Annotated in this window: 49 protein-coding genes and 2 pseudogenes; 31 read left to right on the forward strand and 20 right to left on the reverse strand. The window is 59.8% G+C overall.

Translation table 11 applies throughout. From position 1 onward, the window contains the following. Positions 1-122: pseudogene (locus E5J99_RS03775) on the forward strand (IS5/IS1182 family transposase); the annotation flags it as partial. 51 nt (positions 123-173) lie between these two features. Here the strand turns inward: E5J99_RS03775 and E5J99_RS21580 are convergent. Beyond that, positions 174-413 (reverse strand): hypothetical protein, encoded by a 240-nt coding sequence (locus E5J99_RS21580; RefSeq protein ID WP_210114401.1) that lies wholly within the window; start codon positions 411-413, stop codon positions 174-176. Positions 414-418: 5 nt separating this feature from the next. On the opposite strand from E5J99_RS21580, the gene E5J99_RS03780 reads away from it, so the two are divergent. The 6 genes from E5J99_RS03780 to E5J99_RS03805 all read left to right on the forward strand — a co-directional run bounded on the left by E5J99_RS03780 (position 419) and on the right by E5J99_RS03805 (position 7,091). Then, on the forward strand, positions 419-811 hold the full coding sequence (locus E5J99_RS03780; protein WP_262712966.1) for an STAS domain-containing protein: 393 nt from the start codon (positions 419-421) through the stop codon (positions 809-811). A 347-nt stretch (positions 812-1,158) separates the two neighbouring features. Next, positions 1,159-2,955, forward strand: a complete 1,797-nt coding sequence (locus E5J99_RS03785) for an ABC transporter ATP-binding protein (RefSeq protein WP_135496388.1) — start codon at positions 1,159-1,161, stop codon at positions 2,953-2,955. A 293-nt stretch (positions 2,956-3,248) separates the two neighbouring features. Then, on the forward strand, positions 3,249-4,130 hold the full coding sequence (locus tag E5J99_RS03790) for a M48 family metalloprotease (protein ID WP_135496389.1): 882 nt from the start codon (positions 3,249-3,251) through the stop codon (positions 4,128-4,130). 300 nt (positions 4,131-4,430) lie between these two features. After that, positions 4,431-5,330, forward strand: coding sequence for a PhzF family phenazine biosynthesis protein (locus tag E5J99_RS03795; protein WP_135496390.1), 900 nt, complete (start codon positions 4,431-4,433; stop codon positions 5,328-5,330). A gap of 130 nt (positions 5,331-5,460) precedes the next feature. Continuing rightward, complete coding sequence (gene mutM / locus E5J99_RS03800; protein WP_135496391.1) at positions 5,461-6,291, forward strand: DNA-formamidopyrimidine glycosylase; 831 nt, start codon at positions 5,461-5,463, stop codon at positions 6,289-6,291. Between the two features lie 299 nt (positions 6,292-6,590). Continuing rightward, positions 6,591-7,091, forward strand: coding sequence for a DUF5004 domain-containing protein (locus tag E5J99_RS03805; protein WP_135496392.1), 501 nt, complete (start codon positions 6,591-6,593; stop codon positions 7,089-7,091). An 88-nt stretch (positions 7,092-7,179) separates the two neighbouring features. Here the strand turns inward: E5J99_RS03805 and E5J99_RS03810 are convergent, their stop codons facing one another. After that, complete coding sequence (locus tag E5J99_RS03810; RefSeq protein ID WP_135496393.1) at positions 7,180-8,217, reverse strand: SDR family NAD(P)-dependent oxidoreductase; 1,038 nt, start codon at positions 8,215-8,217, stop codon at positions 7,180-7,182. 182 nt (positions 8,218-8,399) lie between these two features. On the opposite strand from E5J99_RS03810, the gene E5J99_RS03815 reads away from it, so the two are divergent. After that, positions 8,400-8,912 carry a hypothetical protein gene (locus tag E5J99_RS03815; protein WP_135496394.1) on the forward strand — a complete coding sequence of 171 codons (513 nt, stop codon included), beginning with the start codon at positions 8,400-8,402 and terminating at the stop codon, positions 8,910-8,912. Between the two features lie 168 nt (positions 8,913-9,080). Here E5J99_RS03815 and E5J99_RS03820 read toward each other — a convergent pair whose 3' ends face one another. Beyond that, a complete protein-coding gene (locus tag E5J99_RS03820) occupies positions 9,081-9,845 on the reverse strand; it encodes a sulfite exporter TauE/SafE family protein (protein ID WP_135496395.1) in 765 nt (254 codons plus the stop codon). A 153-nt stretch (positions 9,846-9,998) separates the two neighbouring features. Between E5J99_RS03820 and E5J99_RS03825 the strand changes: the two genes are divergently transcribed. The 5 genes from E5J99_RS03825 to E5J99_RS03845 all read left to right on the forward strand — a co-directional run bounded on the left by E5J99_RS03825 (position 9,999) and on the right by E5J99_RS03845 (position 14,978). Then, complete coding sequence (locus E5J99_RS03825) at positions 9,999-11,588, forward strand: MDR family MFS transporter (RefSeq protein ID WP_245318697.1); 1,590 nt, start codon at positions 9,999-10,001, stop codon at positions 11,586-11,588. A gap of 135 nt (positions 11,589-11,723) precedes the next feature. Next, positions 11,724-12,764, forward strand: coding sequence for an LLM class flavin-dependent oxidoreductase (locus E5J99_RS03830; protein ID WP_135496396.1), 1,041 nt, complete (start codon positions 11,724-11,726; stop codon positions 12,762-12,764). 107 nt (positions 12,765-12,871) lie between these two features. Beyond that, positions 12,872-13,324 (forward strand): ankyrin repeat domain-containing protein, encoded by a 453-nt coding sequence (locus tag E5J99_RS03835; protein WP_135496397.1) that lies wholly within the window; start codon positions 12,872-12,874, stop codon positions 13,322-13,324. A 152-nt stretch (positions 13,325-13,476) separates the two neighbouring features. Continuing rightward, entirely contained in the window at positions 13,477-14,535 is a 1,059-nt protein-coding gene (locus E5J99_RS03840) for a bile acid:sodium symporter family protein (protein ID WP_135496398.1), read from the forward strand. Positions 14,536-14,735: 200 nt separating this feature from the next. Next, positions 14,736-14,978 (forward strand): hypothetical protein, encoded by a 243-nt coding sequence (locus E5J99_RS03845; RefSeq protein ID WP_135496399.1) that lies wholly within the window; start codon positions 14,736-14,738, stop codon positions 14,976-14,978. A 474-nt stretch (positions 14,979-15,452) separates the two neighbouring features. Here E5J99_RS03845 and E5J99_RS03850 read toward each other — a convergent pair whose 3' ends face one another. The 3 genes from E5J99_RS03850 to E5J99_RS03860 all read right to left on the reverse strand — a co-directional run bounded on the left by E5J99_RS03850 (position 15,453) and on the right by E5J99_RS03860 (position 20,390). After that, complete coding sequence (locus E5J99_RS03850) at positions 15,453-16,157, reverse strand: dienelactone hydrolase family protein (RefSeq protein WP_135496400.1); 705 nt, start codon at positions 16,155-16,157, stop codon at positions 15,453-15,455. Positions 16,158-16,626: 469 nt separating this feature from the next. After that, on the reverse strand, positions 16,627-19,254 hold the full coding sequence (locus E5J99_RS03855; protein ID WP_135496401.1) for an MGH1-like glycoside hydrolase domain-containing protein: 2,628 nt from the start codon (positions 19,252-19,254) through the stop codon (positions 16,627-16,629). A 350-nt stretch (positions 19,255-19,604) separates the two neighbouring features. Next, complete coding sequence (locus E5J99_RS03860) at positions 19,605-20,390, reverse strand: S1/P1 nuclease (RefSeq protein ID WP_135496402.1); 786 nt, start codon at positions 20,388-20,390, stop codon at positions 19,605-19,607. Between the two features lie 297 nt (positions 20,391-20,687). On the opposite strand from E5J99_RS03860, the gene E5J99_RS03865 reads away from it, so the two are divergent. Continuing rightward, on the forward strand, positions 20,688-21,329 hold the full coding sequence (locus tag E5J99_RS03865; protein ID WP_135496403.1) for a CatB-related O-acetyltransferase: 642 nt from the start codon (positions 20,688-20,690) through the stop codon (positions 21,327-21,329). 74 nt (positions 21,330-21,403) lie between these two features. Here the strand turns inward: E5J99_RS03865 and E5J99_RS03870 are convergent, their stop codons facing one another. The 5 genes from E5J99_RS03870 to E5J99_RS21135 all read right to left on the reverse strand — a co-directional run bounded on the left by E5J99_RS03870 (position 21,404) and on the right by E5J99_RS21135 (position 25,648). Continuing rightward, positions 21,404-24,061, reverse strand: a complete 2,658-nt coding sequence (locus E5J99_RS03870) for a TonB-dependent receptor (RefSeq protein ID WP_210114402.1) — start codon at positions 24,059-24,061, stop codon at positions 21,404-21,406. A 66-nt stretch (positions 24,062-24,127) separates the two neighbouring features. Continuing rightward, positions 24,128-24,487, reverse strand: a complete 360-nt coding sequence (locus E5J99_RS03875; RefSeq protein WP_245318698.1) for a winged helix-turn-helix domain-containing protein — start codon at positions 24,485-24,487, stop codon at positions 24,128-24,130. A gap of 187 nt (positions 24,488-24,674) precedes the next feature. Next, positions 24,675-25,082: a dioxygenase family protein gene (locus tag E5J99_RS21990; protein WP_167851966.1), complete on the reverse strand. Its 408-nt coding sequence runs from the start codon at positions 25,080-25,082 to the stop codon at positions 24,675-24,677. Positions 25,083-25,095: 13 nt separating this feature from the next. Further along, the gene (locus E5J99_RS21995) at positions 25,096-25,422 is read right to left on the reverse strand and encodes a dioxygenase family protein (protein WP_135496405.1); all 327 of its coding nucleotides are present in this window, start codon (positions 25,420-25,422) and stop codon (positions 25,096-25,098) included. A 67-nt stretch (positions 25,423-25,489) separates the two neighbouring features. Next, complete coding sequence (locus E5J99_RS21135) at positions 25,490-25,648, reverse strand: hypothetical protein (protein WP_167851967.1); 159 nt, start codon at positions 25,646-25,648, stop codon at positions 25,490-25,492. Positions 25,649-25,877: 229 nt separating this feature from the next. Between E5J99_RS21135 and E5J99_RS03890 the strand changes: the two genes are divergently transcribed. The 4 genes from E5J99_RS03890 to E5J99_RS03905 all read left to right on the forward strand — a co-directional run bounded on the left by E5J99_RS03890 (position 25,878) and on the right by E5J99_RS03905 (position 31,873). Next, entirely contained in the window at positions 25,878-28,382 is a 2,505-nt protein-coding gene (locus E5J99_RS03890; protein ID WP_135496406.1) for a TonB-dependent receptor, read from the forward strand. A gap of 119 nt (positions 28,383-28,501) precedes the next feature. Then, complete coding sequence (locus E5J99_RS03895; RefSeq protein ID WP_135496407.1) at positions 28,502-29,731, forward strand: PepSY-associated TM helix domain-containing protein; 1,230 nt, start codon at positions 28,502-28,504, stop codon at positions 29,729-29,731. A gap of 200 nt (positions 29,732-29,931) precedes the next feature. Beyond that, positions 29,932-30,432 carry a hypothetical protein gene (locus E5J99_RS03900; protein ID WP_135496408.1) on the forward strand — a complete coding sequence of 167 codons (501 nt, stop codon included), beginning with the start codon at positions 29,932-29,934 and terminating at the stop codon, positions 30,430-30,432. Between the two features lie 184 nt (positions 30,433-30,616). After that, a complete protein-coding gene (locus E5J99_RS03905) occupies positions 30,617-31,873 on the forward strand; it encodes a pyridoxal phosphate-dependent aminotransferase (protein ID WP_135496409.1) in 1,257 nt (418 codons plus the stop codon). Positions 31,874-32,031: 158 nt separating this feature from the next. Here E5J99_RS03905 and dnaB read toward each other — a convergent pair whose 3' ends face one another. Next, positions 32,032-33,561: a replicative DNA helicase gene (dnaB, locus tag E5J99_RS03910; protein WP_245318707.1), complete on the reverse strand. Its 1,530-nt coding sequence runs from the start codon at positions 33,559-33,561 to the stop codon at positions 32,032-32,034. 290 nt (positions 33,562-33,851) lie between these two features. Here dnaB and E5J99_RS03915 point away from each other — a divergent pair, with 290 nt between their 5' ends. Then, positions 33,852-35,237, forward strand: coding sequence for a UDP-N-acetylmuramate--L-alanine ligase (locus tag E5J99_RS03915; RefSeq protein ID WP_135496410.1), 1,386 nt, complete (start codon positions 33,852-33,854; stop codon positions 35,235-35,237). A 258-nt stretch (positions 35,238-35,495) separates the two neighbouring features. Continuing rightward, the gene (locus tag E5J99_RS03920) at positions 35,496-36,194 is read left to right on the forward strand and encodes an alpha/beta fold hydrolase (RefSeq protein WP_135496411.1); all 699 of its coding nucleotides are present in this window, start codon (positions 35,496-35,498) and stop codon (positions 36,192-36,194) included. 104 nt (positions 36,195-36,298) lie between these two features. Here the strand turns inward: E5J99_RS03920 and E5J99_RS03925 are convergent, their stop codons facing one another. From E5J99_RS03925 to E5J99_RS03940, 5 genes are all read right to left on the reverse strand, one after another. Beyond that, positions 36,299-37,366 (reverse strand): M12 family metallopeptidase, encoded by a 1,068-nt coding sequence (locus E5J99_RS03925; protein WP_135496412.1) that lies wholly within the window; start codon positions 37,364-37,366, stop codon positions 36,299-36,301. A 195-nt stretch (positions 37,367-37,561) separates the two neighbouring features. After that, a complete protein-coding gene (locus E5J99_RS03930) occupies positions 37,562-39,454 on the reverse strand; it encodes a DNA/RNA non-specific endonuclease (protein ID WP_135496413.1) in 1,893 nt (630 codons plus the stop codon). Between the two features lie 565 nt (positions 39,455-40,019). Then, positions 40,020-40,163, reverse strand: a complete 144-nt coding sequence (locus E5J99_RS21140) for a hypothetical protein (RefSeq protein WP_167851970.1) — start codon at positions 40,161-40,163, stop codon at positions 40,020-40,022. After that, entirely contained in the window at positions 40,160-40,729 is a 570-nt protein-coding gene (locus E5J99_RS03935; RefSeq protein ID WP_135496414.1) for a hypothetical protein, read from the reverse strand. The genes E5J99_RS21140 and E5J99_RS03935 overlap by 4 nt, the downstream gene beginning before the upstream one ends. A 24-nt stretch (positions 40,730-40,753) precedes the next feature. After that, the gene (locus E5J99_RS03940) at positions 40,754-41,548 is read right to left on the reverse strand and encodes a M48 family metallopeptidase (RefSeq protein WP_135496415.1); all 795 of its coding nucleotides are present in this window, start codon (positions 41,546-41,548) and stop codon (positions 40,754-40,756) included. 218 nt (positions 41,549-41,766) lie between these two features. Between E5J99_RS03940 and E5J99_RS03945 the strand changes: the two genes are divergently transcribed. The 8 genes from E5J99_RS03945 (at position 41,767) to E5J99_RS03980 (ending at position 50,011) form a co-directional block, all read left to right on the forward strand. Further along, a complete protein-coding gene (locus E5J99_RS03945; RefSeq protein WP_135496416.1) occupies positions 41,767-42,381 on the forward strand; it encodes a fumarylacetoacetate hydrolase family protein in 615 nt (204 codons plus the stop codon). Positions 42,382-42,387: 6 nt separating this feature from the next. Then, positions 42,388-44,376, forward strand: a complete 1,989-nt coding sequence (locus E5J99_RS03950) for a M23 family metallopeptidase (protein ID WP_135496417.1) — start codon at positions 42,388-42,390, stop codon at positions 44,374-44,376. Positions 44,377-44,571: 195 nt separating this feature from the next. Next, entirely contained in the window at positions 44,572-45,147 is a 576-nt protein-coding gene (locus tag E5J99_RS03955) for a lipocalin family protein (RefSeq protein ID WP_135496418.1), read from the forward strand. Positions 45,148-45,154: 7 nt separating this feature from the next. Next, entirely contained in the window at positions 45,155-45,601 is a 447-nt protein-coding gene (gene bcp, locus E5J99_RS03960) for a thioredoxin-dependent thiol peroxidase (RefSeq protein ID WP_135496419.1), read from the forward strand. A 561-nt stretch (positions 45,602-46,162) separates the two neighbouring features. After that, positions 46,163-47,050: a transketolase gene (locus tag E5J99_RS03965; protein ID WP_135496420.1), complete on the forward strand. Its 888-nt coding sequence runs from the start codon at positions 46,163-46,165 to the stop codon at positions 47,048-47,050. Between the two features lie 102 nt (positions 47,051-47,152). After that, entirely contained in the window at positions 47,153-48,553 is a 1,401-nt protein-coding gene (locus tag E5J99_RS03970; RefSeq protein ID WP_135496421.1) for a vWA domain-containing protein, read from the forward strand. Positions 48,554-48,633: 80 nt separating this feature from the next. Further along, entirely contained in the window at positions 48,634-48,933 is a 300-nt protein-coding gene (locus tag E5J99_RS03975) for a GIY-YIG nuclease family protein (RefSeq protein ID WP_135496422.1), read from the forward strand. Between the two features lie 118 nt (positions 48,934-49,051). Beyond that, the gene (locus E5J99_RS03980) at positions 49,052-50,011 is read left to right on the forward strand and encodes a transketolase family protein (protein ID WP_135496423.1); all 960 of its coding nucleotides are present in this window, start codon (positions 49,052-49,054) and stop codon (positions 50,009-50,011) included. Positions 50,012-50,198: 187 nt separating this feature from the next. On the opposite strand, the gene E5J99_RS03985 is transcribed toward E5J99_RS03980, so the two are convergent. Next, positions 50,199-52,025, reverse strand: coding sequence for an eCIS core domain-containing protein (locus E5J99_RS03985; RefSeq protein WP_135496424.1), 1,827 nt, complete (start codon positions 52,023-52,025; stop codon positions 50,199-50,201). A gap of 94 nt (positions 52,026-52,119) precedes the next feature. On the opposite strand from E5J99_RS03985, the pseudogene E5J99_RS03990 reads away from it, so the two are divergent. Both E5J99_RS03990 and E5J99_RS03995 read left to right on the forward strand, forming a co-directional pair. Further along, positions 52,120-52,233, forward strand: a pseudogene (locus tag E5J99_RS03990) (transketolase family protein); the annotation flags it as partial. A gap of 405 nt (positions 52,234-52,638) precedes the next feature. Further along, a complete protein-coding gene (locus E5J99_RS03995) occupies positions 52,639-54,192 on the forward strand; it encodes a hypothetical protein (RefSeq protein WP_135496425.1) in 1,554 nt (517 codons plus the stop codon). Positions 54,193-54,370: 178 nt separating this feature from the next. Here E5J99_RS03995 and E5J99_RS04000 read toward each other — a convergent pair whose 3' ends face one another. Then, positions 54,371-54,958, reverse strand: a complete 588-nt coding sequence (locus tag E5J99_RS04000; RefSeq protein WP_135496426.1) for a hypothetical protein — start codon at positions 54,956-54,958, stop codon at positions 54,371-54,373. A 468-nt stretch (positions 54,959-55,426) separates the two neighbouring features. Next, entirely contained in the window at positions 55,427-55,693 is a 267-nt protein-coding gene (locus E5J99_RS04005) for an FUSC family protein (protein ID WP_135496427.1), read from the reverse strand. 1,306 nt (positions 55,694-56,999) lie between these two features. Between E5J99_RS04005 and E5J99_RS04010 the strand changes: the two genes are divergently transcribed. After that, positions 57,000-57,563 (forward strand): hypothetical protein, encoded by a 564-nt coding sequence (locus E5J99_RS04010; protein WP_135496428.1) that lies wholly within the window; start codon positions 57,000-57,002, stop codon positions 57,561-57,563. Positions 57,564-57,671: the final 108 nt, after the last annotated feature.

The raw sequence follows: 57,671 nt of genomic DNA on the forward strand, positions 1-57,671 counted from the left end.
ACTCCTGGCTCAACCGCTTCCGCCACCTGCTGATTCGTTGGGCCAAAAAACCCGAAAACTATCTGGCCATGCTCCATTTTGCTTGCGCTCGAATCACCTGGTATAACTGCCTATTTGGATAGGCTCTAAGCACGAAGGAATTGAATTGGCGCAAAGCCTCAAGTACATGCTACCTACTGGCCCTGGTACCACTTGCCAAGCCAATTGAAATAGCGATACTCTGTAAAAGCTCCGAACCTGGTTTCGGAGCTTTTTTTTTGCCCTGCAATCAGCCAGTATATTTCCGGTGCGGCTACTACCAAAAACGGCTGTATGTCCGCTGTTAAAAGTGTAGGCAATTGCTTAAATTCACTTCCCACGAGTTCCAGTCCTGTTTCAAGCCTCGGATAACCCGCTTGATTAGCTTCTGGCATTTTCGTTGGACTTCTGCTCGTCAGTCTTCACGCTCCGCTATATGTCCCCGCTGACCATTACCTCGCCTGAAGATTTTACCCCCTACCTGATTCGGGTAAACTTCGATGAAATCAAGCCCATTGAGCTGGCCCGCATGCTCCTGCGCCACAGTCATGTGCGCCACCCGCGCCTGCTCATCGACTGCCAGCACCTGCGCTGCCTGCGTACCCGGGGCGTGGCTTACTTCGTGTCGCAGCTTCTGACGCTACGCTCTTCTGGTGCTACTATTTTGCTCAGCAACGTAGATGCGCGCCTGCACCGCACCTTGCGGCTGCTCCGGCTCGATGTTCTGTTTCAGGTTGATGTGCCGGCAACTGGTTCCAGCGGCTGCTCCCAGTCCACTTCTGGCCTTATGTAGCGCGTCGCGGTTTTCGGTTTCAGCCTGTTGCTTACGCGCACCTTCAGCTCGCTCATCTGGCTGCTCTGGGCAGTACCCGCTTTTCCCGGAAATCCTACCTGGCGTCGTGCGGCGCCAGTGGGCGACGGGGTGCGCCTATACGGAGCTATTTATGCCTGTCACGACGCATGAATCTGCTGTTGTGGGTGCCCCGGCGTTAGCAGTGGTGGCGTTCCGGCGCGGCGTGCGGTGGCCGCGGCAGGCGCTGGGCCAAACTCATTACGCAGTCGTCCGTTATCTTGCTGAGGCGGCACCGGCCAAAACTTCTGCCTGCTTTCCCGCTTCTCCTCCGACCTTTCTCTCCACACATGAAACTATTGTACGGGTATCTGCGCCACTATTGGGGCCTCCTGGGGCTAGCCCTGCTGCTGGCTGCTATCAACCAGGTATTCTCCCTGCTCGACCCCTACATCTTCCGGCAAATCATTGACCGCCACGTGGTAAAGGCGGGCGAAACGGTATTTCACGACGGTTTCTGGGCTTTTCTGGCCGGGGGGGCGGGCATCCTCATTCTCAAGGCCATGGGCGTGGCCATGGTGTCGCGCATCGCCAAGAACTTCCAGGATTACTACGTCAACGTCATCACCCAGCGCCTCGGGGCCGAGCTATATTCCGACGGCCTGCGCCACTCGCTGGAGCTGCCCTACCAGGTGTTTGAAGACCAGCGCTCCGGCGAAACGCTGGGCAAGCTGCAGAAGGTGCGCACCGACGTCGAGCGCCTGATTCAGAGCTTCGTCAACGTGCTGTTTATCTCGTTGGTAGGCATCATCTTCGTAGTCTGGTACGCCATCAGCGTCTACTGGCCCATTGCGGCCGTCTACTTCCTCACCATCCCGATTCTGGGCTCGTTGAGCTTGTTTCTGAGCCGGCGCATCAAGGTGATTCAGAAAACCATTGTGGCCGAAACCACGGCGCTGGCCGGCTCTACCACGGAAAGCCTGCGCAACATTGAGCTGATTAAAAGCCTCGGCCTGGCCCAGCAGGAAACCAAGCGCCTGAACGCCACGACCGAAAAAATCCTGAAGCTGGAGCTGAAAAAAGTACGCTACCTGCGCTCCTTGTCCTTCATTCAGGGCACCTTCGTGAACCTGATGCGCAACGTGATTCTGCTTATGCTGCTGTTTCTGGTGGTGCAGCAGATTATCACCGTCGGCGAGTTTTTCTCCTTCTTCATCTACTCGTTCGCCATTTTCGGGCCGCTGCAGGAAATGGGCAGCATCATCAACGTGTACCGCGAAACCGAGGCGTCACTGGCCAATTTCCAACAAATTCTGGCGACGCCCAAGGAGGTGAAGCCCGAGCATCCGCAGGTTATCGAGCAGCTCCAGACCTTGGCCTTCGACGACGTGCGCTTCAAGCATCTATCGGCCAGCAACGCGGCTCTGGACGGTATTTCCTTCACCGCGAAACTCGGCGAAACCATAGCCTTCGTAGGCCCCTCGGGCTCGGGCAAAACGACGCTTGTGAAGCTCCTGGTGGGCCTCTACCCGCCCGCCAGCGGCCAGATTCGCTACAACGACATTCCCGGCGCCAAGCTCGATCTGGACCAGCTGCGCGAGCAAATCGGGTTCGTGACCCAGGACACCCAGCTTTTCGCCGGTACTATTCGCGAAAACCTGGTCTTCGTGGCACCCCAGGCCACCGACGAGGAATGCCTGCGCGCCCTGCGCCAGGCGGCGGCCGACACCCTCCTGGCCCGCGCCCCACTGGGCCTCGATACGGTGATTGGCGAAGGCGGCGTGAAGGTATCGGGCGGCGAAAAGCAGCGCCTGAGCATTGCCCGCGCCCTGCTCCGGCATCCTACCCTACTCGTGTTCGACGAAGCCACTTCCGCCCTCGACTCGCTTACGGAAGAGGAAATCAGCACCACGGTGCGGGAGCTGTCGGGCTCGCGCCGGCACATCACCATTCTCATTGCCCACCGCCTGAGCACCGTGCTACACGCCGACCGCATCTACGTGCTCGAAAAAGGCCATGTGGCCGAGCAAGGCCGCCACGACGAGCTACTGGAGCAAAAAGGATTGTACTACGCCATGTGGCGGCAGCAAATCGGGGAGCGGCCCACGGCTGCCGGGCCGGTTGCCAAGAAGCTGGAAAAAGTATAGCCGCAGTCAGGCCGTTATCCTTCTCAATAACAGGAGCCTGCACCGCAGTCAGCAAATTTGGCACTACCCGTAGCCAACCTGCTGGCCGTGGTGCAGGCTCTTTATTGGGTGTCAAGTTGCATCGGGCAAGCAACGGCTCCGTTCAGGCACGCGTCAGTTCTATGTTTTTGAGGAAGGAAAGCACGAAATCGGTCGAGCTACCGTTTTCAATGCAGCCGGCTACGCTACCAGGTAAGCCCCGTTTCCGGCAAGATTCTTGACTTAGCACTCGTATACGCCAAAAGGATTTTCCCATGACCGATTATCGCACCTTCCGCCGCTCCGCAGGCTTGTTGCTTGCCGGGTGGTTTCTATTCCTAACATCTGTTTCTGCCCAAAATACCGCCCGCCGCGACGTATTGCGCGAAATCACCGATGTGGTGGGCCTCAAGCCGCGCTTCGAGCTCCAGTCTACTTCCCAGGTTCAAAACGCCGCCGCTGTAGTATACAACGGCAAGCGGTTTTTGCTGTATAATCCGCAGTTCGTGGCCTCGGTAAACCGCGCCGGCCGCACCGACTGGGCCGGCATCAGCATTCTGGCCCACGAAATGGGCCACCACCTCAACGGCCACACCCTGCGCGCCGGTGGCAGTCAGCCCGCCGATGAGCTGGAAGCCGACGAGTTTTCGGGCTTCGTGCTCCGCAAGATGGGCGCCAGCCTAGCCGAAGCGCAAGCCGGCATGGCCGTTGTTTCGGACGAAGAGGCGTCGCCTACTCACCCCGGCCGCTCTACGCGCCTGGCGGCCATCGGCAAAGGCTGGCAGCAGGCCAGCACCCAGATTGCGGCCAGCACGCGCACCGTTGCTCCTTCGGCCGCGCCGGTCGTGGTAGCCCGCCACTCCGCGCCCGCCCGCACCGCCTCCGCCAGCGCTGCCGCACCGTTCAACGTAGTCGGCCAGCTCACCTTCCGCGACAACCCCGAGCAGCGCTACTACCTGACCAGCAAGCTGAACGTGGTTCGGATGCTGGACAACTCCCGCACCGGGGAAGTGGTGGGTCGCGTGGCCCGCTCCAACAGCACCAGCTTCCCCTATATCCTGGTCGATGGCCAGGACCGCCGCCTCTATATCAGCGCCTCCGGGGGTGTATTTAACACCCGGGGCCAGCAAGTTGGGCTGCTGTCAGATCCTTCGTAGAACTTCTCAGCATAAACGCACAGGCCGGTTTCCAGGTGGAAGCTGGCCTGTGTGTTTGTAGAAGCTGCTGTAGCGTGAAGAGCGGGTTTGAGAAGTGTTGGAACTCGTTTCTGTCATCTTGCATCTACTGTCAGATTGTCGGAGCAGCAGCTGAAGTATTAGCTTTTAGGTAGTTACACTGAAGCAAGCGTGTTTACTTCAGCGTCCTGCTTGATCTGGCGTCCGCTTGTCGAAGCAGGACGCACCACTCGAAATCCCAAACCCGCACGTAGCTTTGCGGCTCACCTACTGGTTGTACCTATGGCAACCTATCCTTTTCTGTTGGTTGATGCGTTTACGGACACCGCGCTGGGAGGCAATCCGTGTGCGGTGGTATTGGATGCCGATGACCTTTCGGCAGAAACCATGCAGCGCCTGGCCCGCGAGTTCAACCAATCGGAAACTGCCTTTGTGCGGCGCTCCGCCGTGGCCGAGTTTGGGGTGCGCTACTTCACACCGGCCGAGGAAATACCACTGGCCGGCCATCCTACCATTGCCACCGTTACGGCACTGCTGCATACCGGCCGGCTAGCGTTGGCGGGGGCCCGCACCGAGCTGTACTTGGAGCTGCTGCACGGCCCCATTGCCATTGCCGTAGTGCCTGCTGCTACCGTCGGAGCCCCCGCGCAGGTGCTCATGACGCAGCGCAAACCCGTGTTCGGTACTCGCCACGACCCCGCCGTGGTGCTGCCGCTGTTCGGGCTCACGCCCGACGACCTAGTGCCCGGCTCACCCGTAGAGACGGTCAGCACGGGCACCCCGCAGCTTATGCTGCTGCTGCGCGACCACGCGGCGCTACAGCGGGCCCACATCCCCGACACGGCAGCATTTGCGCGCTACCGGGCCGGCAGCGACTTTTTCAGTCCTCATCTGTTCTGCCTCGGCGGCGCAACGGCGGCGGGCCACACGTTCGCCCGCCATTTTGGCACCCCACCCGACATTGCCGAGGACCCCGTTACGGGCTCGGCTACTGGTGGCATGGCCGCTTATCTGTGGCGGCACGGCTACCTCCAGCACCCGGAATTTGTGGCGGAGCAGGGCCATTGGATGGGGCGTGCCGGCAGCGTGCAGGTTAGCATTGTCGGGCCGCGGGAGCACATCGAATCAGTCACGATTGGAGGGCAGGCCGTGGTAATGGTCGAGGGAAAGCTCACGCTGTAAGGAGCGATTTTCCGGAAATAGCGGAGCCGTAGCGCAACTCATCGTCGGTCTGAGATGTTAGTCAAAGCTGCTGTGGCAAGCGCTATGCTCGGCGTCTCTGCGCTGTTTTCACTCCTTCTATTCCATTCGCGTGCCTGAGTTACCCGAAGTTGAAACCTACCGTCGCTTCCTCGACGAAATCATTCTGGACCAACCCATTACGGCCTTCGAGGTGCACGATGCCCACGTGCTGGGCACCGATGAGGACACCCTGCGGCAACGCGTAGTTGGGCAGCAGGTAACTGCTACCCGGCGCATCGGCAAAAACTGCTTTCTGGAGCTCACCGACGGTACGGCGCTGGTCTTGCACTTTGGCATGACGGGCGACGTGGGGGCCTACCGCGACGACCACGATATGCCGCGCTTTACCCGCGTGGCGCTGCACCTGGCCAGCGGCCTGCGCATTGCCTTCATCGACCCGCGCAAGTTTGGCCGCATCCGGCACACGGAAAGTGTGAGCCACTACCAAAAAGCCAAGAAACTGGGTCCGGATGCGCTGGATGTCACGGCTGCGCATTTGCAGCACGTGCTGAGCGCGAAAAAGGGCCTGATAAAGCCGCTGCTGCTGGACCAGAGCATTACGGCCGGCCTCGGCAACTGGATAGTGGATGAAGTACTGTTTCAGGCTAAAATTCACCCCGAACGGCGGGGCAACACGCTTACGGCCAAGGAATTCAGGACCTTGCAGGTCGCTATTCAGCTTGTGCTTAGCACGGCCATCAGCCACGAGGCCACCTACCGCCATTTTCCGGCTTCCTTCCTGATTCATGCCCGCGAGTGGGATACGTCGGCGACGCCAGGCACGGAGCAGCACCGCTTTTGCCCGCGCCACCCGAAAGTCGAGATTGAAAAAAGCTACGTTGGCAGCAGGGCCACGTATGTGTGCCCACGCTGCCAGCCGGCTCCTGATTGTATAAAATAATGCTATTCGAGCCCAAGCAAAACCAGCATTAACCAGTATCAAGGGCACTTTCACGCAATCTACCATCCTGAAGCACAAAATCTTATACTTGTTTAGTGGAGTTGAATTTTCTCTATATAATATTTCAATAATTGTCTTTTTCCGCGAAAGTCTGAACTAAGTGTTTTACCTTTGAGTTAGGCCAACAACTTCAAGGCAAGGTGCGGAGGAGAGAGTGTAGTTGAAAAAAGATCATTGCCTATGCCTAACGGCTACTACGCATTTTTGCGTGTTGTTTCATTCACCAAATTGTCGTTTTCATGAAGAAACTGCCCATTTTCCTGAGCCTGGTGGCTGCCACCCTATCGTTGGCGGCTTGTGAGAAAGAGTTAGAGGAAGTAAGTGCACCTACTCAGGATGCTGCCGCCGCGAAAACTCAATCAGCAACCGATCTGCTGTCGCAGGGCAGCTGGCACCTCACCGACCTCACCACGCGTACTGTTGCGGCGGGCGCTACCACGGAGGCTCCGAGCGTGAGCTTACTGGCTCGCATGAAGCCTTGGCTGCGCGACAATTCTATTGCCTACAAGTCGGGCGGCGAATATAGTGTGAGTGAAGGGGCGCTGAAAGCATCGGCTGAAACGCCACAGCTCCAGAACGGCGCGTGGCAGCTCAACGCCACCGGCGATTCGCTGACCGTGCGTCAGGACAAAGGAATCCGCCGCTACTCTATTGCCGAGCTTACTGCCACTACGCTGCGGCTGAACTACTCGGAAGGCACGAACCCCGTGACCATCTACACCTCCGTTTTCTCCCGCTAGACCACGCCTTTTCCACCGTTCAAGCTCATAAGAAAGCCCCACTTCCAGCCGGAAGCGGGGCTTCTTTTTTACGCACAGGACCAGCGCGCTACTTGTTACTGGTTAGCTCGTTGTTCGCCCTTTCTGCTTTGCGCGTGAGCGTCGTCAGCCACGACTGCGACACGGCTGACTCACTTTCGTAGCCGTGGCGGCGCTCATTGCCCAGCTCGCCGGTGCGGCCGGGCAGGGCGCGGTTCACCCAGCCCAACACATCGGTAGTGGTGCCCGGCAGCAAGCCGTGGAAGGCTGACAGCAGCTTGGCCGGCAAGCCCAGAATGACTTCGGCGTCGCCCCGGCGGCAGGCATTCCAGATCTGCCGGGCCGCGTCGTCGGCATCCATCGAAATGACGGGCAGTGAATCGGCGATACTAAACCAGGCGTATTCTTTCTGGTGCTGGCCTTTGATGAGGGCATGCCGGGCGCTGCCGGTGCGCATCAGACCGGGGCACACCGTCGTGACCAAAATGCCGTGCTGGAGCAACTCAGAGCGGAAGGCTTCCGACAAGCCGACCAAGGCAAACTTACTGGCGCTGTAGGGTGCCAGGTGCGGCACGGCCACCTTGCCGCCGACCGAGGCAATATTGACGATGCGCCCTTCGCCGCGCTGGCGCATGCCGGGTAGCACAGCTTGCATGGCGTGCAGCGGAGCCCAGAAATGCGTATCCATCGAATCCTGGTAGTCGCGTAGGTCGGTGTGGTCGAGTGGTCCGGCGCTGATGATGCCGGCATTGTTGATGAGCACATCAATGGCCCCGAGCTGCTGCTGTACTTCCGCCACCAGCGTACGAACGGCATCGGCATCGGTCACGTCGCGGGTGAGGGCCAGCACTTCGGCCCCGCCGGCGGTGAGTTCCTGCCGAGCCCGCTCCAGCTCTTCCGCGTCGCGGGCACAAATAGCAACGCGGGCACCTTCGGCCACGGCGTGGCGGGCCATGATGAGCCCTAACCCACGGGAGCCGCCGGTGATGAGTACCACCCGCCCTTGCAGGGTGTAAAAGCCCCGGCGGTTGGTCCACAGAGATGCCGCTGCCAGCAGCGTGCCAATGCCGACAGCCGTCAGCCAGTTGTTTCGGGTTTTTCGCTTCATAGTGTCTATGTAAGCAAAGGCCGCCCGAAAGGTTACACTCCGGCCGGGCGAACCTGCGCACGAAAACCGGCGGCTCCCTCGTTTTATGCGTTGCCGTGTCATTTTTGGCACCATCTTTACGTAGGCAAGGTTTTTACGCTACGGCACGACCGGCCTTTCCGCTCCCGACTTTTCTGATGACCATGAAGATTTCTTTGCTTGCTTCCCTGCTGCTCTTTTCGACCGTGGCACACGCCCAAACGGCTTTGACGAAGACAAAAACCAAAACCGAAACGGCGGGCACAACGGTGAAAGCCAAAACCATGGGCGCTGCCACGGGAAAAACGGCAGCTCCCAAACCCGTAGCCGTGCCGATGCCTTCGGCTGAGAAAGTGGATGCCAAAGCCACCGCCCTCACCGACAACATGCGGCAGGCGCTGAACCTGACGCCCGCCCAAACTGAAAAGGTGCGCCAGATAAACCTGACCAGCGTGCGCAACGTGGAAACGGCCCGCCTGCAATACCGCACCGACGTGCGCAAGCTCAACACCGTGGTAGACGACATCGGTCAATCGCGCCTGGCGATGCTGAAAGATGTGCTGGCCCCGGAGCAGTTTGCCAAATACCAGCGCAAGCGCGAGGAAAAAATGGGCGTACCCAATGCCAGCACCAACCAAGGCAACGCGGTGCCCGGCCTGCCCAACCGCGGCGAGTAAGCTGCGTTACCAAACCAGCAACGCCTCATTAGCTGCCATTTTGTGCAGCTAATGAGGCGTTGCTGGTTTACCGCCGTGGCCTGCCTCGGCGGCGTGGACGCCAGCTCCCGCAGAACACAACACTACCAGCGCGTTGCAAAAACCCAGAATTCTCGACTAGCCGCCAGCTTACGCCTGAAAGGTATCGTAGCCCAGCTTGAGGATGATGCCGCAGACGACAACCAGAAATAACCCGCGCACGAAGGCAGTGCCGCGCTTCAGGGCCATTTTGGCCCCAAGAGCCGAGCCGAGCATATTGCAGGCGGCCATAGGTAGGGCTATTTTGTAGAGTATCTGGTGGGTGAAGGCGAAAAATGCCACGCTGGCTACATTGGTAGCAATGTTGACCAGCTTAGCCGAGGCCGAGGCCGTAATGAAGTCGTAGCCGAACAGGCCCACGAAGGCAAACAGCAGAAAGCTACCGGTGCCAGGCCCGAAGAATCCGTCGTAGAAGCCCAGCACCACCCCGATGAGGATGCCGTAGTACGGCTCCTTGTGGGCGGGCAGGCGCGGGGCGTGAATTGCGCCAAAATCCTTGCGCCAGAAGGTATAAATAGCAATAACGACCAGTAGCCCCAGCACCAGGGGCCGCAACAGGTCGGCCGGCATGAGGCTCACAATGCGGGCTCCGGCAAACGAGAACATGCCCGCCGCCACGGCCGCCGCCCCCACCGCCCGCCACCGAATCGGGACCTGGCCGGCGTAGCGGCGGAAGGCGGCCGACGTGCCCGCCAACGACGACACTTTCCCGGTACCGAGAATGGTGGGAACCGGCACGCCTTTGAGCAGCAGCAGCATGGCCGGCAGCTGAATGAGGCCGCCGCCCCCCACTACCGAATCGACGAACCCAGCCAAAAAAGCAAACAGGCAAAGCAACAGCAGCGTGGTAGTCATGCGCGCAATAAACCGATGAAGCGGCGAAGATACACGGGCTGGCGGCTTGTGGCCGCGTCGGAACCGGGCTTTTCTGCCCTGCCGCTGTGGGGGGAGTTCAAGCGCTTTGTGATTTTTTTTACCCTGCGCCCCAATCTGCCGTACATTCGGCTCATGACCGAAAATCTTACCCAGCGCAGCAAAATGCTCACGTTGGCCGGGGTACTGCTGGCCCTGTTCCTAAGCTCGCTCGACCAAACCATCGTGGCAACCGCCCTGCCGCGCATCGTGGCCGATTTGCACGGTTTCGACCGGTTCGCGTGGGTGGCTACGGCCTATTTGGTGGCCAGCACGGCGCTGCTGCCCGTGTATGGCAAGCTGGCCGATATGTACTCGCGGCGTACTATTGAAGTCACGGCCATTCTGATTTTCCTCACCGGTTCGGCGTTGTGTGGCCTGGCCGGCGAGTTTGGCCCGCTGCCGCTGTTGGGCGACGGTATGAGCCAGCTCATCCTTTTCCGGGCGGTGCAGGGGCTGGGCGGTGCGGGCCTGCTGGCCATGGCGTTCATCGTTATTGCCGACTTGTTTCCGCCCGCCGAGCGGGGCAAATACCAGGGCTTTGTGGGCGCTACGTTTGGCATTTCCTCGGTGCTGGGGCCATTTCTGGGCGGCCTGCTCACCGACCACGGCACCGGGCTGCTGCCCGGCGTGGCGGGGTGGCGGCTGGTGTTCTACGTCAACCTGCCGCTGGGCCTGCTGGCGCTGTGGTTTATTCTGACCCGTATGCCCCGGCTTGAGCCCCGCGGTGAGAAAAAGCCGCTCGACTACCTCTCGGCGCTGCTGCTCATAGCCGGACTGGTGCCACTGGTGCTGGCTCTGCAGCTCAACAAGGCCGAACACGGCTGGACTTCTCCCCTTACACTGGGCCTGTTTGGCGGGGGCGTCGCGGCGCTGGTGGCGTTTGTGCTCCGGTCGGTACGGTCAGCCAACCCCATTCTGGACCTTACGCTGTTTCATAACCCGGTTTTTCGCGCGGCTAATATTGCCTCTTTTCTACTCGGCGGGGCTTTTCTGAGCATCATCATTTTCGAGCCGCTCTTCATGATTAACGTCGTGGGCGTGTCGGCCACGCGGGCGGGCATCAGCCTGATTCCGTTGTCGTTGGGCGTGGTGGGCGGCTCCATGCTGGCCGGGCAGATGGTAGCGCGCTTTGGCCACTACAAACGCTGGATGCTGGCCGGCGGCTTGGTGTTGCTCGCGGGCCTGGCGCTGCTGAGTACCATGCCCGCCACCGTTTCTTACGAACACGTGCTGCTCTACGTGTTGGTGTGCGGCCTGGGCCTGGGCCCCAGCATGCCGCTCTATACACTGGCCATTCAAAATGCTATTGAGCCGCGTTTTACCGGCCAGGCGACGTCGGCCAGCCAGTTTTTCCGGCAGATTGGCGGAGCTATGGCGGCGGCGCTGCTCGGCACGATCCTCACCTTGAGCGTGGCGGAAAGCCTACCCGCTACCACCACCGCCCAAGCCGAAGCTCGTGCGGCAGCGGCAGAGTCGGCAGCCGGATCGGGCGCGGTGGCGAGCCGGCCCACGCCCGCCGTCCGCGCCGCCTTCACCCGCGCTATTTCCCGGGTTTACCTTTGCACCATGTGCCTGGTGCTGTGTGGCTGGCTGGCTACGCTTTTTATCCCGGAGCTACCGTTGCGCACTACCAATGCCGCGCCCAAGCCTGCTCCGGTCCGGATGGCAGAGGCCGTGAAGTAGGGCGGCTGTGCAATGAGTCCGGCAGCACCCGACCACCGCACGGCTTGGAACTACTGGGTCTGAATCGGGTTGTATAGGCACGCTACTACCGGCAGCAAACCTGTCATTTTGCTCGCCTTCTCCCGCCTATCCATTATGACGACTACTTCACTCCGCCTCAGCATTCTCGACCAGTCGCCGGTACGGCAGGGCGGCACGGCCCGCCAGGCCATTCTGGAAACCATTGAGTTGGCGCAGCTGGCCGACCGCCTGGGCTACACGCGCTACTGGGTTTCGGAACACCATAATACGGCTACGCTGGCCGGCTCCACACCGGAAGTGCTTATGGCCCATCTGGCGGGCGTCACCCAGCGCATCCGCATCGGTTCGGGCGGCGTGATGCTGCCGCATTATAGCGCCCTGAAAGTGGCCGAGAACTTTCGGATGCTCGAAACCCTGTTTCCGGGCCGTATCGACCTGGGTATTGGCCGGGCCCCCGGCTCCGACCGGCTCACGGCCTCCGTCCTGAACCCTTCCAACACCTTCACCGAGTCCGACTTTATCGAGCAGCTCATGGACCTGAGCCGCTACCTCACCGATACGGCCGAGCCCGATTCTATTCAGGAGAAAGTAAAAGCCTCTCCCCAGGGCGCTTCCGTGCCCGAACCCTGGATCTTGAGCTCCAGCGGCCAGAGCGGTTTGTTTGCGGCTTATCTGGGCATGGCGTTCACCTTCGCCCACTTCATCAACCCGGTAGGCGGCCCCCAGATGGTGCGGCTGTACAAAGACCGGTTCAAGCCGTCGGTGCATTTGCGGCAGCCGCTGGCCAGCGCAGCCATTTTTGTACTCTGCGCTGAAGATGAGGAGAAAGCGCGGCAGCTGCATGAGTCCTTAGCCCTGCAACTGCTTCGCCTGGAGCGAGGGGAAAGAACCCCGATGCCACCATACGACGAAATTAAAGATTACCAGTATTCAGCCGCCGAGCAGGAACGACTGACCTATAACTGGCAACGCATCGTCAGCGGTACCCCCGACCAGCTGAAAGTACAGCTTACGGCCCTAGCTCAGCAATACGGCGTCGATGAAGTGGTGGCCGTTACTATCACACACGATTTTGAGGACCGGCGGCGCTCGTATGAACTGTTGGCAGAAGCGTTTGCACTTAGCTCAGTTAACGAAGCAGCATTAGCTATTTAAGCAGTCTTGCACCAGTATCGATAAATTTATAGGGAGCTTCGGATGGTCACATTCGGAGCTTTTTGTACTTTTGCCAATCCTGTTGTACCCTGATTTCCCGTAACTCTATGAAAAAGAGTTTTTTCCTGCTGGCCCTGCTCATCAGCTTTGCTTCGGTTACTTTCGCTCAAACCTCTGGCAAGGAGCTGTACACGGCCGTAGTGCGCAACAAGCCCGCCGACGCGGAAGCCCTGCTGAAAAGCGGCGTTGACCCCAATGCTGCCATCGAGCTGGTACCCGGCTTTCCAACTACTTACCTCATCACGGCGGCCAACAACGGCAACCTGGAGCTGGTGCAGGCGCTGCTGAAATACAAAGCACAGGTCAACAAGGCCGATGCTTTCAAGGGCACGGCTCTGATGGCCGCTGCTTCGAAAGGCCACAAAGCCATTGTGGAGCTACTGCTGACCAACGGAGCCGATGCCAAAGCCAAAGATGATGATGGCAAGGATGCCCTGGCGTTTGCGAAGGAAAGCGGCAACAAAGAGGTAATTGCCCTGATCGAGCAAAAAAGTATGTAAGGACTACCAGTGGGTTCGGACGCCGTCCAACCCACTGGTAACCACTCCGATTCGCCCCTGCGTTGCCCCGGTTCCGGGAGCAGCGCAGGGGCGAATTTATTTCATAATTTTCGGCAGCTGGCCGCGCCCCGGAGAGCTTCGTACAAGCGCCTATGCCCCAGCCCAACCTGCCCTCTGCCCCTACTGCCCTGCCGCCAGCCCCAGCTGTCAGTTTACTTGCCCGCCTCGGCATCGACTGGTTTCTGGGCGCGCTGCTACTTGTTGTAGGCGTGGCGTACCTCGCGCCCGGCATAGGCAGCAGAAGCAGTCCGGTGCCGTGGTCGGCAGTGACTAGCGGAGGGGTGGCCGTCATTTTCTTCTTTTATGGGCTGCGACTGAGTACCGAAAAGCTGCGCACCGGCATGCGCAACTGGCACCTGCACCTCGTGACGCAAAGCGCCACCTTTCTGCTTTTCCCCCTGCTGGCCCTCGCCGCGCGGCCTTTCTTCGATAGTGCCAAGGGCGAAGCGCTGTGGATCAGCATTTTTTTCCTTTCCACGCTGCCTTCCACGGTTTCTACCTCGGTGGTCATGGTTTCTATTGCCCAGGGAAACCTACCAGCGGCCATTTTCAACGCTAGTATTTCCAGCTTGCTGGGCATTCTGCTGACACCGCTGTGGGTGAACTTGGTGCTGCATACGGGCGCGGCGCAGGTAGGCCTGGGTAATATGGCCCTCAGCCTGGGCTTGCAGGTGGTAGTACCGGTGGCGCTGGGTATGCTGCTCAATTCGCGCTACGGCACCTGGGCCGAGGCACACCGGCAGCACCTGCGGGTGTTCGATCAACTCATTATCCTGCTGCTGGTGTTCACCTCCTTCTGCGAATCCTTCGCCCAAAACCTATTCCAAGGCTACGGCGCTTCCGATATTTTGGCCCTGGCAGCGGGCATGGTGGCGTTGTTCCTGCTGGTCTTCGGACTGATTAGTCTGCTGGGGCGCCTGCTGCACTTCTCGGCCGCAGACCGGATTACGGCCGTTTTTTGCGGTTCCAAAAAGTCCTTGGTGCACGGCACGGTGCTGGCCAAGGTATTATTTCCGAGCACTATAGCCCTGGGCACGCTGCTGCTTCCGCTGATGCTCTACCACGCTCTCCAGATTATGCTAGCCAGTGTAATCGCGCAGGCTCTAGGCCGCCGCATGCAGGTAAACGAGGCAGTACCTATGTCGGGTTGAGCGGTATTGCTTTAGGGGAGTTGGATCAAATTTTCCGGCTGTCATCTTTGCGCCATCATCGTCGGGGTCAAGCATGATCCAGCGCCAAAAGCTTCATTCTATTGTCTGGCGGCTGATATCAGTAATAAATAAGAATATTTATTTATAAAATAGGAACCATCGAATGACAAATAGACTTGTGGCCCTGAAAACATACCACCATGACTATGCTTAACGTGCAGTTGGAGAAAGCCGGATTTTATGAGATTTCGTGGCCAGCGCAGGAAATTGAGGGCACCACTTTTATCCGGCCCGGTGCCTGGGAGTCGGTGCGCGTGTTTGTGCCGCACCACTCGCCCGAAGTAGAAGTATATGCCGGGGCCCTACAGAGTGGGCGCTTGGTGTACCAGGGTTCGGCCGATATGGTCGCGCAACTCACGCTGCTGACAAACCGCAGCAACTAGATTTCGCCTACGCGCAAGCATGTGCGCCCAGCTCCACTCACGCTTCCTGTCGCTGTACTGCTCAAGCATGATTCTGGCCGGCTGCATCTTACTCTTGGCAGCACCTGCTTACAGGACACTAAAAAAGCGCCTGACATGAGTTGTCAGGCGCTTTTCATGCCTTACTGGGACTTCTGTGCGAGTTTTAGAGCGTGTTTGCGAACGGTGTACGTGCCTATGAAGTAGCGTGAACTGTATAGTTCGCGTCCCCGCGCCAAAGGATCGTTCTGAGACGCGAACTACAAAGTTCGCGCTACGATCCGCTGGGACATTCTTCGTAAAACCGCTATAGAAGTACAGCGTACTTCGTCCAGAATCCAGGCAGCTGAAGCATCTTCCGAAGTTGACCGAGGGCTTCGGCTGCCTGCCCGCCCGCTGGAGCAGGTCGGAGACCAGGTTTCCATCGGTTCCTAAACACGCGGCGCATGCTCGCGGCTACCGTAGCTTCTCGTGCAGGAAAGCCAGCGTCAGGGCCCAGGCTTCCTGGGCGGCCTGCGGGTTGTAGCTCGACCGCTCATCGCAATGAAACCCATGGTCGGCGGAGGAAATGATGGTATTGATGTACGGTTTGCCGGCGGCATCCAGCGCAGCCGTGACAGCCAGCACCTGCTCCTGCGGAATATGAGCATCCTGCCCGCCCCAGAAAAACAGGTGAGGCGCGTGCAGCTCCGGTGCCCGGCTGGCCAGCAGGTGCGTGCCGCCACCGTAGTACGATACGCCCGCCGCCAGCGGCAACACGACATTGGCCAGAAACGACACGCGCCCGCCCAGACAAAACCCGATACTGCCGATTTTATCCGTCACGTTCGGCTGGGCCCCGAGCCAATCGTACGCCGCCTGCACATCGGCCGTCAGGCCTTCGGGCGTAGTAGCCTGGTAGTGCGGCATAGCGCTGGCAAAGTCGCTGTAGGAAATTTCCAGGCCGGGCGCAGCGGTGCGGTGAAACAGCTCGGGGGCAATAACTACGTATCCGGTCTCGGCCAGCCGGTCGGCCACATTGCGGATATGACTATTCACGCCAAAGGCTTCCTGCAACAAAATAATGCCGGGGTGCGGGCCCGCAGTAGTCGGAAAAGCCGTGTAGGCGTTGAACTGGGTGCTGTCAGCAGCGGTGAGGGCAACGGCGTTGGGGTAGCTCATGAAGTGGTTGAGGTAGGTAAAAGAGCGCTTTTTAAAGCCGGTGGGCGGTGTATTGTTCTGTCCAAAGCGGCGGTGGCTAGGCGGTGTAGACAGTAGCGATTGGGGACGTATTTTGCCTTTCTAGAACGTCATGTCGAGCAGCGCGAGACATCTCGCGTGGTATGGTAAAATGATTTACTATGGCAAGCGAGATGCTTCGGCAAGCTCAGCATGACGTTCTTTCTGCTGGCTGTTCACACAGTGTAGTCAAGCGGAGTAAAGTTGCGGCGTATCTGCTCATCACTAGGAGCGGCGGTGAGAATCGAGCATTTCTTCGGGGTTGCCTCCGGCTATTTCTACTATGAGCCCGTGGCAAGACGCAAGTACTGCCCGGTAGCAGCCGGTTGAAAATTCCGATAGACCTCACGCTCAGCCTTCGGCAATTGGCTTGCTACCGGTCCTTACACAGTGTTTGGTCGGCCAGCTCACCTTAGCCCCGCATCTGCAAGAGGCGCACAATCAAGCCCGTCCAGCCGGTTTGGTGGCTGGCTCCCAGCCCGTGACCGTCGTCGCCGTGGAAGTATTCGTGAAAGAGCAGATTGTCTTTGAAGTGCGGGTCGGTTTGCAGCTTTTCGTTGTCGCCGAAAGCCGGGCGGCGGCCGTTTTCGTCGCGCAGCAGCAGCTTGGTGAGGCGGCCGGCCAGGGCCGCCGCCACTTCCTGTAGGTTCAGATACGTGCCCGAGCCGGTGGGATATTCTATCTTGAAGTTGTTGCCGTAGTAGAAATCAAACCGCTGCAACGATTCGATGATCAGGTAGTTGATGGGAAACCACAATGGGCCGCGCCAGTTCGAGTTGCCCCCAAACATGCCCGACTCGGCCTCGCCGGGCACATATTGCACCGCAAAATCAGCCTCGTCGGTGCTGAACACATACGGGTGCTCGAGGTGGTAGCGCGACATGGCCCGGATGCCATATTCCGACAAAAACTCTGTTTCGTCGAGCATGCGGGTGAGCAGCTTTTTCAGGCGCGGACGGCGCAGCAGGCCCAGCAGGTGGCGCGCGCCCTTGCCCGGCTCTTCCCAGCGGCTCACCAGCTTCGCCAGGTGGGGCCGGTGTTCGAGCAGCCAGCGGGCCCGCGCCGTAAACTCGGGCATGGCATCCAACAGATCCTGCTCCACTACTTCCACCGCAAACAACGGAATAAGCCCCACGATAGAACGCACCTTGAGCTTGGTCCGCACGCCATCGGGGGTATGCAGCACGTCGTAATAAAAGCCGTCCTCATTGTCCCAGAGGTTGAATTCGCCGTCGCCGCCGTGGGTCATGGCATCGGCGATGTAGAGGAAGTGCTCGAAAAACTTGCCGGCCATTTCCTGGTACACCGAGTTCGTTTTAGCCAGCTCCAGGGCCATACGCATCATGTTCAGGGCAAACATGGCCATCCAGCTCGTGCCATCGCTCTGCTCGATGAAGCCGCCGGTGGGCAGCGGGGAGCTGCGGTCGAATACGCCGATATTGTCCAGGCCCAGAAAGCCGCCTTCGAAGATGTTCCGCTCACTTTTATCCTTGCGGTTCACCCACCACGTGAAATTCAGCGCCAGCTTATGGAACACGGCTTCGAGGAAAGTGGCATCACCCTGGCCGCCGTGCAGCTTTTTGTCCATCTGATACACGCGCCAGGTGGCCCAGGCGTGCACCGGCGGGTTCACGTCGTTCAGGTTCCACTCATAGGCCGGCAGTTGGCCGCTGGGGTGCATATACCAGTCTTTCGTGAGCAGGCGCAGCTGCTGCTTGGCAAATTCCGCATCGACCATCGCCAGCGGAATGCAGTGAAAAGCCAAGTCCCAGGCCGCGTACCACGGGTATTCCCACTTGTCGGGCATCGAGATAATGTCGGCGTTGTGGAGGTGGCGCCAGTTGCTGTTGCGGCCCTGAGCCCGCTGCTTGGGCGGCGTGAGCACCGCCGGGTCGCCGGCCAGCCACTGCGTCACGTCGTAATAGTAGTACTGCTTGCTCCACAGCATGCCGGCAAATGCCTGCCGCTGCACGTTGCGGGCGTCGGGGTCCGGGGGCAGGTTTTCCTGAACACAGTCGTAGAACTCGTCGGCCTCGCGCTTACGGGCCGCAAAAACCGCGTCGAAATCCCCAAAAGGCATGTCATGAGCCGCCTGGCTCAGGCGCAAGCGCACCGTTTCCGACTGGCCCGGCTGCAGCACCAGCGCGTGGCGGACCGCCACTTTGGTGCCTTGCTGCTCGCTGTTAATGGCCGCCGCGTCGCCGTTCACCACGTAGTCGTTAATGCCATCCTTGAAGTGCCGCCCCCCGGCGGGCAGGTCGTAGAGGCGGGCACCGTTGGTGTCATTCTCGCAGAACAGCAACTCCGCCGCCGGGTCGCAGTAGAGGTGATAGCGGCCCAGGGCGGTATGCTCGGCGGCCACGGCGCCGGGGCCGCTGGGGCGCAGCGTGGGGCGGGTGGCATCGTGGCCCCAGCTCCAGGTGTTGCGAAACCAGAGCTGGGGCAGCACCTGCACCGCCGCTTTTCTGGGGCCGCGGTTATGCACCGTTATCTGGATCAGCACATCATCGGGGCCCGCCTTGGCGTAGTCGATGAACACGTCGAAATAGCGGTTTTTGTCGAAAATGCCGGTATCGAGCAGCTCATACTCGGGCTGCTGACGCGTGCGGCGCGCGTTTTCCTTCACCAGCTTGCGGTACGGAAATGCCCGCTGCGGATACTTGTACAGCATGCGCATGTAGGAGTGCGTGGGCGTGCTGTCGAGGTAATAGTAGAGCTCCTTCACGTCTTCGCCGTGGTTGCCCTGCCCATTGGTGAGGCCGAAGAGGCGCTCTTTCAAAATCTCGTCCTGCCCGTTCCAGAGCGCCACGGCAAAGCACAGCCGCTGCTGGTCGTCGGAGATGCCGCCCAGGCCTTCCTCACCCCAGCGGTAGGCCTTGCTGCGGGCCATATCGTGGCTGATGTAGTCCCAGGCGCTACCATCGGGGCTGTAGTCTTCGCGCACGGTGCCCCACTGCCGCTCGGTGAGGTAGGGGCCAAATTTCTTCCAGGCAGCCGTATCGGCGTTGCTTTCAGCTAAGCGTAGTTGTTCCTGCGTCATAGGGAGGTTGCTCGTGGCCCCTGAATATACGGCCGCCCGCATATAAGCGGTCAGCCTTCAGAGCGTCGTGCCCCACTCGGGCGCGGCCACAGCCCAGATGGCTTCTCAGTAGAAGCATCCGGCTGGCCAAATGAAGTTCTGCCCTACTGCTTTTTGGGGAGAAGGGTTGTTAAACAGAAGCCACGCTAGCCGTGGCAAGCTGCGGGCGGCTGTGCAAGCCGGTACCGCAACGCGGCTCCTGCCACGGGGGCTGTCAGACACAGGGCATCGGTAACGCAGCACTGCGGCCCTACAGCAGCGAAGCCGCTCCCGTGCGGGAGCGGCTTCGGCAAACGAGGGTTCTGAAATCTCTAGTTGAACGCGGCATTCAGGACGCCGGCCAGCCGGATACCAGCCTGCAGCAGGCGGTCTTCCACTGTGGGCAAATGGGCCGGCACGTACTTGTAGTCGAACTCCGCGCTTTTCTCGGTTTCGGCGTAGAGCTGCTGGCTGATGGTGTACGACTCGAAGAGCCACTTGGTGATGTCGTCCTTCTGCCACTGCTGCACCTGCATCGGCGTGGGCTTGTCGAGTAGCACCGCCAGCTCGGAGTAGGTCATGCCTTCGTAGTCGAGCAAGCCGCTGTCCCAGAGGCTGTGCAGGTTCGTATCCTTGCCCTGGTACTTCACGGTAATGGCATTGCCGCCCTTGTCTTCGGCGCGGCTCACGTGCATGGGCTGGTGCACGTCGCCCACGATATGCGCCACGAATTTGAGCGCCACCAGCTTTTGCTCCTTGGTCTTGCTGGGGTCTTTCAGGTCCTTTAGGTTCTGCGTCAGGGCCAGGTAGGCGTTGGGCTCCTGCAGGGCTTTTACCACCCCCGTATACTGCTCGAAAGGCAAGCCCAGCGCCGTGTTGATGAAGTGCCAGGGCGCGGTAGAGGCATACTCGGGCGAGTAGCGCACCTCGTCGGCCCAGGTCGTTATCAGCGGCAGCCGCTCGGTGCCCAGCATCAGGGCAATCTGGTCTTTGGCTTTTTTGGTCAGATGGTTTTCGGCAATCTTACCGATAACCCGGTGGCCCTGCACGCCCCAGGCCATGAGGCTAAAGGGCAACACACTCAGGCAAACCAGGGCAACACACTTCTTCAGCATCATAAAAAAAGAAAAATAGGCGACACCGTCGCTTTGGCGGGAATTCGTTGGGAGGGCGAGCAAACCACAAAAGTAGCACGAAAGCCAGAACTCTGCCCAGCGTTGGCTCTACTCCTTTCCGGCTGCTACGCCCGGCAGTAGCCGGTTGGAAGTTTGCCGGCCGCTTCCTTTTTTTGCGGGGCGACTGTGCCCACCGGAAGCAGCCCGGCGGCCAATAACACCGACAGGCCTTTGCAGTTGCACGCCCTGCCGGTGTTATTGGCCGCAGCTAACATCTCTCTCCTACTTGATTTATTGCTCATGACCGGCCCCACTCCCAGCACGCTACACCCGCTACCGCACCATCACAAGCTGGTATTCCTCAAAAACAGCATCACGCGCCCCAACATCATCGTGGGCGACTACACCTATTACGACGACTTTGAGGACCCGCTCAACTTCGAGCGCAACGTGCGCTACCACTTCGACTTCATCGGCGACAAACTTATTATCGGCAACTTTTGCGCCATTGCCTCCGGCGTGCAGTTCATTATGAACGGCGGCAACCACGAAACCGGCCCCCTATCCACGTTTCCCTTCGCCATCTTCGGCCACGGCTGGGAGAGCATTGTCGAGGGTGTGGACGTGCGCGAAAAGTATCCATCCAAAGGCGACACCATTATCGGCCACGATGTCTGGCTGGGGCACGCGGCCACCATTATGCCCGGCGTGCGCATCGGCAACGGGGCCATTGTTGCCACGCAGGCCCTGGTAACGGCCGACGTGCCCGACTACGCCATTGTAGGCGGCAATCCGGCCAAAGTGCTCCGCCACCGCTTCGATGCCGCCACGGTAGCGCGCCTCAACCAGCTGGCCTGGTGGCACTGGGACGCCGAAAAAATCACCCGCAACCTGCGGCTCCTCAATGCCACCGACCTCGACGCGCTGGAACGGTGCGAGTAGCACAGCCGCCCCTACGCATCCCCACAGCACCCGACTGCCACCGCTATATAGCGCGGCCGGGCCGATTGCCAGGCCTATTTCACGGTGCCGGTTACCGACAGATAATAGAGCCCGCCCACGCTGGGCCCACCCAGAAATGTGGTGTAGTAGCGGTTCAGCGCGTTGGTAGCGCCCAGCTTGAAGCGCAGCTCCGGCCGGGCCACGGTGTAGCTCAGCTGCGCGTCGAGGCTGTGGTAGGCCGGCACCGTGCCGCTCACCAGAAACGTCTGGGAAAAGTAGCGCTGCTGCCAATGGTAGGCCAGGCCAGCACCCAGGTTGCGGTACACGTTTTCGTGGCCCAGGCTCAGGTTATACATCCAGCGCGGGGTATTGAAGCCGTCCTCCAGGCCGTCGCCCGACTCGGTGCGGTCCAGGCGGGCGTAGGTGGCATTGGCTCCGGCCAGCAGGCCGCCCGGCAAGTCGTAGCGCAGCCCCAGCGAGCCGCCGTAGTTGTAGACCTTGGTTTGCGCGTTGGTCCAGAGGCGGTAGCGGTTTTGGGTGGCGCGGGTGGTGAGGTAAATGGCAGCCGAATCGGGATTGTTCGTTTTGGGTACGTACGCCTCCACCTGGGCAATAAAGTCGCGGTAGGCGTTGTAGTAGAAATCTACGTCGAGCACCAGCTGGCCCCCGGGCAGCAGCGCGGCTTTGTAGCCCAGCTCCAAGGACCTGATCTGCTCGGGCCGCAGGTAGGTATAAGGATTGCGCCGCAATAGGTTCTTATTCTGCTCAATAGCCTGGCTTTGCTTCTGGGCCGGCGTCATGGTTGTCGAGGTATTGGCATTCACGGCCGCCACCACGGCAGTGTTCAGTGCGTCGATGCTGCTGCGCAGGTAGCTATTCTCAAACACACCATCCGACATCACCCGCAGGCCCCCAATGCGCTTTACCTGGCCGCTATTCACGTTAGAAAACCCCTCGAACAAGCTCGGGAACCGGTAGCCGCTCTGGTAGCTCACCCGAAAGCTCTGCCGCGGCGTCGCCGACAGCACAGCCGTGACGCGCGGATTAAATTTGACGGCGAAATAGTCGTTTTTATCGGTCCGCACCGTGGCCGTCAGGCGCAGCTTTTCGCCCAGCAGCCGCGCCCCGGCCTGCACGAACCCGCCGGTTTTGCCGTACGTCAGGCGGCTGTACGGGTCCTGGTTTTTCCCGGGGTTGATAAAGTAATTTCCATCGGGCTGAATGATATAGGTGCGGTGGTCGGCTCCGGCGCGCAGGTCCAGGGCGGTGGGCAGCAAGCGCTGCCCGCCCGGCCGCAGCGCTTCGGCCAGGTTCACCTGGGCCTCGGCGTGCGCCAGGTCGGCGCGCACGCGCAGGGCCGCGCCCTGGTCCCAGTTGTTGATGTTCTGCAGCTCGCCCAGCTTCTGCCGAAATAGCGTAGTGCCGGGCTGGTAGCGGCCCGCATCGGCGAAGGTGCGGCCGACCCGATGAGCTTGCGCCACGCTCTGGCTGGCGGCAATGGCCTCGTCGTAGGCCTTGCCGTAGTCGTTGATCCAGACGGCGTCGGGCTTGTAGCTGCGGTCCAGGTTTTCGGCCATCGACCGTAGGTTGTAGCTTCTGCCAGTGTTTTCGCGGGTCAGGTACGCGCGGGCCTGCACGATGGGGCCGGTCAGCTGTAGGGCGTGCTGCTGCAACTCGTAGTCCTGAAGCTGAAAGCGGTTGGAACGCTGATACACGTTGTCGAGCACGGCCACGCGGTAGGTGTAGGCTAGCTCGGTGCGGGCGCTGGGCCGGTAGTGCACTGCCGCATCGGCCTTGATAGTTTGCAGGCGGTAGTCTACCACTTGCCGCTCCTCGTAGCCGGTGCGGGCCACCGAATAGGTTTTGCCGCTCCGCCGAAACGCAATGCGGTTCGACGACTCGTTGCCGTAGCTATTGACCGGGTCGCGGGCCGGGTTCTCGTCGCCAAACAGGCCCGTCGTCACGTTGCCGTTGGGGTTCAGCTCGCTCCGGTCGTCGGCCATCCAGTCGTAGCCGCGGGTATAAGTGCCGTTCACTTTAAACGCCAGCTGCGGCGTCAGCACGTTGGCATAGCGCACGCTGGTTTCGGAGTAGGCCTGCGCGCCCACGTTGCGGTCATACACATGGTTGACGCCGGTTTTCTGCTGCACGCTCAGACCTTCCGATCCAAACGGGTTGCGGGTGCTGAAATTGGCCAGCCCGTTGATGGCATTGAGCCCATACAGCGCCGCCGCCGTGCCGGGTACTATTTCCACGCCGGCAATATCCAAATCACTCGGCCCCAGCGCGTTGCCAATCGGCCCGCCGATGTGGGGGGCCTGATTATCAATGCCATCCACGAGCTGCACGAAGCGCACGTTGGTGGTATTCGAAAATCCCCGGGCATTCAGCACCTTAAAGCCCAGGCTGGGCGTCAGCACCTGCATGCCCTTTACGCCGTCCAGCGCGTCGAAAAACGAGGGGGCGGGCGTCAGGCGCAGGGCGCGGGCGTTGAGCTTCTCCACCGTCACCGGCGACTGTAAGACACTCTCCTCCACCCGCGAGGCGGCCACTACCACTTCACTCAGCTGCACCCGGCGCACGGTATCGGCCACGCCGGCCCGCTGGCCGCTGGCCGGCACGCGTTGCTGCGCGGCCAGATGCCCAACGGGCAGCAGGCTCAACGCAGATGAGGCAAGTAGCGTACTCATCTTGCCTAACGACGAGCGCACACGCGGCGTAGAAATAACCATGTAATGAGCAGCAGATATCGTTATATTTTCAGAAATATAACGATATCTGCCTTTCCTGGTTCTCAGCTAGTGCAGCAGCCGGGCGGTTTCGGCGTCCAGAAACGCGCGGAATCGTGCCTGCAGGGCCTCAAACTCCTGCATCATCTGCTGGCCCTCGGCCGTAACGACGGCCCCGCCGCCGCGCTTGCCCCCGGTTTGAGTGCTCACCAGCGGCTGGCGCGCCTGCTGGTTCATGGAGCTGACCAAATCCCAGGCCCGCTTGTACGACATCTCCATTTCCTGGGCAGCCTTCGAAATGGAGCCCAGCCGGTGAATTTTCTCCAGCAGCTCCAGCCGACCGATGCCCATAAACCGGTCGGTGGGGCCTTCCAGCCACAGGCGGCCATTCAGGCGAAAGGTCAGGTCGGAATGCAGCAGCTCTTTCATGGCTGCAATCTTAGGGAAAAAGCCAGGTTGCTACCGCCGATGCAGGATGAGGCAGCGACTCCTCCCGTCACCACGTCCGCACCGTTTGGCCACTAGGGCACTGATACGATGACCGGCAACCATGCAAACGCAACCAGAAGCGGCGTTGCGCTGAGCATATACCTGCGCTACCATACTGTCGGCCCGCTCACCCGACCATGAACGTGCGCATACTTAACCCGCCGTAGCTCACTTCCTCGAAGGTGTGGGTAATGGGCTCGTCTTCTTCGGCGAGGCCCAGGCTGTAGAGCACCGGCAGATAGTGGTCGGTAGTGGGCACCGATAGCGGACCGCTGGGGCCGGCTTGCTGATATTTCACCAGACTGGCAAAGTCGCGCTGGTCGATCTTTGCTTTCACCCACTCGTCAAATTCCGTGGCCCAGTCGTAGGGCGTCGCGTCGCCCATCATCAGCTTCGGCATGCTCTGGCGCAGATTGTGCACAATGTGGCCGCTACCAACGATCAGCACGCCCCGCTCCCGCAGAAACCGCAGCTGCCGGGCCAGGTCGAAATGCTCCCGCATCGATTTGGCGACATCCAGGCTCAGCTGAAACACCGGAATATTCGCTTCAGGAAACAGGTGGTGCAGTACCGTCCAGGTGCTGTGGTCGAGGGCCCCCGTGCACCTCGGCCACGTGCTCGATGATGGAGCGGGCCAACGCAGGTGCGCCCGGTGCCGGATACTGCACGGCAAGCAGCTCCCGCGGAAAGCCGCCAAAGTCGTGGATGGTTTCGGGCTGGGCGTTGAGGCCGGCAAAAGTACCCCGCGTGAGCCAGTGCGCTGATACCACCAGAATGGCGTGAGGCTGCCGGAGCCGGTGCCCCAGCTGCCTGAGGTGGCGAGTGAAGGCATTAGACTTGTTCCTGAATAAAGCGAAACACAAAAAGGCTGTCATGCTGAGCTTGTCGAAGCATCTCTACCGCAGTGGTACTTAGCATTGCGGTAGAGATGCTTCGACAAGCTCAGCATGACAGCCGAATGTTAGCATCGGTTCCTAATTCAGGAACAAGTCTATTGTCTTCCAGCGCGTTCATCGGGGAGCCGTGGCCCACGAAAAGCACCGGCATCTTCTCTGTTTTGGAGAAGGCGGTTGCGGTTTTATGAATATCGTGCAGGTTCATACTACGAGCAAAGTGCTAAACGACCAACGTGTACCAGATGCTGGTTGAGTGGTTTGGCCGGTATCTGGGCTGCAACACAAAAGCCAGCTTTCGTGCTTCCCGCCGAGTCTAAAGAACAAAGCTACTCCCAAACGTTATTTAGACTTATTCTAAAAAAATCAAGTTTTATTTGGACAGAGTCTAAACAAGACACACTTTTGCCTTAAGTTTAATCATTCTAAATAACGTTATGCGTCGCTTCCTACTCCTTTCGTTGCTGCTTCTGACTCTACTTTTCCCCGCTGCCAGCCGGGCCCAAACGCTGAGCGGCTTGCTTGTGGGCAAGCTCGTGGGAGCCGATGGCCCCCCGCTGGAGAATATTTCGGTGAGCCTGAAAAAAACCGGCATCGGCGTCAACACCGCGGCGGATGGCACCTTTAGGCTGAAAGCGGAAGCGGGTACCCAGCTGCTGCACATCAGCGGCCTGGGCTACGTAACGCAGCAAACGGCGGTGCACGTAACCACCGGCACCACTACAACGGTCCCGACTATTACGCTCCTTATTAACAAGCACGAGCTGGCCGAGGTGCAAATCGTGGCGGCCCGCTCGCTCAACCAACGGCCCGCCAGCATCAGCAAGATGCCCATTGCCCCGCTCGATTTGCCCCAGAGCGCCATTACGATTGAGCGGCAGGTGCTGGAGCAGCAGCAGGTGCTGCGCCTGAGCGACGCGGTAGTGAATACCAGCGGCCTGTATGTGATGGGCGCTACCGGCGGCACGCAGGAAGAGCTGGCCAGCCGGGGCTTCGCCTACGGCAGCAGCAACACCTTTAAGAACGGGGTGCGTTTTAATAATGGAATTATGCCGGAAGCCAGCTCGCTGGAGCGCCTGGAAGTGCTGAAAGGTAGCGCCGCTATTCTGTATGGTAACGTTTCGGCGGGCGGCGTGCTGAACCTGGTAACCAAAAAGCCGCAGTTTGAGCGCGGCGGCTCGGTGGGCCTGCGCGTGGGCAGCGTCGGCTTCTGGAAGCCACTGGTAGACGTGTACGGCGCCGTGGGCAACAGCGAAAAAGTGGCTTTCCGGTTGAATGGCACCTTCGAAAAGGCGAACAGCTACCGCGACGAAGTGCAGGCGGAGCGGATGTATGTGAACCCTTCGCTACTATTTGAGCTGAACCCCAAAACAACACTGGTGCTGGAAGGCGACTACCTGCGCGACACCCGCACGCCCGACTTTGGCATCGGGGCCATTAACTACGAGATTCAAGCCTCGCGCAGCCGCTTCCTGAACGTGCCCGGCGCAAAAAACGCCACCCACCAGACTAGCACGACTGCTACGCTCGCCAACCGCCTCAACGACGCCTGGCAGCTGCGGACGGTAGTCGGCTTTCAGCGCTACGACAATGAGCTGCGGAGTGCCACGCGCCCCGTGGCCAGCTTTGCCCCCGCCTCCTACGGCGACCTGACGCGCAGCCTGCAGCGCACCCAAACCGCCGAGAACTACTTTTTGGCCCAGGTAGACCTGACGGGCAAGTTCAGCACGGGTTTCCTGGAGCACACGCTGCTGCTGGGGGCCGATGCTGACCAGTATCAGACTACCTCTATTGCCTACACGGGGCCGGCGTCGCCCTCCAGGCCGACTACCGCTGTGACAGCCTTCGACGCCATCAACATTCTGGACCGCAATAAGGTAGTGGCGCAGCCTGGGGAGCGCCTGACGGGTTTCCAGGAGTTGATTCGGAATACCTACACGAAGGGCAATACGCGCCGCGCCGGCTTCTACGCCCAGGATTTGTTGAGCCTGTCGGAGAAAGTAAAAGTACTGGCCGGCCTGCGCTGGACCTACCAGGAGACGCCCAGCGACATCTATTACTACCCCACGGTGGCAAATGCCAAAAAAGGCGGGCTCTTGGAAAATCCCCGCCGCTTCGCCCAGGCCTTTTCGCCCCGTCTGGGCGTAGTCTACCAGCCGGTTAAGACCACGGCGCTTTTTGCGTCCTACGCCAACTCGTTTGTGCCCAACACCAGCGCCACGGCCTTCGATCTGGATGGCAAGCCGTTGGTACCGTCGCTGATTGACCAGTATGAGGTCGGCATCAAAAATGACTTGTTCAAAGGAGCCGTATCGGCCAACGTAACGGCCTATCGCATCGTGAACAGCAACCAGGTGCAGAGTGTGCTACCCAACGATTCGCGCATCGCAACGGCTACCAACAAAACGAACCCCCAGGAGCTGGCCGGGCAGGTAACCAGCCAGGGCGTGGAGGTGGATGTGCAGAGCAAGCCGGTGTACGGGGCCTCGTTTATTGCGGGCTACAGCTACAACAACACGGCCTACACGAACAGCACCCTGTATGACAAAGGCAGCCGCCTGCGCTACAACCCGGCCCATACGGCCAACCTAAGCATGTTGTACAGCTTCGGCAGTGCATTCGGCAACAACAGCTTCCTGCGCGGCCTGAGTGCCGGCGTAACTACCTACTACGTGGGCGACCGGCTGGCGGGGCGCAACAACCGCAAAGTAAACCCGGCCGATGGCCAGCCCTGGCCCACGGGCACCGACCCCTTCAAGCTGATTGCGGTGCCCAACTACGTGCAGTTCGATGCTTCGCTGGGCTACAGCTACGAGCGGTTTTCGCTGCGCGTGAAGCTGGCCAACCTGCTCGATGAGCTTAGCTACAACGTGCACGACGACAACAGCGTGAACCCGATTGCGCCCCGCAACTTCTCGGCCACGGCCAGCTACCAGCTGTAACAGTGAGTGCGGCATAATTTAGTGAGTGAGTGAGTGAGTGAGTGCCCCAAGCCCGGTAGCTGCCAGCTGCAACTGGTAGTCTCCCGGGCTTGTTGCCGCCCATCAGAAACCCCCGTTGTATGAAAACGTTGTTCCGAAATATTCACCTGTATCTGAGCCTGGCTTCGGGCTTGGTCATTGCCATCGTCTGTTTCACGGGCGGCGTGCTGGTCTTCGAAAAAGAGCTGGACCAAGCCTGGCACCCCGCCCGGTTCTTCGTGGCACCGCCCGGCACTACCCAGCAGCGCCTGCCACTGGCTCAGCTCGTGGCCGCCGTGCAGGCGACTGACGCGCAGGCGAAGGTGACGGGCGTAAAAATCTACACCGATCCGGCCCGTACGGTGGAAATAAGCCTGGCGGGTGCCCCGAAGCCGGAGGGCGGCCGTCCCGACAAAGCCCCATCGGCTCAGGCGGAGGGCACTCCTAAAGGAAAGGGCGAAAAAGCGGCTGGCTCCAAAGGCGGCGGCGAAGGTGGCGGGCCGAAAGTGTACGTAAATCCTTACACCGGCGCGGTGCTCGACAAAGTCACCTACCGCGACACGTTTTTCTTCACCATCATGGCCCTGCACCGTGGCATGGTCGGTGGGGCGGCCGGCAAGCTGGTGGTAGGCGTCAGTACGCTGTTTTTCCTCTGTATCATCGGCACCGGCCTCGTGCTGTGGTGGCCCGCTTCGCGCAAGGCCGTGCGGCAGCGCCTGACGGTGAAGTGGGACGCCAGCTGGAAGCGCCTCACCCACGACTTACACATCGTGCTGGGGTTTTACAGTGGGCTTTTCCTGTTCGTGTTTGCCTTCACCGGGCTGGCTTGGTCGTTCGAGTGGTTCAATGATGGCATCTACACCATCACCCGCTCCGACCCCAAGGGGCCCGAAGCGCCCAAATCGGCGCTGAGCCCGGCTGGCACAACCGTGAGTCTCGACCAGGCTTACGCGGTGGCGCAGCAGCAGGTGCCCGGCGCGTTATCGTATAGCGTGTCGCTGCCCAAAGACTCGACCGAAGCTGTGCGGGTCGTTGTGGCGGCCGCCACGGCCGCCTACGAAGGGGCCACCGATGAGCTCTATATTGATCAATATACCGGGCAGCCGCTGGGTAAGCTCAACTTCGAGGACCGCAACCTGGGCCAGCGCGTGCGACGCACCTTCAAGCCGGTGCATACGGGGGCCATTTTCGGGCTGCCTTCCAAAGTACTGGCGCTGGTGGTGTGCCTTCTGGGCACCACGTTTCCTGTTACCGGCGTCATTATGTGGCTGAGCCGGCTACGTAAGGCCCAGAAGAAACAGACGAAGCAGCGCGTGGCCGTTAATAGCTAATAACCCATATATAGAGCACTTTTTGGCGCAAGATCAGCTATTCAGCTTACCTTGGTGGCCAAAATCCCCTTATGAAAAAACACTTCCTGCTTCCCGCACTGCTGGCCTCGGCCCTACTGTCCTCCTGTAGCTCCAGCCCCGCGGCCGACACCCCAGCGCAGACTGCGAATACTGCCCCTGAGGCAGTTCCGGCGGATAATATGCCCGCCACCGCCGCAAGTTTCGATGCCGGTATCGACAAGCTTGATAAACTCAAGAACCTTACGCCCCTCACCGACGAGGAGATGAAAAAGCTGCTCCCTGAGCAGGTTGAGGGCCTCAAGCGCAGTGCAGTGGAGCTAAGCAATGTCGTGGGCAAGATTGCCAGTGCGAAATACGAAAAGCAGCCGGACGCAGCCTTTGTAGTGAACATTACGGACTGCGCCGGGGAAATGGGGGCCGGCAAGTACATGATGGCCTACATGGCACCCGTGGCCACAGAAGACAGCCCGCCCGCCACGGCGGAAACGGCTAACCTCACCACCCAGAAAAAGGTAGACTTCGCCGGGCAGCAGGCCATCAGCCGCCACGACCCGGTAAACAACGTCTACAGCCTCGTTTTTATGCACAAGGACAGGTTGTTTGTTGATGTTTCCGGCCCCGCCGGTACCAGCCTGGCCGACGTACTGGCATTTGCCACCAAGCTCGACAGCAGCCTGTAGGGCTGGCACTATTCAGCTGAAGCGCTGCCTTCGCCAACGTTCCAAACCGGCCGTTCCAATTCTATTGGAACGGCCGGTTTGCTGCCAGGCTGTACTCTTTCCGATGGGCACGCTGTCTATTCGCTTAGCCGACCGCGCCTGACCGGATTCCCGGCATATATTTGGGCAAAAACCGACGCGTCCTATGCAAGTATCCAGAATGGCGGGTAGCCTGATTGGCTCCGAGATTATCAAAATCGGGAATGAGGTCAACGAGATGATTCGCCGGGGCGAGGAAATCTGCAACCTCACCATCGGCGACTTCGACCCGAAGATCTTCCCGATTCCGGCCGAGCTGGAAGCGGAGATTTCCGCCGCCTACCAGGCCGGCAACACCAACTACCCGCCCGCCAACGGCATGGCCGACCTGCGCAACGCCGTAGCGGCCTTCACCACCGAGCGCCTGGGCCTTACCTACTCGCCCAACGATATTCTGGTGGCCGGCGGCTCCCGGCCGCTCATCTACGCCACCTACCTGGCCCTCATCGACCCCGGCGACAAAGTGGTGTTTCCGGTGCCTAGCTGGAATAATAACCACTATTGCCACCTCTCCGGGGCCGAGCCGATTATGGTGGAAACTACGGTGGCGAACAACTTCATGCCCACCGCCGCCGAGGTAGCGCCTTACCTGAAAGGCGCGACGCTGCTGGCCTTATGCTCGCCGCTGAACCCGACCGGCACCGTCTTCTCCCGGGAAGATCTGGCGGCCATCTGCGACCTGGTTATTGCCGAGAACAAAACCCGCGCCGCCGACGAAAAGCCGCTGTACATCATGTACGACCAGATTTACTGGATGCTGACCTTCGGCCAAACCCAGCACTACGACCCGGTCAACCTGCGGCCCGAGCTGCGCGACTACGTCATCTACATCGACGGTATTTCCAAGTGCTTTGCCGCCACCGGCGTGCGCGTGGGCTACGCCTTTGGTCCCAGCGCTGTCATCGACAAGATGAAGTCCATTCTGGGCCACGTGGGGGCTTGGGCCCCCAAAGCCGAGCAGGTGGCTACCGCCCAGTATCTGCAGCAAGGCAGCGCCGTGGATGAGTTCCTGACCGGCTTCAAAGTGAAAGTGCAGCACAGTCTCGACGCGCTCTACAACGGCCTGCAGGACCTGAAAAAGCAGGGCTACCCCGTGGATGCCGTGGTGCCCCAGGGCGCTATCTACCTCACCGCCCGCATCGATGCCATCGGCAAAACTACGCCCGAGGGTCAGTTGCTGGCCACCAACAAGGATATCACCTTCTACCTCATTTCGCGGGCCCGGTTGGCCATCGTACCCTTCGGCGCATTCGGCACCGACGAAACCTCCACTTGGTTCCGCATGTCGGTGGGCGGGGCTTCCTTGGAAAGCATAGAAGCCGCCTTGCCCCGCCTGAAAGAGGCCTTGGACGGGCTGAAATAGCTACCGAAACGAGGCAGAGTCAGAAAAATCAGTCACAACAAAGGCCTCCCGCAGCAGTGCGGGAGGCCTTTGTTGTGACTGCAGCTGTTCAGGAAGTCTGTCGGACGCCAGATCAAGCATGACGTTCGACAGACTTCCTAAACAGCTTTACTGGCAGGTTAAAACGGCGGGTCGTCGTTGCCGAAGTTGCTTTTTGGGAAAGGCACCGGGCCGGGGCCACCCTCATTGATCTTGCTGCCCAGCCGAATCGTGTTGGGTGTGAAGCCGGTTTGCTCGTCGAAGGTGCTGGCCGGGAAAGCGCCGGTATTATACTCGGCGTCCATACCGAAGCCGCCGCCGTCGAGGTCGGCAAACTTGGTGAATTTGCCGATAAACTTAAGCTGCACGGTTTCCAGGGAGCCGTTCCGGTGCTTGGCGATGATAACTTCGCCGGTACCCTGGGTGGGGTTGCCCATTTCGTCCTCCGTGATTTTGTAATACTCCGGCCGGTACAAAAACACCACCATATCGGCGTCCTGCTCAATGGAGCCCGATTCACGCAGGTCACTCAGCTGGGGCTTTTTGTCGCCGCCCCGGGTTTCTACCGAGCGCGAAAGCTGCGACAGGGCCAGCACCGGCACATTCAGCTCCTTGGCAATACCCTTCAGGGCCCGCGAAATCGAGGCAATTTCCTGCTCTCGGTTACCGGCTCCCTTGCCCCCATCCGAGTTTCCCGTCATCAGCTGCAGGTAGTCGATGATAATCATCTGGATATCGTGGTGGGCCTTGAGGCGGCGGCACTTGGTGCGCAGCTCCCGAATGCTCAGCGCGGGCGTATCGTCGATGTAAATCGGGGCCGACGACAAGGCCGAAATCTTATGGTTGAGCTGGGCCCACTCGTAGTCGGCCAGGTTGCCTTTCTTAATTTTCTCCGAATCCAGCTCTGCTTCCGCCGAAATCAGACGATTCACGAGCTGAATCGACGACATTTCGAGCGAGAAAATGGCTACTGGCCGCTTGTGGTCAACGGCCGCGTTGCGCATCGCCGACACCACGAAAGCAGTTTTGCCCATGCCTGGCCGAGCGGCAATAATCACTAGGTCAGACGGTTGCCAGCCGCTGGTGACGCGGTCCAGGGCCGAGAAGCCCGAGGGCACGCCAGTGAGTCCGTCCTTCTGATTTTTCTTTTCTTCCAGCTCCTTGATGGCCTTGCCCATCAGGCTGCGCATGTCGTCGAAGTTCTTACGGATGTTGGATTCCGAAACTTCGAACAGCGCCTGCTCCGTGCTATCGAGCAGGTTGAATACGTCGGTCGTATCCTCGAAAGCGTCGCGGTGAATGGTGCTGGCAATGTTTATCAGCTCCCGCTTAATGGCGTTTTCGGTGATGATGCGGGCGTGGTACTCGATGTTGGCCGCCGAGTTGACTTTAAACGTCAGGTTGGCCACGTAGTGCGCCCCGCCCCCGGCTTCCAGTTCCCCCATTTCGCGCAGCTCGTGCGTCACGGTCAGGATGTCAATTGGCTCCGACTTGTCGAACAGGTTCAGGATGGCCTTGAAGATGCGGCGGTTTTTCTCGTCGTAAAAACTCTCGGGCTTCAGAATGTCGATAACCGTGGTCAGGGCATCCTTTTCCAGCATCAAGGCACCTAACACCGCCGCTTCCAGCTCCCGGGCCTGGGGCGGCAGCTTACCCGAAGGCGTGCCCATGGTCAGCTGCGGAGGGCGGCTGTTCCAGGCGGCTTTGGCCCGCGAGGCAGATTGTTTTAGGCGGTCATCCATCCGGTCATCCATCGTGTACTTAGCAAATCTAACCCAAAAGGGGGCACAAAGCTAACGGCTGCACCCCAGAATATGTGGTGTGCCGCCCTGCTTTCTTTTCGGTATCTTGTCGGGAGCCGTAGGGTCATTCCGGCAATCAGGCCCCGATACAACGGCAGCGGTTTAGTACCTTTGCCACCCGGCTCTAAAGCCTATCCGCTCTGATTTAGTTTTATTGAATGGCCCCAACGCCCGTTTCCCTCCAGCGTCTGCACCTCATTGCCACCGGTGGCAGCATCATGCACAATCTGGCCCTGGCCCTGCACCGCCGTGGTGCCCAGGTCACGGGCTCCGACGACGAAATATTTGAGCCGGCCAAAAGCCGCCTGGCCGCCGCCGGCCTGCTGCCGGCGCAGGAAGGCTGGTTTCCGGAGAAAGTAACGGCCGAGCTGGACGCCGTGATTGTGGGCATGCACGCCCGCGCCGACAACCCCGAGCTGCTGCGGGCCCAGGAGCTGGGGCTGCGCGTGTATTCCTTTCCCGAGTTTATCTACGAAGCCTCGAAAAACAAGCAGCGGGTGGTCATTGGCGGCTCGCACGGCAAAACCAGCATCACCTCCCTGATTCTGCACGTGTTGCGCTTCCATGGCCGCACGTTCGACTACGCCGTGGGGGCCCAGCTCGAAGGCTTCGACCTGATGGTGCAGCTCTCGGAAGATGCGCCCATCATCATCATCGAAGGCGACGAATACCTCGCCTCGCCCCTCGACCGCCGGCCCAAGTTTCACCTCTATCAGCACCACATTGGGGTAATTTCGGGCATCAGCTGGGACCATATCAACGTGTTTCCGACCGAGGAAGAGTACCGGGAGCAGTTCCGCATTTTTGCCGAGATGACGCCCAAAGCCGGGGTGCTCATCTACGACCGCGACGACGAGCAGGTGCAGCTCGTGACGGTGCCTACCAGCCACGAGGTGAAGTACATCGGCTATGGGCCGCACGACAATAAAGTGCGCCAGGGCAAAACGATACTCATTACCAAGAAGGACGAAGAAGTGCCGATTCAGGTGTTTGGCGACCATAACCTGCGCAATATCTCGGCGGCCAAAGAAGTCTGCAAGCAGCTGGGCATCAAGGGCAAGGACTTTTACGAAGCGCTGGCAACATTCAAGGGAGCCGCCCGCCGCCTGGAGCTGGTGCGCGAAGGCCCTTCGTCGGTAGTGTACAAGGATTTTGCCCACGCTCCTTCCAAGCTCAAGGCCACGGCCACGGCCTTCAAAAAGCAGTTTCCCAAGCGGCGGCTGGTGGCCTGCCTCGAGCTGCACACGTTCAGCTCGCTCAACCCGGCTTTCCTGCCCCAGTACGCCCACACCTTCGACGCGCCCGATGTGGCGGTGGTGTATTTCAACCCGCAGGTGCTGGAGCATAAGCGCCTGCCCGCCCTGCCGCCCGAGGCCGTGCAGGCCGCTTTCCAGCGCCCCGATCTGCGGGTCTTCACCGACAGCAAGGCCCTGGCCGACTTCCTGCGCCAGCAGCAGTGGGCCGACAGTAATCTGCTGATGATGTCGTCGGGCACGTTTGACGGGCTGGACCTGACGCACATAGCGGCCGAGGTAACAGGCTAACACGGCCGCCGGCTGCAGTAAGGTCACAGCTGTACGCGTAACGTCTCTCGCAGAGTAGGCGAGAGCCGGGTGGTGTAGTGGCCGTCCCCTGCTTTTGAAGCTGTTTGGGAAGTTTTCAAACGGTTATGCTGAAACGGTTATGCTGAGCTTGTCGAAGCATGACATTCTGAATTGCTTATGCCAACTGCCTAAACAGCTTCTTTAGTTGCGCGGCAGGGCTTTGGGCCAGTCTATCCTTTTTCCGACAACTCCGACCACATGAAACAACACGTGCTGCTGCTACACGGGGCCCTGGCTTCCGGCAAGCAGCTTCAGTCCCTGGCCCGCGACTTGTCGCCGCTTTACGAGGTCCACACGCTTACTTTCAGCGGCCACGGTGGCCGGGCGCTGAAACCGGCGGAGTTCAACATGGCGGGGTTTGCCCAGGAAGTGCGGGCGTTTATCCGGGAGAAAGCGCTGGCGACCCTGCACGTATTCGGCTACAGCATGGGCGGCTACGCGGCGCTGCTGGCGGCGGCGGAAGCACCGGGCCCGATTACAACCATTACCACCCTAGGCACCAAATTCGACTGGTCGCCGGCAACGGCTGCCGCCGAAACCAGGCTGCTGGACGCGGCCAAGCTGCTGGAGAAAGTACCACAGTTTGTGCAGCAGCTAGCCCACACCCACGCCCCCACCGAGTGGACGGCCGTGCTGGATGCCACACGCCACCTGATGCTCCACCTAGGCGAGCAGCCCCCATTAACGCCAGAAAAGCTGGCCACCATCCGTATTCCGGTGCAGGTGCTGGTGGGGGAGCTAGATAAAACGGCCGACGTGGATGCCTCTTCCCTGCACGCTGCATACGTACCGCACGCCACCTTTGAGGTCCTCATGAATACGCCCCACCCTCTGGAGCGGGTCAATCCGGATGAGCTAGCCCGCAGAATTATCCGCTTTATTGAAAGCGCCGCCTAGCAGTAGGATTATAAAATACCGAGTTTGTCCTGCTGGTTTAGCAGACAAAATTGTCCCCCACGGCCAACGGGAGCCGTGAGGGACAGGTCGGAGGATACGATAGGCTAATTGTGCGAGCCGTTAGAATCGAAATCCTGCACTAGCTCCGCTGAATCGGCATACATTGTTGTTTCGCGGACGTCAGCTTCTATTTGCCCGGGCGGTACGTCCTCGTCGGTATTCCACTCCTCGGAGGAGAAGCTCATAGCTGACAGGGAGCTGCCCCGGCCTGGCTTGGGGTACACGCGCCCTGCAAAAGCGTAGTCCGTCGCATTGATATCGGGGCCGCCCAGGATGGGTTGCCCGTCGCGGGTGATAGAGCCGGGCAGCGGGTAGCACATAATGGAGGTTTGGTCGGGCGGCGTGCCCATAATGGTGGCGTCATTCAGCGGCGTTAATACCTGCTGATCGACGGTGCGCGGGTCCCAGCCCTGGGTACGCATAAAGTACTCGTACGCCTTCTGGCGGTCGATGCGGGCCACCAGCTCTTTGCGCATGTGCTCGTGCGGAAACCCCAGCGTGTGGCCGGTTTCGTGGCGTACTACCCGCCGGAACTCGGCTTCCGAAGTGTTCATGGAAAACCGCTGCAGATTCATCGTAGGCCGGCTTTTAGGAATCTGCAGCACATCGGTGCCCAAGTACGACCAATAGCCGCCGGGGCCGGTAGAGATGCGGATATGGCCGTTGGTAGCCGTTTCGACGAAAGACACGCAACTCGTTTTGGTCCAGGCATTCATGTGGCTCAGAATGCGGGTGCGTAGCGCAACCGGCTGCCGCTCCATAAAGCTCACCGTGAGCCGCCGGGGCGTGGGGCCCCAGTATTTGCTGGTCAGCAGCGTGAGCGACAGGGGATCGGACACCAGCAGAGCCAGCTCGGCCATGGCCGCCGCTACCGGGGCATTCACCGGATTGATGGTGGAGGCCGTGTCGGCGGCTACCTGCCACAGGCGTTGCGGCAGCTGTTTGACGGAGCAGCCCACGGCCACCGGCCCGTTCTCGTCGGCCCCGCTGTCATGCGCATCCGAGTCGTGGCCGGTGGCCGTGGTTTCCTCGGGGCTCACCCCTCTGGCTATGTCTATAATGGTCTGGAGCGCATCCTGATACCTCTTTTCATTACTAGCTTCTTTTTTCATGGCGTTGGTTGGTTAAGCGTGAAAATGCTGCCGGAGCAGCCTGAGCGACTAAGAACCTATCCCGTCATGCTGAGCTTGTCGAAGCATCTCTACCGCTTCGTAAACAGTCCCTGACGAAGCAGTAGAGATGCTTCGACAAGCTCAGCATGACGTTCTTTTTTTCCTGTTCGGATAGCCTCTAAGAAAGAGATATCGTTACCACACCACGTCGTCGAGCGTGACGAGATAGGGGCGTAGCGTGGCAGCTTCAGGAGTTCGGGCCAAGTGCTTGGCAAAGCCATCACCGGCTTTGAGCACCTCGGGGAAGCGGAATTCGCACCGGGCCTCCACCTCACTCAGCGTGACCTGGTACACGCGAAACTGCTCCAAATCGAGGGCTTCGAGGCCATCCAGATTTTGGGTCAGCATAAAAGCCCGCGCCCGAAGCTTGGTGCCTTCCACGTACACCAGCACTTTATAAAATTCCCGGGGGATCTGCACTCCACGATAGGCGCGGTCTTCCGCATGAAAGATGGGCCCGCCGAACACGCTCACGCGCAGATTTTGCACGTCTACCTGCTCGAATATGGCATCTTCCAGCTTGCCCCAGATGCCACCCTGGGAGCTTTGGTTGAAGTTCTCAATCTGGGGCGTGATGTTGGTGAAGTAGAACGATTCGTGGTTGGCCTGCTGCGCTTCGGCCGCGCTGCCCCAGCACAGGTCGGCGCGCCGGGCCAGGTGGCCCCGGTCGAGGCGGTTGCCGGCGTAGAGTTTGTCGGTCACCTGGTATTTGGGGTCTACTGCGGGGTCGAGCACGAAGGGAATGCCCTTGCGGTTAATTTTGCGCATCTGCCCGCCATCGATATTCCAGGCTACCCACATGGCGAAGCGCCGCTCGGCATGCATCACCACCGAGAAGTGCGTGTGGCGCACCACCTCCGTAGTAGTGGCGGCCCCCACGGCATTTTTGCGGCCTGCTACCGTGAGCGTAGGCTCGGGCACCGCCACACTCAGAAACGTGGTTTCGTAGCCCCGGGCCAGGGTTTCCTCGATGGTTTGCGGCTGCACCACCGGGGCGCTGAGCACGACTTCCATTTTCTCAAACACCGACCGGGCGTAGCACGACAGCGCCCGCTCGTTGGGGTCGCCGGCGCTTTCGCCCGCGAAATGCAGCCCAGCCATGATGCGCGTAGTGCGGCCGTTATCGGCCTTAAACATCCACACCGAGCCCGAGTCGCCGCCTTTGCTTACTTCGCCGTCGGCGGGCAAATGGTTGGCATCAGGCCCTATTTCGAAGCACCCGATGGCCTGGTCGCCGATGCGGCCGCCGTAGTCGATGCGCGCAATGGTGTGCACCCGCGTGACCATTCCGTGCGTGACGCCCGTTGTGCGCCCGCTCTTGATGACTTTGTCGCCCAGCTCCGGCTCCCCGATTTCGTCGATGCCAACGTTCAGATCGAGAATATCGGCCTGAAAGTCGCGGCCCTCGATAGAGGCCACGGCGCAGTCGCCGGCCGCCCCCAGGTGGGAGCGCACGAGTTTGCCCACGCGGTTTTGCTCCACGCGGTTGTCGTCGTACGGCCCGGGCTGCACCACATCGTCACCTATTTGGCCCTTAGGGCCGTGCAGCACGTGCCAGTTGCTCAGGATGTAAGGCGCGCCGCTGTGCTGATCGTAGACGATGCACCCGATAGTGCCCGCCGAACCGTGGTAATTGCTCACGCTCACCCCGGGCACTATCGGGTTCACGCGCTGCTTGCGGGCGTTGGCAACGGCAACGGGCACCCGGCGGTACGCCGTCTGGTAGCTGCGCTCGATAACGTCGGTAGGCACCTGCTTCCCGTCGATGACGAAGAATTCGGGAATAAGCTCATTGTGCAAATCTTCTCTGACGCTTTCGGGGCTGGCCTTTTGCGCCACCGTAAACTGAATCGACACGGCACCGGTCGTTTGCCCGTCCTTCTCTTTGTAGCCAATGCCGACCGAAGTAATGTTGGGGTTAGTGAGGAAATCCGCACCCCGATTTCGCACGAAGGTTTTCAGCTCTTCCATGAAGGCTTCCTCTTGCGTTGCCTTGTTGTCTTGCGACTTGCCATTCGTTGTTGCCATAATATGGAAGAAGTAAAAGGTGTACAGCGGCGATACTGCAGCATGAATTGCGGCAGCCCTAGAGTACTCCCAGGGCATGCAGGCGCAGCCGAGGCAGTCGGAGTTGTTACAGCAGAAAGGTGTAGAGCCAGCTACAGGCCCTGAGTGGGCCAGGCAGACGCACGTGCTACCAGCGCTCAACGGCAGGAATTACCCGAAAAAACTACGGTACGCTGGGGCGTGTCGGGGCCCGACAGCGGGAGCTCAGTGGCTCACCGGCCAGGCGCTGAATGTGTCTAAAGGATTGGTTGACCGTTACGAGGTAGTCGTCTCAACTTGGCAATACGCTGCCAAGATCCACCACCCCGGCGGCGCGGCGGGGTGTTCGATGCTTCGAGGCAATAGGTGTGGGGAGGGGTGCGTGGCAGGGGCGCGCCAGCCAGCAGATCAGGGAAACAATATATATTTTATTCAATATAAGTGCAAATAAAAACCATAATGTTTATACAAACAGCGAAATAATATTTCCCTTTACCACAAAAGCAAACCGGTCTTAAGCTGAAGGATGGAGCAGCAAAAAGGCCCGTTACGTGCGTAACGGGCCTTTCTTTTCATTCTCATCCGGTTTCGGGGGCTCCGGCGGCGGTGTGGGCCGGCGGCGGCGGCGGTCGGTGGTGACCAGTAGCGCCAGTGCCGTTAGCCCAAGGCGCAGCAGCCAGGTGCGGTTCATCGGCGGCGGAAGAGGGTGTTGGTATTTTCTACGACCAGGTCGCAACGGCTGCCGCCGCTGTCGTCGCCGCAGGTAGTACCGGTAATCCGGTTTTTCTCGAAGGAGAAATAGCAGAACGAGCAGCCGACGCTGGTGATGGTGTAGCGCTCGGAGTTGGAGTTCAGATACAGGCTTTGGTCGGAGGAAGTAATAAGCGGAATGGCCATGGAGCGGAACATGCCGTTGCGCAGGCCCAGCCCCACCAGGTAGTAGATGGGCTTATCCTTGGCTCCTTCCTGCACTTTCCGGATCATGGTTTTATCGACCACCGTGCCGTCGTTGAACTCCCGGATGAAAGCAGTAGCCAGCTGGGCGCGGGGCATAATGTACTCCACTTTTCCTTCGTTGATGCGGGCTAGCTGGGTGCTGGTGGCTTCGAGCTTGCGGCGGTTGGCTTCGTCGGGGTCGTTGGAGGGAGAGCTCATTTCCGGGAAGCCGCGCTTGCTGGTTTCGCAGGATGACAAGGAGCCGAGCAGCGAACCGGCCGCCAGCAGTACACACACAATAGAACGGGAGGAAAACTTCATTAGAGGGGGGCCATGGCCCTACAGTTAGCGGGCTTTGTAATACGTACGGGCGGTGGGCAGCTCACGCTGAATATCTGCGATACGCGTGCCGTTGGAAGGGTGGGTCGAAAGAAATTCGGGGGGCGAGGCCTGGCCCCCGCGGGCATCCATGCGCTGCCAGAACGCAATGGCGCCATCGGGGTTGTAGCCGGCCATGGCCATAAAAATCAGGCCCAGATGGTCGGCTTCGGTTTCCTGGTTGCGGCCGTACTTGAGCAGGCCCACCGACGAGCCTACGCCGAACGCCTGCAACGCCAGCTGCTGGGTGGCTTCGGGCCGGGTCGAGAGGGCCGCCGACAGCGCCTGGCCACCAGCCTGCTGCAGCAGACCCTGACTCATTCGCTCGCTGCCGTGCTTCGCCACGGCGTGGGCAATTTCGTGCGCCATTACGACGGCCAGGCCGTTTTCATCCTGCGTAATGGGAAGAATACCGGTGTAGACGGCCACTTTGCCGCCGGGCATGCACCAGGCGTTTTCCTGCTTGTCGTCCAGCACGTTGAACTCCCAGGCGTAGCCGGCCAGCTGGTCCTGCTGGTTCTGGCTGCGGAAATAGGTTTCGACGGCCTGCTGAATGCGCTGGCCCACGCGCCGCACGGTGGCGGTTTGGGCCGCATCGGCGGAAACCCGGCTGGTTTTCAGCACTTCCTGGTACTGCTGCACGGCCAGCGCATTGATTTCAGCGTCGGAAACCAGGCTTAGCTGGCGGCGGCCCGTGATGGGAACGGTGGAGCAGGCGGCCGTGGCAACTAGGCAGCTGGCCAGCAGAAGCTTCTTTAGCATGGGTGGGGCGGGTAGAATGAGGTGTTGAAGCGGTAAGACAGGTTGTTAACCTCAACAGCTGACGAATAAGCTGCTATACGACGGGCAACGGGTAAAATGTTTGGCGGACAATCGTCCAACCGCGACGCGTGGGCTTACGTAGGCGGCATTTTGATTTTCCGGGCCGCGAATTAGCGCTATTTTTGGCCAACTCCCTTTTCTTCCCTTGCCTTCCCGTCATGAAAATACTTTGCATAGGCCGTAACTACGCCGAGCATATTGCTGAGCTCAACAACGAGACGCCCGACGAGCCGGTTATTTTTACCAAGCCCGAAACGGCGCTCCTGCAGCGCGGCATGCCCTTCTTCTACCCCGATTTTTCCACCGACATCCACCACGAGATTGAGCTGGTGCTGCGCGTGAGCAAAAACGGCAAAAACATCGACCCCAAGTTTGCCCACACGTACTTCGACGCCATCGGCCTGGGCATCGACTTTACGGCCCGCGACCTGCAAAGCAAGGCCAAAAGCAAAGGTCTGCCCTGGGACCTGGCCAAGGGCTTCGACGGCTCGGCCCCCCTGTCGCCGACCTTCAAACCAGTCGCCGAGTTTGCTGACCTGGCCAACATCAACTTCCACCTGGAGGTGAATGGCGAAGTGAAGCAGCGCGGCAACTCGGGCATGATGCTGCACACTTTCGCGGCCCAGATTGCCTATATCTCGCGCTTTATCACCCTGAAAATGGGGGACTTAATCTTCACCGGCACGCCCAGTGGCGTCGGCCCGGTCAAGATTGGCGACCAGCTGACGGGCTACCTGGAGGATGAGAAGGTGTTGGAACTGTCGGTAAAATAGAATCGAGTGCTGCATACGTCTTTCCGGGGAAAAACCTCCCTCCTGCTGCTCACGCTGCTCACCACCATGAGCCTGCGCCCCGCGCCCATGGCTGGCCAGGAGCCCGACTCCTTGCCGAAACCCACCGCCCAGAACGACCCCACGGCCCGTCCTGCGGTGGCACCGGGCTACTTTCTGTTTCCCATCAAGCCCGGCAAGCCCAACTTTCTGGCGGCCAGCATGGGGGAAATCCGGCCCAACCATTTCCACGGCGGCCTCGACATCAAGACCGACGGCCGCACCGATCTGCCGGTCTATGCCTCGGCCGAGGGCTATATTTCGCGCATGAAGCAGTCGGCTTTCGGCTACGGCAACGTGCTTTATATCACTCACCCGAATGGCATGACCACGGTGTACGGCCACCTGAACCGGTTTCTGGGTCCCGTAGCCGATTTTCTGCGGCGGCAGCAGTACGAAAAGCAGACCTACGAGCTGGAGCTGTTTTTCCCGAAAGACCAGTTTCCGGTGAAGCGCGGCGAGGTAGTGGCCTTATCGGGCAACACGGGCGGCTCGGCGGGCCCGCACCTGCACTGGGAAGTGCGCGACGCCCAGGACACGCAGCTCAACCCGCTGCAGTGGGGCCAGTACGCCGAAATTCAGGACCATGTGCCGCCCCAGCTTCAGGCCTTTGCCGTGGAGCCGCTCAGCATCGATGCCCGGGTGCAGAAGCGCTTCGAGAAGGCCACCTTCGTGCCCAAAGCCCCCCCGGCGGCCGGCACCACGCTGGTCTGGCCCGATACCATCAGCTGCTACGGCACCGTGGGGCTGCTGCTCCAGGGCTTCGACCGCTACGACAACGCCTGGAACAAGAACGGGCTGCAGCGGGTAGAAGTCAAGGTGAACGGGCAGCCGCTCTACACCTATTCCATGGACGGCGTGCCCCTGGCCGAAACCCGCCAGATTTCGGACCATATTGACTACGAGTGGCAGAAAACCAACGGCCGCACCCTGGAAAAGCTGTTCGTGGACGATGGCAGTACGCTGTCGGTCTACACCACCGGGCCCAACAAGGGCAAGCTGCGGGTAGAAGCCGGCAAGCTCTACTCGGTAGACGTGCGCATGAGCGACTCGTACGGTAACACCACGCCGCTGCAGTTTGTGCTGCGCGGCGAGCAGCCGGCGTACTACAAAACGCGTAGCGCCGCCGTGCGCCGGGCGGCATTGCGCTACGACATCACGCGCAACATTCTCAGGATCATCACGCCCGACCCCGACACGGCCGCCCAGGCCGGCAACGTGGTGCTGTATAAAGGCAGCAAGCGACTGGCGCTGAAACCCAGCTACACGGCCCAGAGCGAAAACGTGTACCTCTACGACCTGCGCGCCGGCCTGCCCGACTCCATCCGCTTCGGCGGCATCGCCAAGCGCTTCGACCGGCCGGCGGCCATTCCGGCCGGCGTGGAGCAGGGCTTCGCGACCAGCAACATGAATCTGGCCTTTGCGCCGCGCACCTTGTTCGACACGCTCTATCTGCAAACCAGCTACAAGGAAGGCGTCTGGACGGTGCACAACCAGCGGATTCCGCTGCTGCTACCCCTGCGCCTCACCCTAAAGCCGGACGGAGAAGTGGCCGACAAAACCCGCTCGGCGGTGTATATGGTCAATGCCCGGGGGGGCCGCATTTACCAGGGCGGCAAGTGGGACGGCAACCAGATTACGCTGCCCATCAAGTTGTTCGGCTCATTTAAAATTCTGGCCGATACCATTCCGCCCACGGCCCGCCTGACGCGCCGTGGCCCCGGCGGCCTCACCTTTCAGGTGGGCGACAACCTCTCGGGGCTGAACAGCTACACGCTGCTGATTGGCGGGCGCTTCCGGCTGCTGCGCTACGAATACAAGAACGCCACTTTATTCACCGAGTCCAACGACACCATCGGCCCGGCCCTGCGCGGGCCGGCCACGCTCCGCATCACCGACCAGGCCGGCAACGAGAAAATTCTGACGTTGAACCTGTAGCAAGAAGAAAAAAGGCGGGCCGGATGGTTCGCCTTTTTTCATACTAAACCTGCCGTGGTCTGGCTCCGCCCGTACAGGAAGAAGCGGTAGTGTAATTTGGCTAGCTCACCCCACAGAATGCCCGTCATACTATCGTAGTCCTCCGCCAACCGAACGTTCCAGTTCGCGCTGCTTACCCTTTCTTCCCGCACTACTATGGCACATCAACCTACCTCCCGCCGACCAATCATTCTGGGGGCCGCCGTGGCTACCGTGGCTACCGGCGTGGCGGCCTATGCCTACATGCGGCGGCAGCTGTATGCGCCGCTGCCCGTTTCGCCCCACGTCGATGTGCACCGCTACATGGGCTTGTGGTACGAAATAGCCCGGCTGCCCACCCGCTTCGAGAAAGGCTGTGAGCATGTGACAGCCCGCTACCGGCTGCTGCCCAACGGCAAAGTGAGCGTGCTGAATACCTGCCACAAAGACGACCTGAACGGCCCGCTGGAAACGGCCCAGGGTACCGCCCGCGTCGTCGATACCGCTACCAACGCCAAGCTGCGGGTCAGCTTTTTCTGGCCCTTCGAGGGCGACTACTGGATTCTGCACCACGACCCCGAATACCGCTACGCCTTGGTAGGCGAGCCGAGCCGTAAGAACCTGTGGCTGCTCTGCCGCACGCCCCACCTGGAGCGGCCCGTGCGCGACCGGCTCGTGGGCCTGGCCCATTCGTTGGGTTTTCCGACGGAAAACCTGATTTTTACGCCCCAACCCGTTGCCGACAAACCCTAACTCCCCTATGGCCCTCACCGCCGGTACGCCCGCCCCCGATTTCGAAGCCCTCGACCAGGATGGCAACCTCATCCGCCTCCAGGACTTGCGCGGAAAAAAAGTCGCGCTCTACTTCTACCCCAAAGACGATACGTCCGGCTGCACGGCGCAGGCCTGCAACCTGCGCGACCATCAGCAGGAGCTAACCGCCAACAACGTGCAGGTTATCGGCGTGAGCATCGACGATGCAAAGTCGCATCAGAAGTTTGCCCTCAAGTACGAGCTGCCCTTCCCGCTGCTGGTCGACACCGACAAGAAAATAGTGGAAGCTTACGGCGTGTGGCAGGAAAAATCTATGTACGGCCGCAAGTACATGGGCACGATGCGCCACACCTTCCTGATTGACGAGCAGGGCATCATCGAGAAAATCATCGAGAAGGTCGACACCAAGAACCACGCCGCCCAGCTGCTGTAGCTTGCTCTGTCATAGCAAGTAGTCGCCTGTCATCCTGAGCGGCGCGAAGCAAAGCGAAGGACCTTTCTCACCTACCCTACTGCAGCTTCGGCCACTGTCACAAAGCCCTTTACCGCATGGTGGTAAAGGGCTTTGTGTTGCTTGTCGCCCGTCATGCAGGACATTCTGCGCCTCAAGCAGAGTGTTAGACAGGGCATTCGTTTGCCAACAACGTCAGCCCGCGAGATTCCCCGGCCAGCTCGGAATGACATTGAAGCTGTTTAGAAAGGCTGCCGAACGTCATGCTTGATCTGGCGTCCGCTTGTCGAAGCATCTCTACCGCAGTAGTAAACCGGTAGAGATGCTTCGACAAGCGGACGCCAGATGAAGCATGACGTTCTTTTTCGTTTCGCTTTATTCAGGAATAAGCCTACTTCCTAAACAGCTTCATTCTTTCTTCTACTTCAACCCCAGCCTTACTCTTACCCAACGGTATCGGCTCCGATAAACTCCCGGCATTTTCCGGCTGGGTCCCTTCGCCAAGACCGTTACCTTTGCCCGCTCAACCTCCTTCTTATTTCCATGTCCCAGGAAAATACCCTCACTTCCCCGGTCGCCGCGCAGCAAAAAAGCGTAGCCGAGCTGAAGCAGATTGCATCCCAGGTGCGCCGCGACATCGTGCGCATGGTGCACGCCGTGAATTCGGGCCACCCCGGCGGCTCCCTGGGCTGCACCGATTTGCTGGTGTCGCTCTACTTCCGCATCATGAAGCACGACCCCAGCTTCAACATGAACGGCGAAGGCGAAGACCTTTTTTTCTTGTCCAACGGCCATATTTCCCCGGTTTTCTACTCGGTGCTGGCCCGCTCGGGCTACTTCCCGGTGAGTGAGCTGGCTACTTTCCGCAAGCTCAACTCGCGGCTGCAGGGCCACCCCGCTACCCACGAGCACCTGCCCGGTATTCGCATTGCCTCCGGCTCGTTGGGCCAGGGCATGAGCGTGGCCATCGGCGCGGCGCAGGCCAAAAAGCTGAACGGCGACGCCAGCCTCGTGTACGTGCTCATGGGCGACGGCGAGCTGGAGGAAGGCCAGGTGTGGGAAGCAGCCATGTATGCCCCCCACCAGAAAGTCGATAACCTGATTGCCATCGTGGACCGCAACGGCCAGCAGATCGACGGTTCCACCGACGAAATCATGAACCTGGGCAGCCTGCGCGCCAAGTTTGAAGCCTTCGGCTGGCGCGTGCTCGAAACCAACGGCAACGACTTCGACCAGCTCGTGCCGACCCTGGAAGAAGCCGGTAAGCTTAGCGGCCAGGGCCAGCCCACCATGATTCTGATGGATACCCAAATGGGTTTCGGCGTGGACTACATGATGGGCTCGCACAAATGGCACGGCGTAGCGCCAAACGACGAGCAGTTGGAGAAGGCGCTCCAGCAGCTGTTGGTAGAGCAGGCCAGCGACTACTAAGGCCTTGCTTGCCGCTGTTTGAAAGCTCCTTTCGCTCTACGCTAACAATCGTCCGGCTCCTTCCCTCTTCGGGAGAAGGGGCCGGGCGGTGAGGCCTCACGTATGCACCGCTTAGCTGTTCTTCTGTGCTGGTTTCTGGTGCTGGCCGCGTGGCCTGCTTCGGATAGCCACGCCCAGAACGTGCCGCCGGAGAAGCCCAAGGTTACGCGCATCCTGTTCGTGCTCGACGCCTCGGGCTCGATGCTGGCCCCGCTGGAAGGCACCCCGCGCTGGACCGTAGCCAAAGATCTGCTGGCCAAGATGGTGGATTCGCTCAATGCCTACCCCAACCTGGAACTGGCCCTGCGCGTTTACGGCCACCTGCACGACGACGACGAGAACAACTGCGAGGACTCGCGGCTGGAAGTGCCCTTTGCGCCCAAAAACGCCAAGGCTATCAAAGACCGGCTCAAAACCCTGGAAGCGCGCGGCAACACGCCCATTACTTATTCGCTGCAGCAGTCGGCCAACGACTTCCCCACCGATAAGGCCTCGCGCAACGTGCTGATTCTGATTACCGACGGGCTAGAGTCGTGCAAAGGCGACCCCTGCGCTGCTTCGGTGGCCTTGCAGCGGCGGCACGTGTTTTTGAAGCCCTTCGTCATTGGCTTAGGGGCTGAAAAGGACTTTGGCCGCCAACTCGACTGCCTGGGCCAGTATTACAACGCCGCCAGTGCAAAAACCTTTCGCCGGGTGCTCGACAACGTCATTACCCAAACCCTGACCAAGACGACCGTCAGCGTGAATCTGACCGATGAGGCCGGCAAAGGCGTGGAAAGCAACGTGAACCTGACCTTCGTCAACAACGTCACGGAAACGCCGGAGTACAACTACGTCCATTTCCGCGATGCGCAGGGCAAGTCCGATGTGCTCGACATCGACGCTTTGCAGAGCTACGACTTGGTCATCAACACGGTGCCGCCAGTGCGGCAGCAGAACCTGGCCATCCGGCCCGGCAAAGCCAACGTGCTGACGTTCAAAGTTCCGCAGGGTACGCTGGTGCTGCAACCGCCCAAAATCGCGCCCAATCCTTATGGCACGGTGCAGGCGGTGGTGCGGGCCGCGGGCAGCCCCGCCACGGTAGTCAGCCTACCCTTTGGCACCAGGCAAAAGCTGCTGGCCGGCACCTACGAGGTGGAGCTGCTCACGCTGCCCCGCACCACGCGCCGCGTCAGCATCCGGCAGGGCCAGGAAACGGCCGTGACCTACGACGCGCCCGGCACGCTCAACATCGTGACGGACCTGAAAGGCTACGGCAGCATCTACCGCCTGAACAACGACGAGTCGCAGACCTGGGTGTATACGCTACCCGAAGGCAGCAGCAAAGTCAACCTGCCGATTCAGCCGGGTGCCTACCGCCTGGTGTTCCGCACCGCCACGGCCACCGGCAGCCAGTTCACCGACGTGCGCACCTTCACCATTCGCAGCGGCCAGACCAGCTCGGTGAGCATGTTTGGCAAATGATACTTTTTCCTAGTCTGTCATCCTGAACTTGCGAAGGACCCTCCTCCCCTAACCCACCAAACCTGATACCAACGCTCTACATGTTTGCTCACTGCCACTACGTCTACATCGTCACCAACCCGGCCAGGACTTCGGTCTACACCGGCGTGACAAATGACGTTCGGCGGCGCATCCAGGAGCATTTCGACAACCGGGGCAACCCTGGCACCTTTGCCGGCCGCTATTTTTGCTACAACCTCGTGTACGTCGAGCCTTTCGAGCATATCGACGGTGCTATTGCCCGCGAGAAGGAAATAAAAGGCTGGATGCGGGTGAAGAAGAATGCGCTGATTGCAGTGAAGAACCCGCAGTGGCTGGCGCTGAATTACGCGGAGCGGTGAGCTTCTTCGCAGTGAACGGGCTTTGTCACTTAGGTGAGGAAGGTCCTTCGCTTTGCTCAGGATGACAGGATACATAACGACAACTAACAAGAACACAAACTTTCCCTTCCCATACAGAATGAAAGATTTCCCCTACACCGAATCAAAAGACACCCGCTCCGGCTTTGGCGTGGCCTTGCACGAGCTGGGCAAAACCAACCCCAACGTGGTAGCCCTCACCGCCGACCTCACCGGCTCGCTCAAGATGGACGCCTTTAAGAAGGACTTCCCCGAGCGGTTTTTCCAGGTGGGTATTGCCGAGGCCAACATGATGGGCATTGCGGCCGGCCTCACCATCGGCGGCAAGATTCCCTTCACCGGCACCTTCGCCAACTTCAGCACCGGCCGCGTCTACGACCAGATCCGGCAGAGCATTGCCTACTCGGGCAAGAACGTGAAGATCTGCGCCAGCCACGCCGGCGTGACGCTGGGCGAAGACGGGGCCACCCACCAGATTCTGGAAGACCTGGGCATGATGAAAATGCTGCCCCACATGACGGTCATCAATCCCTGCGACTTCAACCAGACCAAGGCCGCCACCCTGGCCATTGCCGACTACGAAGGCCCCGTGTACCTGCGCTTCGGCCGCCCGGTGGTGCCCAACTTCACCCCCGCCGACCAGAAGTTCGAAATCGGCAAAGCGGTGCTGCTGAACGAAGGCGCCGACGTGAGCATCTTCGCCACCGGCCACCTGGTCTGGAAAGCCATTCTAGCCGGCCACCTGCTGGCGGCCAAAGGCATCAACGCCGAAATCATCAACATCCACACCATCAAGCCCCTCGACGCCCAGGCCATCCTGGCTTCGGTGCGCAAGACGGGCTGCGTGGTCTCGGCGGAGGAGCACCAGATGAACGGCGGCCTCGGCGACAGCATCGCCCAGCTGCTGGCCCGCGAAGAGCCTCTGCCCCTGGAAATGGTGGCCGTGAACGACTCCTTCGGCGAAAGTGGCACCCCCGACCAGCTCATGGAAAAATACGGCCTGATGGAAAACGACATCGTAGCCGCCGTCGAGAAAGTGCTGACCCGCAAGGCGAAGTAGTTTTTAGGCTATTGATGGAAACGGCCCCGCCTGCGTTAACGCAAGCGGGGCCGTTCTGTGCGTTTTCCTGCCGTCTTCCGGCTCCCCGATTAATCTTTGCTATCACCTGGCACCTCGGGCGTGGTGGCGTGCCCGGCCGGTGCAAGCCGGCAGCCTGGCTTCCCGACTATCCCACCACCGGCGGGTCTTATCCATCCCGGATTTGCTCTAGCGATGCCGCCGTATAGGCATCCACATTACCATCCGGGGCCAGGGTTCTTAAATCAATTTCGTACACGTTTGCGCCCTTGTCTTCGACGCCGAACATCAGATAAACCGGGGTTGGAACACCCGGCACACGGGTGTTTTTTATGCCAATGAACTCCGGTAAATCCTCATCCTCATCTTTATTTTCGTGTAAGTCAGTGACGTAAGAATCCCCGTACAGCAGAGCGGTTGTGGCATATTCGATTATGTTCTCCACCGTGGTTCCCTCTGGCCAGAAGGTATTAACCAGCTTGATATCCTCATCAGCGAAGGTGAAATACTCGTACGTGTGCCGGGCCAGGAAGTGAGTGAGATTAGCGGTTGTAGCGTAGGACCAGGTGGCAAACTCATCCTCTGTTTCCTCATCGAGTGCTTCATCAATGGCCGCATCGGGGGCGCGCATGCCAATGCCGGCCAGGGCAGGAATAGGGGTGTGCTGAAATTTATCGGCTCCGGCAGCTCCATCGGCATACTTGTATAGGCCTTTCCGAAAAAAGCGGCCATCCTCGTTATCCAACCATTGCTCCATTTCCGGCGCGTTGAGCTGCCCGGCATTGTCGTGCGCCACAATGGCGGCTTGCAGCGCCGTATTGGCCTGCGTCCATAAGTCCCCGCTCTCCTCGCTCCCCAGCACTTCTACCGGGTTATTCTGGATGATATCATTGATGATGACCAGCTGGGCCGAAACGGGGGCGAGTTCTCTTTCTCCCTCCTCTCCCTCAGCCGCTGGCACCGTATCGGGGTCAAAGCCACTGCCTGGATCATTCAAGGGATTATTGGGGCCGTAGGACAGGTTGAGCGGCATATTTTCCAGCATCTTCGCCCGCAGGCCATTCGACTGTACGCGTGTCGCCTGGTTCATGGCTCCGCGGGCCGTCTGCCAGAACGCAACGGCCTCCGCTACGTCATTCTCCTGTGCCAAAGCCAGCGCCCGACTTAGTTTCTTCATACTATCACGGCTGATAATGTGGTGTAGCGCGGAGCCGTTTGCCCCACCAGGAAAGAAATTTCCGGCGTCAAGCTCGCTTTTCTGCCGCGTAGTCTCGGCCACGTTCCACACCATTTGGGCAACCACGCTGGCCCGGCCAGCCGGAAGGGGTGCCTGCTGAGCGCGCTGCGCGCCTCCTGATTCCGTCGAAGCCCCTACCACTGCCGGCCCGGACAGCTTTCGTCCGGCCAGCTGCAAGGCCTTTGCTCCCATCACATCCGCTTCCTGCTCCAGCCCCGCGTCATCATTCACGCTCACTTTGCCTTTCAGCTGCCGGGTCGGCTGCACCCGCCCTTGCTTCTGCTGCACCACGTGCCAGGCTTCATGCGGCAGGTGCTGCTCCTGCCCGGGGGCCAGGTGAATGTCGGTACCCTGGGCATAGGCATGGGCCTGCAGCCGGGCCGGCTTGTCGGAGTTGTAATGCACCCGCACATCATCCAGGGAATGGCCGGCCAGGCTTTCCACGCCCGCTTTCAGCTGATCCGGCAACCCCGTTTGGTTTGCTTTTTTCGGCCCCGGCTGCTCCGTAGCAGCCTTGCCCGCTATGGCTTGCCGTTGCGCCACTTGGGCTTGGCGAGGAATGGTATCAATGGCCGCTTGCCGGGTCTGCTGCTGCTGCACCCGCGGGCTGTCGTTTATGGCTCCGTGCAGGTGGCGCTGCGCCGCTGCCTCGGGCCGGTTATCCACGAACGATGGGCTGTGCCGGCTGCCCGGGGCCGTAGCGGCCGGGAGCAAATTCGGTTGCTTGTTTTCCTGGTTACTCTCGTCATGAGCGTGCATACGGCGGGATGTTAGTCGGCGAGATAGTACCCGCTACTGCCACTTGGTGCTGGACGCAATATCAAAATTCAGGTCCGACTATCCAATACTCGGCAACGACTCCTTCGGCGAAAGCGGCACCCCCGACCAGCTCATGGAAAAATACGGCCTGATGGAAAACGATATCGTAGCCGCCGTCGAGAAAGTGCTGGCCCGCAAGGCGAAGTAGGGTAACAGCAACCAGAACGCCATGCTGAGCCTGCCGAAGCATCTCGCGTGCAATGCTATTTAATTACCATGGCACGCGAGATGCTTCGGCAAGCTCAGCATGACAGACGGTTTTTAGCAAACTTATGTTTGCCCGATGTTCTACACCAAAACGGCCCCGGTTGCGCATTGCAGCCGGGGCCGTTTTGGTGTTGGCTAATGCCTGCGGGCTGATGGTCAACCAGTAGCTGTATCGGTTGCGTTAAACCCCAAAATACCCAGAAGTGGGTATTCAATTGCCGCAGGAAAGAAAGTATTTTTGAGCGGCGGTTTTGTCCCTGCCCGCTATACTTTATACCCCACCCGTCTCTCTTGCTTCTTCGCACCAGAACCGGGCTTTTTCTCCCCGCTTTTTTCCGTATTCCCAGTGAAGCAACTCCTACTCGTCCTCTGCCTGTTCGCCTTTGCGCATAAAGCCAGGGCCCAGGCCTGCAACCTTAACTTAACTACCCAGACCCAAGTAGATGCCATCGCGCAGGCTGGCTGCGTAACCATACAAAACCTGTCTGTATACGGGGGCATCAGGAATGTATCAATCGACGGCATCTACGACCTGAGCCCCTTGGCTTTCATTACAGAGGTGGCAGGAGCCGTTTCCCTTGTCATGAATGACCTACCGACTATTCAGGGCCTGGCCAACATCAACACCATTGGGGGCGGCTTGTATATCCAAAACGCTACTTCGCTCGGCAGCGTAGGGGTCGGAGGCTTCAGCAGTCTGAGAAGTATCGGGCAGGATTTGATTATAATAAATAATACCTCGCTGACGAATATAGCGGGCTTCGCACAGCTGCAGAGTGCCAGATCGGTAACCATCTCCCAAAACTCGGAGCTGGGCAACGTGACCGGCCTGAACGCCCTGAGCAGAACGGGCGCGCTGTCCATAACTCAATGTCCCAAGCTGCGCACTATCACCGGCCTGAACAACTTGGTCACCGTTCAGGGCATTCCTACTGTGCCGCCTACCCAACTGCCGGAACCCGTGGTAGCAATATCCGACAACCCCTCGCTGGAGCAACTCACCGGATTGACCTCCTTGGCAACCGCAGGGAACTTAACAATCGGCACGAATCCCGCGCTCAAGGAGCTTGCTGGCTTCAACAACCTACGTTCGCTAACCGGCCTCTACATTGGTGGCAATACGGCCATGACGACCCTTTCGGGCTTTAACGGCGGCCTAGTGCTCGGTGGGACCGGCATCGTTAATATTAACACCAACGCCCGGCTTACTTCTATCACAGGCTTTAGAGGCTTGAACGTGCAGTCCCTCTCCATTCACACCAATAACGGGCTGAAAGAAATTCCCGGCTTTGCCAGCAGCAAAGGCCTGAATGTAGGCGTTAGCGGAAACCCGGCTCTGGAGTCGGTGGCGGGCTTTGGCAACTCCCAGTTCACCGGCACGGTGCAAGTCGACAACAACGCCCAGTTGCAGCGAATCACCGGCTTTAGCAGCCCCACGGCCCCGCGCTTCATCACCGTATCCGGCAACCCGCTGCTGACCTCCATTGCCAGCGCGTTTGCCTATTCGAGCTACGCGCCCCTCACCACCCTGCGAGTAGAAGGAAATACGGCCCTGGCGACCTGCTCCGTGCCCTGGATTTGCAGCTACTTAAGCCGGGGCGAGCTTGCCTATTTCAGCCTAAATGCTACTGGATGCAACAGCAACGCTGCCGTGCAGCAGGGTTGCCAGGTACTGAGCACGGAGAAAGCCGCAGCACAAGCGCCCGTGGCGTATCCCAACCCAGTCAGTGACTTGTTGTATCTGCGCGTCGCCTCCAAGTTCCAGATTAGTGACCTGCTAGGCCGGGTGCTGCTGCAGGGCGAAGGCTCGGCGGTGTCCGTGGCCGCGCTCCCGCAGGGTATATACGTGGTGCAAACCGGGCCCGAGCTGAAGAACAGTTTCCGCATCAGTAAAAACTAACGCTACCGGCCCTGGGAGCCCCGGATGAACGGCGCCCTGGGCAACAGCGTCGCCCAGCCGCGGGCCCGCCAAGTGAGGTAAACTCTCCGTATCACCCCGAAAAAGCCCCCGCAGCTGAGTAGCTGCGGGGGCTTTGCATTTTGCGTCCCGCCGTATCACCGAATAAACAGCTACGGTATCAGCCGTTGGACTTAGGCTTGCTTACCGGTAACAGCAGCGCCAGCTTCGACCCGGCATACACCAGGGCGCGCCGGATATACCCGTGCAGCACCAGGCCTACCAGCCCTACTAAGGTGCCGATTAGGAGTGGTAGCACAGCCCCAAAGGTATAGGTCATTCCAAGCACAAAGCCCAGCAGGCACTCCGGCCGATAAATCGGAACGAAGAAGGCAAAGGCAAATAGGCCCAGCATCACATTACCCGCCACATCCGACGCACCGGCAGTAAACAGAACCGATATCAAAACCCCGAACGACAACGCGCCCACGAACCCGTAGATTTCGCGCCGCAAAGGCTGGGGCGAGTCGGAATCCGAATCGTTTTTGCCAAAGGCCTGCTTCCGGATGCGGTACAGCAGCAACCCGGTGAGCACCGGCAGCAGCAGCCCACCCCACCAGTTGGAAATGGCGGGCAATTCCTTCCTGGCCAACAGGTGGTGGCTTGGCACGCCGCCATGATAATGACTCCAGGCCAACAGCGCCCAAATGGCTACCGTCACGAGTACCGTGCAATAAAGGGCAATCCTGGAAAAGTTATTCTCATTCATACATTCTGCCTGGAGTAGTATACTTCGGGTGAGGCGCTTTGCCGGTTGCCGGGCCGCCCGCTACCATTTGCGGTTCAGCCAGGAGCAATATAGGCGAATGTCAATACTTAAACCTAGAGCAGTTCTCAGGCTGCTGTAGAGACGCGACCCTTCGCGTCTCCTCGTTGCACGACAAGCGGTAGCTGGCGCGAACGGGAGACGCGTATTCGCGTCGCGTCGTTGACCGAAACCGGGCAGGCGACGCGGGCGACGAGACGCGAATACGCGTCTCTCCAGCAGCCGGGTTGCACCATTCACGAAACCGCTATACAGCGGTTTTACGAACGGTGTACGTGCGGATAGTAGCGCGAACTTTGTAGTTCGCGTCCTGGAACGGTCCTGTGGCGCGGGGACGCGAACTACAAAGTTCGCGCTACTTCGTAGGCCAGTACATCGCTCACGAAACCGCTATACTCTAACTATACTATCTTATTTTGTGGTTTTGACGTTGATTTCTGCTTGAATTTGTTTAAGATTTTGTTTTTGAATCTGTGAATTTTTATAAATCACAGCTATCAGCACTAATGGAATGACAATATACAGGAAACCAAACCCATTTTTCACAACGCCATACACCATTACGCCAACTAAAAATCCTATCAATCCTGCAGAAAATGTTTCATTTTTTTTAACCTTTTTTTCCTCTACCAACAACTCTTCAAGTGGAAAGTTAGAGTAATCATTTTTGTTCAACATGGTTTGTTTTGAATTTAAAATTTATGTTTTGTTTATTTGCCCGACGGCTTTCATCTTGGTAATTCGGCGGTTTTTTTACACTGAAGTTCATACGGAGCACAAATACTGAACCTTGTACAACTGCTTCCACGAAGCACGTAAACCGCCATATTGCCAAAACGACGTTAGCTGTTGGCGCTTTTCTGTTTTAATGCAGCTTCCTGAATCAAAGTTATGTACTGATGCTTTGCCTGCTTGCCTTCAAAGTCTTTAGCTCAATGTAAACAAGTCCACATATTATTAGAATCTCGCCAATAAAGTAGGCAAGGCCTAAAATAGTTAGTTTGCTGTAATAGTAGATTACAAGTCCTGATGTCAGGAGGCAGTAAGTTAAATTAGTCACGATAAGAGGTCTTAAAAAAATTTGCGAATTATTATCCGAATACGCAAAACAGGAAAATGAATAAATAGCGAGAGTCAATGCTACTAGTAAAAGTAGTGTAAGCGCCCCGTGAGGCATTCCAACGTATTCATTGAATGTCTTAAGAATTACAATCAAAAAAACAGTCGTTAAAGCAGCCCCCAAAGCGTCAATCAAGAAAACAGTTTTTGGTTTCAAGGCCAGTGCCTTTATACTATTTTTTATGTGTCCAATCATTTAGAGCAATTTCCAGGCTGGTGTACATGGTTGTTCAACGAAGCGCCTCACCCCCTGTCCCCCTACGCCGCTTGATGCGCGGAATGAAAAGGAGAGAGAGCACCGGATAGGCCTCTGACGTCAGGCTCCCCCTCTCCGAAAAGGGAGAGGGGGCTGGGGGGGGTGAGGCGTTTCGTTGAACAACCATGTACACCAGCCTGAAATCTGCGCTAGGTTGCGTATTCTCTCTTACACTTGCCGCAAGCAGTAGAGCTCCCGAAACTCGGTACGCCTGCCAGTTTCGGCAATCTGCGCTATAGTACGCAGGTGAGTTGCGGCAATATACCCCCGTAGGCTCGCTGCCCGCTACTGCCGCCCGGAAACTTCGCCAATCCCACCACGGCACCAGTCGCGGCTTCACGCCTGGCCGGCCCCTATCGAAACAGCGGTGGGGTATCCGCGTCGCGAGCTGGTGGGCGAAAAGCAGGTAGGGTGCGGGGTCGCCCCCTGCGTCAGGGCGCGTATCGGGGCCGGGTGCCGGGACCCGGGGCCTGACGGGTGAGCCTACCAGCCGCCGGCGCGGCGGCCCGGCCCGACAGTACCGCGCCAGCGGGCCAGCAGGGGGTATGGTACAGGGTAGGGCTGGTACACTTATATTTGTACCACCCCCACCCTGTACCATCCCTGCCCATGCGTATCATCCGGCCCCGCGCCGGCTCGGTGCCGGCCCTGCGTCGCTACCTGAGCCTCTCCCAAACCGACCTGGCGCGCCTGCTCGGCGTCAATCGGGTGCGCGTGGCCGAGGCCGAGGCCGGCACCCGCTTCCTGACCGTGGAGGCCCGCGACGCGCTGAGCGCCTTGCTGGCGGCCCTGCCCCCGGCCACGCGGCAGGTGCTGGCCGTGGCCCCCGGCCACGCCCCACCGCCGCCGCCGCCGCTGGTGCCGGCCCCGCCCGCGCCCCTGCCGCGCCCGCTGGCCCGCCGCCGCCACCTGGCCACCCAGGAGCTGGATCGGGTGCTGGCGGCCCTGGCCCCGCTCGAAGCCCGCCGCCTGGCCAGTGCCGCCCGCCTGGCCCTGCTCGCGGCCCCGGCCTGCCCGCCCGCCCTGGCCCACGACGGGCTCTTTGCCGCCCAGGCCCGCCTGTGGGCCGGCCCCGCCGCCGAAGCCGCCCGCCGCCTGCTGCTGGCCCGCGCCGCCGGCCTGCGGGCCGAGCTGGCAGCCCTGGCCGCACCCGCCGCCGAAGCAGGCAGCTGATGCAGCGCGAAGCGCCGCAGCGCGTGTCGTTGCACGCCTGGCCAGTGGCGCAAGCAGGTATTCAACGACACGCGGCGCGGCGCTTCGCGCTACGATACCCCTATGCCG

The organism is Hymenobacter elongatus, from assembly GCF_004745955.1.
Taxonomy (GTDB): Bacteria; Bacteroidota; Bacteroidia; order Cytophagales; family Hymenobacteraceae; genus Hymenobacter; species Hymenobacter elongatus.

Coding starts and splice junctions, on each gene's coding strand:
- E5J99_RS21580 (WP_210114401.1), bottom strand. CDS start 413: ATGCCAGAAGCTAATCAAGCGGGTTATCCGAGGCTTGAAACAGGACTG.
- E5J99_RS03785 (WP_135496388.1), top strand. CDS start 1,159: ATGAAACTATTGTACGGGTATCTGCGCCACTATTGGGGCCTCCTGGGG.
- E5J99_RS03790 (WP_135496389.1), top strand. CDS start 3,249: ATGACCGATTATCGCACCTTCCGCCGCTCCGCAGGCTTGTTGCTTGCC.
- E5J99_RS03795 (WP_135496390.1), top strand. CDS start 4,431: ATGGCAACCTATCCTTTTCTGTTGGTTGATGCGTTTACGGACACCGCG.
- E5J99_RS03805 (WP_135496392.1), top strand. CDS start 6,591: ATGAAGAAACTGCCCATTTTCCTGAGCCTGGTGGCTGCCACCCTATCG.
- E5J99_RS03810 (WP_135496393.1), bottom strand. CDS start 8,217: ATGAAGCGAAAAACCCGAAACAACTGGCTGACGGCTGTCGGCATTGGC.
- E5J99_RS03815 (WP_135496394.1), top strand. CDS start 8,400: ATGAAGATTTCTTTGCTTGCTTCCCTGCTGCTCTTTTCGACCGTGGCA.
- E5J99_RS03820 (WP_135496395.1), bottom strand. CDS start 9,845: ATGACTACCACGCTGCTGTTGCTTTGCCTGTTTGCTTTTTTGGCTGGG.
- E5J99_RS03825 (WP_245318697.1), top strand. CDS start 9,999: ATGACCGAAAATCTTACCCAGCGCAGCAAAATGCTCACGTTGGCCGGG.
- E5J99_RS03830 (WP_135496396.1), top strand. CDS start 11,724: ATGACGACTACTTCACTCCGCCTCAGCATTCTCGACCAGTCGCCGGTA.
- E5J99_RS03835 (WP_135496397.1), top strand. CDS start 12,872: ATGAAAAAGAGTTTTTTCCTGCTGGCCCTGCTCATCAGCTTTGCTTCG.
- E5J99_RS03840 (WP_135496398.1), top strand. CDS start 13,477: ATGCCCCAGCCCAACCTGCCCTCTGCCCCTACTGCCCTGCCGCCAGCC.
- E5J99_RS03845 (WP_135496399.1), top strand. CDS start 14,736: ATGACTATGCTTAACGTGCAGTTGGAGAAAGCCGGATTTTATGAGATT.
- E5J99_RS03850 (WP_135496400.1), bottom strand. CDS start 16,157: ATGAGCTACCCCAACGCCGTTGCCCTCACCGCTGCTGACAGCACCCAG.
- E5J99_RS03855 (WP_135496401.1), bottom strand. CDS start 19,254: ATGACGCAGGAACAACTACGCTTAGCTGAAAGCAACGCCGATACGGCT.
- E5J99_RS03860 (WP_135496402.1), bottom strand. CDS start 20,390: ATGATGCTGAAGAAGTGTGTTGCCCTGGTTTGCCTGAGTGTGTTGCCC.
- E5J99_RS03865 (WP_135496403.1), top strand. CDS start 20,688: ATGACCGGCCCCACTCCCAGCACGCTACACCCGCTACCGCACCATCAC.
- E5J99_RS03870 (WP_210114402.1), bottom strand. CDS start 24,061: ATGGTTATTTCTACGCCGCGTGTGCGCTCGTCGTTAGGCAAGATGAGT.
- E5J99_RS03875 (WP_245318698.1), bottom strand. CDS start 24,487: ATGAAAGAGCTGCTGCATTCCGACCTGACCTTTCGCCTGAATGGCCGC.
- E5J99_RS21995 (WP_135496405.1), bottom strand. CDS start 25,422: ATGACAGCCTTTTTGTGTTTCGCTTTATTCAGGAACAAGTCTAATGCC.
- E5J99_RS21135 (WP_167851967.1), bottom strand. CDS start 25,648: ATGAACCTGCACGATATTCATAAAACCGCAACCGCCTTCTCCAAAACA.
- E5J99_RS03890 (WP_135496406.1), top strand. CDS start 25,878: ATGCGTCGCTTCCTACTCCTTTCGTTGCTGCTTCTGACTCTACTTTTC.
- E5J99_RS03895 (WP_135496407.1), top strand. CDS start 28,502: ATGAAAACGTTGTTCCGAAATATTCACCTGTATCTGAGCCTGGCTTCG.
- E5J99_RS03900 (WP_135496408.1), top strand. CDS start 29,932: ATGCCCGCCACCGCCGCAAGTTTCGATGCCGGTATCGACAAGCTTGAT.
- E5J99_RS03905 (WP_135496409.1), top strand. CDS start 30,617: ATGCAAGTATCCAGAATGGCGGGTAGCCTGATTGGCTCCGAGATTATC.
- dnaB (WP_245318707.1), bottom strand. CDS start 33,561: ATGGGCACGCCTTCGGGTAAGCTGCCGCCCCAGGCCCGGGAGCTGGAA.
- E5J99_RS03915 (WP_135496410.1), top strand. CDS start 33,852: ATGGCCCCAACGCCCGTTTCCCTCCAGCGTCTGCACCTCATTGCCACC.
- E5J99_RS03920 (WP_135496411.1), top strand. CDS start 35,496: ATGAAACAACACGTGCTGCTGCTACACGGGGCCCTGGCTTCCGGCAAG.
- E5J99_RS03925 (WP_135496412.1), bottom strand. CDS start 37,366: ATGAAAAAAGAAGCTAGTAATGAAAAGAGGTATCAGGATGCGCTCCAG.
- E5J99_RS03930 (WP_135496413.1), bottom strand. CDS start 39,454: ATGGCAACAACGAATGGCAAGTCGCAAGACAACAAGGCAACGCAAGAG.
- E5J99_RS21140 (WP_167851970.1), bottom strand. CDS start 40,163: ATGAACCGCACCTGGCTGCTGCGCCTTGGGCTAACGGCACTGGCGCTA.
- E5J99_RS03935 (WP_135496414.1), bottom strand. CDS start 40,729: ATGAAGTTTTCCTCCCGTTCTATTGTGTGTGTACTGCTGGCGGCCGGT.
- E5J99_RS03940 (WP_135496415.1), bottom strand. CDS start 41,548: ATGCTAAAGAAGCTTCTGCTGGCCAGCTGCCTAGTTGCCACGGCCGCC.
- E5J99_RS03945 (WP_135496416.1), top strand. CDS start 41,767: ATGAAAATACTTTGCATAGGCCGTAACTACGCCGAGCATATTGCTGAG.
- E5J99_RS03955 (WP_135496418.1), top strand. CDS start 44,572: ATGGCACATCAACCTACCTCCCGCCGACCAATCATTCTGGGGGCCGCC.
- bcp (WP_135496419.1), top strand. CDS start 45,155: ATGGCCCTCACCGCCGGTACGCCCGCCCCCGATTTCGAAGCCCTCGAC.
- E5J99_RS03965 (WP_135496420.1), top strand. CDS start 46,163: ATGTCCCAGGAAAATACCCTCACTTCCCCGGTCGCCGCGCAGCAAAAA.
- E5J99_RS03970 (WP_135496421.1), top strand. CDS start 47,153: ATGCACCGCTTAGCTGTTCTTCTGTGCTGGTTTCTGGTGCTGGCCGCG.
- E5J99_RS03975 (WP_135496422.1), top strand. CDS start 48,634: ATGTTTGCTCACTGCCACTACGTCTACATCGTCACCAACCCGGCCAGG.
- E5J99_RS03980 (WP_135496423.1), top strand. CDS start 49,052: ATGAAAGATTTCCCCTACACCGAATCAAAAGACACCCGCTCCGGCTTT.
- E5J99_RS03985 (WP_135496424.1), bottom strand. CDS start 52,025: ATGCACGCTCATGACGAGAGTAACCAGGAAAACAAGCAACCGAATTTG.
- E5J99_RS04000 (WP_135496426.1), bottom strand. CDS start 54,958: ATGAATGAGAATAACTTTTCCAGGATTGCCCTTTATTGCACGGTACTC.
- E5J99_RS04005 (WP_135496427.1), bottom strand. CDS start 55,693: ATGTTGAACAAAAATGATTACTCTAACTTTCCACTTGAAGAGTTGTTG.
- E5J99_RS04010 (WP_135496428.1), top strand. CDS start 57,000: ATGCGTATCATCCGGCCCCGCGCCGGCTCGGTGCCGGCCCTGCGTCGC.